This window comes from Bacillus cereus group sp. BfR-BA-01441, from assembly GCF_022663075.1.
In the GTDB taxonomy this organism is placed as follows: domain Bacteria; phylum Bacillota; class Bacilli; order Bacillales; family Bacillaceae_G; genus Bacillus_A; species Bacillus_A cereus.
Genome location: NZ_JAKUEU010000036.1, coordinates 1 through 49,883, shown reverse-complemented (window position 1 = coordinate 49,883; position 49,883 = coordinate 1). Strand labels below are relative to the sequence as shown.

The following is a 49,883-nucleotide window of genomic DNA, read 5'->3' as shown; positions in this document are numbered from 1 at the left end:
ATGGCTGTCAATTCGTTTATCTCTTTAATAAAAAAGCACCTTATCAATAGAAGTGAAAATGGTTCAGTATTCTTCTAAAAATAATAACTTATATACCTAAAACAATGAAAGCCCTACCTCTCTTTCATCCTTACGGCTCCTCGTCCGTGCCAGTGTGAATCAGGATTGCAAAAATCAAGTAACTATTTTATCGAAGTATTCAATTAAACTTCGAACATTCATAAATGAAATTAAAAAATAAAAATGGATTTGATTGTAGTAATAACAATAGAGGTAATGCTCTAAAAGTGGTTTGAAAGAGTTGAATGTCTTTGAAATGATAAATTTTCTATAATTATGTTCCCAAAAAATTCAAGATCTTTTTTGGGATATAATACATTATTTGTAATGAACCTTAACAAAAGCTTTTTATCTGATTTTCTGTGATACCTTCAATTAATCCCAGTTCACTAATCAAAAATTCATATGCGTTATCTAACATCTTCTTTTCGCTTGCATTAAGTGCTTTTTCTTTCTGTATACGCATTAAATCACGCACAACTTCAGCACCTTCTTGCATTTTACCCGTCTTTATTTTATCAGTGTTCAATTTATACCTTTGTTTCCACGTAAGTAATCTATCTGATTCCCCATGTTGAAAAATATCCATTATGTGTGCTAATGCGGTTATATCCGTAACTGGACGTATATTCGAATTCAATATTCTCCCTGCTGGAATCATTAGTTCCATATTACTAGCCGACATTTTTATAACATAATACTGTTGTTTTTCTCCTGAGATTTCCTTCTCTTCTATGGCTTTAATTATACCTGCTCCCTGCATTGGATAAACAATGTTATCGCCAATTTGAAACAAATAATCCACCTCCATATATGGTAACCTTCTCAAGCTTAACATACTTTTAGTTTTTTAGCAAAATTTTTATTTTATCATAAAATTATTTTACACGTCAACACTTCAGAAGCAAGAAATTAAATTTACACAATAAACTATAAAAATCTCAATTCCATTAACGGTTCCACACACATTCATTCTCTTTTAATACAAAAACACATCACTACATTTAAGTAGTGATGTGTTTTTGTTAAGGCATAAATAAAGATCTACTTTTCCGTCTATATACTAACTTGCTTACTAACCGTTTCCCTCGCTAAAAGAAAACTCATAATCACTTGCGCTGCTACTCTACTCGTCATATCTCTGAAATCAAGAGTTGGATCAATCTCTACTATATCCATCCCTTGAACGAGCGGTTCTTTACCAAGGAATTCAATCGCATCTAGTAAAGTCGTACTATCCATTCCACCAGGCCCAATTGCTGGACAACCTGGTGCAAACGCTTGGTCTAGCACATCCATATCAAGAGAAATATAAATAGAAGTCACACCTTGATTTCTTAATAATTCAATACTTTCCGTGATAATATCTTTTATTTCTCGCTCTCGTACGTCTTTCATTGTATACACTGTTACACCATGCTCTATTGCATATTCATGGTACGCACGTGCATTAGAAAAATTACGAATTCCAATTTGAACAAGTTGTTTCCCTGTAATGACATCATTTTCTAGTAAACTACGGAATGGTGTACCATTTGACGGGCCTCCATCATCTAAATTACGTAAATCATGATGAGCATCAAATTGAATAATCCCGACCTTTCCTTTACTGTTTGCAAAGCCTGTTATACTCGGAAAACTAATCGAGTGGTCACCACCAAGAACGATTGGTATCATGTTCGGATTTACTTTCGTTACATGACCAACTGTTTTCGCAATTCGGTTATGACTTTCTTTTATATCCGTCACATGCATCGTAATATCGCCGCAATCATATAAGACACTTTCTTTCATATCGTGTTCTTCTGTAATTGCATATGTGCTGTATGCATCTAACATCGCACGAATTGTCTTTGGAGCAAAACTCGCTCCTGAATGACTAATAGATGGTTTAGAAAGGGGTGCTCCAATTAAGGCAGCACCGAATATTTCTACACCTTCCTCCCAATCTTTAATCATCTCACTCCATTTTGTCACTTCACGATCAATAAACTTTGCGTTTTTCTTTAAATAGTGGCCGTGCTCCACGATTGTTCACCTCTTGTATATGCAATATTACCATTCTTCCATACTGTATTCACATGACTTACGCCGTAATGATACGGTACGTAAGCATAATTGTAAGCATCCCATAAAACTAAATCTGCCTTACGACCAACTCTAATTTTCCCAGCTACATCACCACGGTTAATGGCATATGATGAGTTAACCGTTACGGCATTCCAAACTTCTTCTGGTGTCATTTTCAGTTTTAGCATCGCAATGCTCATAATAAGCTGAATATTTTCAGTTGGACAGCTACCTGGGTTAAAGTCTGTAGCTAACGCAACTGCAACACCTTCATCAATCATTTTACGACCACGAGCAAAGCTTTCTTTATTTAAATAGAAAGTTGTTCCTGGTAATAATGTTGCTACTGTATTCGAGTTTGCAAGCATTTCAATCCCTTTATCAGAAGCGCCAACTAGATGGTCTGCTGATGCTGCACCGATTTCTGCCGCTGCTTCCGCACCACCAAGAGGGTCGATTTCATCTGCATGAATTTTCACATCAAAGCCAAGCTCTTTCGCTTTTAATAAAAATTCTTTTGATTCTTCTACTGAGAACACACCTGTTTCACAGAAAATATCAACGAATTCCGCCAATTGTTTCTCTTTCATTTCTGGTAATAGGTCTAACATCCATTGTAAAAATTCTTTCGATCTACCTTTATATTCTTTCGGAACTGCATGAGCACCTAAAAATGTGGAAACTAAATCGATTGAATGCTCTTTTTGTAATTGTGCAGTTGCCTCTAATTGTTTCCATTCCGTCTCATCATCTAATCCGTAACCACTCTTCGCTTCTACAGTTGTAACGCCGAAAGATAGCATACGGTCTAAATGGAATTTCGCTTTTTGAACAAGTTCTTCTTTCGACGCCTGTTTCGTTGCATTTACAGTTGAAAGAATACCTCCGCCTTGTTCTAAAATTTCTAAGTACGGAACTCCTTGTAATTTTAGCGCAATTTCATTTTCACGAGATCCACCAAATACAAGATGGGTATGCGGATCAACAAGACCAGGAGAAACCATTTTCCCCCCGCAATCAATAACTTCTTTCGCTTGTAATCCTTTCGCTTCTTCCGCTGTTCCAACGAAAGTGATTACACCATTTTCAATTCCAACCGCACCGTTTTCGATAACAGGAAGCGTGTTCATCGCTTCTCGTCTTAACAAGCCATCTTCTTGATCCATTGTTAGTAATTGACCGATATTTATTAGTAAAGTGTCCAGCATGTTTTCTCCTCCTTATTTCATCATTGGAATGTTAACGCCTTTTTCTTTCGCAGTTTCCACAGCTAAGTCATATCCAGCATCCACGTGACGAACAACACCCATACCAGGGTCAGAAGTTAATACGCGCTCAATACGTTTTGCTGCTGCTTCTGTTCCATCTGCAACAATAACCATTCCAGCGTGAAGTGAATAACCCATACCAACGCCACCACCGTGGTGAACAGATACCCAGCTCGCACCGTTTACACTATTAATTAATGCATTTAAAATTGGCCAGTCAGCTACTGCATCACTACCGTCTTTCATCGCTTCTGTTTCACGGTTTGGAGATGCTACTGATCCGCAATCTAAATGGTCACGACCAATAACAATCGGTGCTGATAATTCACCATTTGCAACCATTTCATTAATGATGCGACCAAATTTCGCACGCTCACCGTAACCTAACCAACAAATACGTGATGGAAGTCCTTGGAACTCAACTTGTTGACGTGCCATACGAATCCAGTTACATAAATGTTCATTATCAGCGAACTCACGTAAAATTACTTCGTCTGTTTTATAAATATCTTCTGGATCACCAGAAAGTGCTACCCAGCGGAATGGCCCTTTTCCTTCACAGAATAATGGACGAATAAACGCTGGAACGAATCCTGGGAAATCGAAAGCATTTTTCAAACCTTCATCGAAAGCAACTTGGCGAATGTTATTTCCATAATCAAATGTAATTGCACCTTTTTCTTGCATCGCAAGCATCGCTTCCACATGTTTTGTCATACTTTCTTTTGATAATTGTACGTAACGTTCTGGATCTTTTTCACGAAGTTTCGCTGCTTCTTCTAATGTGTAACCTACTGGAATATAACCGTTTAATGGATCATGAGCAGATGTTTGATCTGTAACTAAATCTGGCGTAATATCACGCTTCACTAGTTCTGGTAAAATCTCTGCCGCATTTCCTAGCAAGCCAATTGAAATTGGTTCTTTCTTCTCTTTATACTCGTTCGCAACAGTTAATGCTTCTTCTAATGATTCTGTATACATGTCACAATATCTCTTTTCAATACGACGATCGATGCTACGCTTATCAACATCAATAGCAATGACAACACCGCCGTTCATCGTTACAGCAAGAGGTTGTGCACCACCCATACCACCTAAACCAGCAGTAAGTGTTAATGTACCTTTTAATGAACCGTCGAAATGTTGACGAGCTGCTTCACCAAATGTTTCATATGTTCCTTGTAGAATCCCTTGTGTTCCAATGTAAATCCAGCTACCAGCTGTCATTTGTCCGTACATCATAAGACCTTTTTTCTCTAGTTCTCGGAAGTGATCCCAGTTTGCCCATTTTGGTACTAAGTTTGAGTTCGCTAACAGAACGCGAGGTGCATCTTCATGTGATTTAAAAATGGCAACTGGTTTTCCTGATTGAACAAGTAACGTTTCATCGCTTTCTAACGTTTTTAATGAATCTACAATCGCCTGATAGCTTTCCCAGTTACGAGCTGCACGGCCAATTCCGCCATACACAACTAATTCTTCTGGTTTTTCAGCAACTTCCGGATCTAAATTGTTCATTAGCATACGAAGTGCAGCTTCTTGCACCCACCCTTTCGTTTGTAACTCTGTACCTCTTGGCGCGCGAATTGTTTGTTGTACTTTTTCCATTTCAATCTCTCCCTTTTCTCATTTTATAGTGCTGCGTTTACATCCAATCTTTCTTTTATCGAATAATTCGTTTTTAACCAATGTGCAATATTTTCAATATCCGTTGAGAAGATGCGATCATTTGTAATAGATGGTACTTGCTGACGCCCTTGATGGTAGAAGCTCTTCGTCACTGTACTCATGTTTTCAATTCCACGATATTCTGCCGCTTGCATCGCACAAATCATTTCAATTGAAAGAACACGTCTTACATTTTGAATAATTTGATGTGCATGACGTGAAGCGATTGTTCCCATACTTACGTGATCTTCTTGGTTAGCTGATGACGGGATTGAATCAACACTCGCTGGATGTGCTAACGTTTTATTTTCAGAAACTAGTGACGCTGCAGCATATTGCATAATCATTGCACCAGACTGAAGTCCTGGTTCTGGACTTAAAAATGGCGGTAAATCGTTTAACTGCGGATTTACTAAACGCTCAATACGACGCTCTGAAATGTTTGCAAGTTCCGCCATTCCTACTTTTAAGAAGTCCATCGCAAATGCAATCGGTTGACCATGGAAATTACCACCTGAAATTACTTTTTCCCCGCCATCAAAGATTAGCGGATTATCTGTTGCGGCATTCATTTCAATTTCTAATTTTTCTTTCACATAATTCAAAACTTGCCAAGAAGCACCGTGTACTTGCGGGATACAACGAAGTGAATAGGCATCCTGTACACGTAGTTCTCCTTGTTTTGTTGTTAACTTACTATCATGAAGAATGTCACGAATTCTGCTTGCTACATCCACTTGCTCTTTATAGCCACGTGCTTTATGAACATTTTCATCAAATGCATCAATAATGCCTTGTAACCCTTCAATTGTCATCGAAGCAATTAGTTCAGCTTGATACGCCGTTGCTTCTGCTTCTATATAAGAAAGAACTCCTTGTGCTGTCATCGCCTGCGTACCATTAATTAACGCAAGACCTTCTTTCGCTTCAAGTTCAATTGGCTCAAGCCCTTCTTCTGTAAGAGCAACCATTGCATGAACGCGTTTCCCTTTATAGAACACTTCACCTTCGCCTAATAATACGAGCGCAAGATGAGATAAAGGTGCTAAATCTCCACTTGCACCAAGTGAACCTTGTTGCGGAACGACTGGATGAATTTTACGATTTACAAACTCAAGAAGCATATTTACAACAAGCGGCCTTACGCCTGATACTCCTTTAAGCATCGTGTTCGCTCGTAAAATTAACATTCCGCGCGATACTTCTTCCGGGAATGGATCACCTATCCCACATGCATGTGACTGAATTAAATTATGTTGAAGTGCCTTTACATCATCTTTTTGGATAAGCACATCACTAAACTTTCCAAATCCAGTTGTAATACCGTAAACGACTTTTCCGTCCTCTACAATTTTCTCAACTACTTCGCGGCACTCCGCTACCTTTTGCATACTAGTTGGACAAGCTGTTACACCTTCTCCTTCCAGTAATAACCTCTTCATTTCTTCAACTGTCAATGTATGTCCTGTTAACGTAATCATCATTTTTCCTCCTTAAAAAGGCAAAAGGGGACCTTATCTTTTTAAGACAGACTTCTGTCCTAAAAAAGTAAGGCCCCCTTCTAACTAATAGACTATGGGCAAATCATATGTGATTAATTCCTAAACCAATCGCCTCATGCTCAGATCCTTTTACAGGTGCACCAATCGTTCCATATAATGCAACAGCAACCCATTCGCCTTCTTTTTTCCCGTCGTATGGTGTACCGCGCACAATCGCAAAACGAAGTCCTACTGTACGAAGAACGTCTGCTAACTGAATTTGACCTCTCGTCACTCCGTACAAAGCTTCCATAATTGCATGATAAAGTGCATGTGTTTCTCTGTAAACGTCTGTTTCAATAACTTGGTTGCTTTTAGCCGCTGTTTCCATTGCTGCGACAACCTTTTGCGAATTCATCGAACCCACTTTCCCCGTACAATACTTCCAACCTTTTGGAATGGATAATACAGGACTTTCATTCTCATCCGCAAGTGCCAACAGCATGGCCATACGACCAATTCGATGTGTTCCTTGAAGAAGCATGTGACTCTCTCATTTCTTTTGAATTATTTGAATATTACTTAATTTAAGAATATATGAAAACGGTTAAATCGTCAATAGTTTAAAATCATATTCAAACATTTTTTTCATCCCCCTAATTTTGTGTACACAAATGATTTACACAAAATTTCCAGACGTGCTATAGTCTCACTAACAGATGCAAAGGGGCGAAATTTCAGTGACAAAACGAAAAGATATTCATTTTCGAATTGAAGAGAAATTACTTGAAAGGTTTGAATCAGCACTCCATTACGAAGGTTTAAAGAAAACAGATGTATTAACACATGCAATCCAACAATTTTGCACAAAGGTGGAATGTGACAAAATGAATGATGTAAAACGACAATATAACGTTAGCAACCATTTACAAACACGCATCGACACACATACACATTACGAAGAAAAACACGTAGATTTAGATAAGATCGTCATTGAACATTTACACCTTCAAGGGGATGAAAACATATTAGAGGTTGGGTGCGCTAGTGGAAAATTCCTTTCCCTTTTACAAACAAATGGTCATAAAGGCCCATTAACCGGGTTTGATCAATCCGAAGCTATGCTTGCTGAAGCTGCTAAAATAAATAACTTAATAGAATGGAAACGAGGGGACGCTAGTAAACTTCCTTTCGAAACAAATTATTATGACCTAATAATTGCAAGACATATGTTATACCATGTGAAAGATGTTGAAAAAACAATTCAAGGCTTTTATAAAGTCATTCGTTCTGGCGGAACACTTTTAGCTACAACAAATTCTAAAGTTTCATTACCTCGTATAGTTGAAATGTGTAACAACATGCTTGACGCATTTGATCTACCGAAAACATCACCAGCAGTCTCTCCATTTTGTTTAGAAAATGGTAAAGAGATAGTAGCATCTGCTTTTCCAACGGTTGAAGAAACAGTTATTCATAATGCGCTCGTTTTTCATCATGCTACCCCAATAGTAAACTATATTTCCAGCATGTTTCCATCGTTAAATATACCCGATAATATGTATCTTCAAGCCGAGATGAAAGAATGGCTAACAGAAGAAATCAACAAGGAATTATCGCTCCATAACGGTATATGGCGCGATCCAAAAACGTTAGTAATTTATCGGTGTAAAAAAGCTAGCATTTGCTAGCTTTTACACGTTTTCTCGTAAAAGTTTCTCCATTACTACATTGCCTTTACCACAATAAAAATCTGTATTATGTTCGTCTGCCACTCCAAAATAAGAGGCAATCGCTATTCCAAATGGTACAAATGCATGCCCTTGTGCTGTAATGATATTTGAGTGTTGCACAACTTCTTCATACACGAAATTTTCTACTGGAAAACAATCGAATTTTTGATAATCTATAGTCGCAGTATAAGAAATCCCTTTAAATAACCCTGCTTTTGCTAGCGCATACGGTCCAGCACAAATTGCCGCCACTAATTTTTCTTGTTCGTGAAATTGACGAATGACTGAAAAAAGAGATTTCGCATCTTTCAACTGTACTTCTTCTCCATCTGGAATAAGTACCCCCTCATACTCATCTACACGTACTTCACTTACTTCTATATGTGGTTGCACTTGCAAACCTGTTTCACTTATAATCAATTCTTTTGTTAAGCCCGCTGTAATGATTTCAAATTTATTTTTCAGCAACGCCGTCGCTACTGTTATTTCAAACTCCGCAAATGTTGGGTATACAAATAAAAGTATTTTTTTCATAGCCCTCTCTCCTTTAACCAGTCCATAAAATATACCTCTAAATCGTCAACTGTTAATCTATTTGTGTCCACATAAGTTACAGGAAATTGTTTATACCAGTCTTTTTCAGTTTCTGCTAATTTAAATTGCTCCTCAAATGTACTTCTGTTTCTTGTTCTATCATTATTTTTTCTATCATATACATTCTTTTTCGTAACATCTAAGTAAAAAATCACATCCGAACGGCATTCTCTTAATTTATATAATTCATCTTTCAATTCAGTTTCTATATCCCACTCTTCTCCTATAATCGTTGGATAAAAGAGTGTAAAAAACTCAATGTCTTCTGGTCCGCGATCAAAAATTACGACTGAATCTTTCACATTTTGAAACTCCTTTATTTTTGCTTCCATAAACATTTTTTGATTCATAATAAACCCTACTTTTGAATTCATATCTAAATTCAATTTTTTTCGCTTCTCTACAATTGGATATGGATTTTCATATATAACTCGAAACCCTCTCTTTTCTAACCTTTTTGCTAATGTTGTTTTTCCGCTAGCCATCGGCCCTTGCAGTGAAATTACGTATGTCACACCTCTCATTCCCTTACACTTTAGTACACCTATAATATACAGAATCTTGAAAACTCTCAACATTATATATATCATCTTGTTTCTTATTCTTATCTAACTTATAATGAAAAATAGAGATTATGACGGACGCATCAATAATGTAAGCTTGGAAATCCAAGCTTACATTATTTTTTGCTTTCCCTTTTCTAATAAAAAGAGTATACTAGATTAGAACGTATGTTCTTAATAATTACATACAGTAAGGAGATAGAACAATGGTATACGACACAAAAGCAATTTCTTGGAATGAATCTTTAAAACAACTTCAACGCCGCTATACAAACAAACAAGTTGACCGAAAAGAATTTGAGGATATTGAACTGATGGAATTCTTCCGCGATAACGACTACATTTCTTTACCTACACACATAAGCGGCCTATCAAAAACACGTTTTACTTCTTACTCTATTTTCACAACTGAAGATAAAGATCGTAAAGTTGGCACATTAATCATTGAATATGTAGAAGATGATAATAATAATTTACATGTGGAACAACTATACTTTGTTTAAATGATAACGCTTGGTCAAAATGACCAAGCGTTCTTGCTTTCTATGAATCTCACTGTATATAATATGAATAAAAGAAAACCGCTATCATTAAGGGGGGATATGCTTGCTCGAAGGATGGTTCAGTTGGTTCATTGTATTATGGACGGTTATTTTATTAGGGCTTATGTCTATCGGTGGATACTTTATGTTCAGAAAATTTTTAAAACGTTTACCAAAAGAAGACGGCATGTCCATTTTGGATTGGGAAGAACACTACATAAATAAAACGAGACATTTATGGGCTGACGAACAAAAACAATTGTTAGAAGAGCTTGTAAGTCCTGTTCCAGAACTATTTCGCGATGTTGCAAAATCAAAGATTGCTGGAAAAATCGGGGAACTTGCATTACAAGAAAATGCCTCTCAAATTACACAAGACTTAATTATTAAAGGATATATCATTGCCACACCAAAGCGTGATCATAAATTTTTAATTAAAAAACTACAAGAAAAAAAGATTGATTATTCTAACTATCGATCTTTACTCGCAAAGTAACTTCATATTATTTTCGATAAAAAAGACAGCGCCTTTGACGCTGTCTTTTTATTTGGTACATATACAGTTTTTAAGTTAGCTTCATATCTTTTTCATTATAAAAACCATCTTCTTTTTCCATTTCCTTTTGTAATTTCGTAAAGGAACGGTACATGGCAATTCTCCATGACACAATCATCGCGAACGCCAGTAAGAAGAACATGCCACTAAGTTGTCCTAAATCAAGAGATTGGCTTAAGTATGTTTTAAATACAATCCGCACGACAAGTAATCCAATTAATATAAAAACAAAGGCTTTTGAACGCTTCAAATAAATCTCTTGTCCTCTAATTTCAAATTTAGATGTTTTAATAAGAAAAATAGAGAAAAACAAACCGACGCCAATTGCTTCTAACATTTCCGCTGGAGTTAATCGAAATTCAGGAAAAACATACATCAATGCTCCCGTGCTCATAAAAAATGGCGGAAGTATAATTTTTTTCAATGTTGCAGGTTTCTTAGCTGCTTTTAAACGAATAAACATCGCACCGACAGCCATACAAACAGCAACGATACTTGATAAAAGAACTATGTTCATATTTTCTCATCCTTTTTTGTGGCTATATGCAAAATATACTTTCATTATATGCTTTTCCGTTAGTATTTCCAACATTTTCGCAGAATAATACTAAAAACCGGTAAAACCACCAAATAAACTTGAGAAATATACGATAATTTTCGTCATCCAGTTAAAGTATAGGAAGACCCCCATAACAATCATAATATATCCTCCGACTTTCATGAAGGCCATACTATTTCTTTTAATCCAAGACATTTTCGTAATAAAGAATGACAGTACGAAAAACGGGATAGCAAATCCAAGTATGTAAGCAATCATGTAAATCATTGCTGATTCTGGGTTTGTTGCTGCTAATCCAATTACCGACACTAGAATTGGTCCGGTACATGGCGTCCACCCTGCTGCAAAGGCTAATCCAATTAGTACTGATCCAAAATAGCCACTTGGACGATTTTTAAATGTAAATTTACGGTCTTGCATTAAAAATTTCGGCTTAAACACCCCGACAATAATTAAGCCGAACACGATGATAAATATACCACCTAACTGTCTGATTAAATCTTTATAGTCAGTAAAGATTCCTCCAATAAAACTTGTACCAAATCCAATTGCAATAAATATAATTGAAAATCCAAGTAAGAAAAACGCTGTATGTATCATACTTCTTTTGCGAAGCATTGCATTTTCTTCTTTCAATTCAGAAACCGACATACCTGTTATGTACGATAAAAATGCCGGATAAAGCGGTAAGCAACATGGGGAAATAAATGATAAGAACCCGGCGCCAAACGCTAAAAAAATACTAATATCTTGCATCATTCCACTCCTCTCCCTAAATATTGTAACAAAAACACATAAAAATACTATGAACAATTCGTGAAATCACTTTTACAACGTGGCAATAAGAAAAAAGTACTTCCTCACAGTTTCTAATAAAACGTTTTCATTTCCTTCTATTATATAGAAAAAACTCAAATGGATTATGAAACTCCTTTAATTGTCATTACCATAACAAAGGTAACATAGTTTCTCAAATAATTAGCACGTTACTAGTACGTCTATATACATATTGGTTTAAAAAATATTTTTTTCAAATGCTGGCTCTATACAATGCAAAGTTGATTTTATAATACTTCTACTATTAATAATTTCAAGATTATGCATAAATATCATACTTTTATTATTATTCTATAAAATGTCATACTTTTCTTTCATTTGACCCTTTATTTCTAATTTTGTATACTTCCCTCTAGTTATATATTTTCGATACGGAACAACTTCATATAGATGGGAGGAATTTTTCATGCTTCGTTATTCTCTTTTAGTTTTATTAGGAGCGTGTAGTTATGGAATTTTAGCTATTTTTGTTAAGCTTGCATATGCAGAAGGATTTTCACTTGGAGAGGTAATTGGCAGCCAATATTTGTTCGGTTGGATTATTTTGCTTGCTATTACACTTCTATTTTCTAGACATCGCGTTCCTTTAAAGCAAGCATTACTTTTATTCGTTGCAGGAACATCTGCAAGTTTTACCGGAATTTTTTATTATGCTTCATTAAAAACTGTACCAGCTTCTATTGCAATTATTCTTTTATTCCAATTTGTTTGGGTCGGAATTATCATTGAAGCAGTCGCAACAAAAACATTACCTTCAAGAGAAAAAGTTATTTCTGTTATTTTCTTACTTGTAGGGACATTTTTATCAAGTGGTTTACTTGAACAATCAGCAGGTGCTTTCGATACGACTGGGATCATTTTAGGTTTATTATCTGCTGTTACATTCGCAACATACATTTTCGTGAGCGGAAAAGTTGCTATTGAAGTACCTTCATTACCGCGCGGTGTTCTCTTAATGACTGGTGCTTTAACTTTAGTCATGATTGTATTCCCACCAACATTTATTTTTAATGGTGCCATTTCTCAAGGTCTTTGGAAATACGGTTTAGGATTAGGAACATTTAGTATCGTAATTCCATCTATTGCCTTTACAATCGGTATTCCAAAAATCGGTTCTGGCTTAGCAACTATTCTTGGTGCAGCGGAACTACCAGTTACAACAATTATGTCCGTATTCGTTTTAAAAGAGGCTGTACTATCTTCACAATGGTTCGGTGTATCACTTATTTTAATCGGGATTGCAATCCCGCAAATTGCATACGCAATGCGTGGACGTTATCGTAAACATCATACGCATAAAAAAGTCGCAGCATAAAGTGAAACTTTAATTAGTTGAACCAATCGGACTGCCCATTAATACGGGATAAACGAGAGAGGATTTTCATTTGAGAATCCTCTCTTTTATTGTTGTATACTTATGATAAATATTTTGCTGAAGAAAGAAGGCATACTACATGGTATCTATTTCAAATCAACTAAAAGAAAAACTTATTTCCATCCGTCGACATTTACATGAGTATCCAGAACTATCATATGAAGAGTTCGAAACAACAAAAGCAATAAAAAATTGGTTAGAAGAAAAAAACATTACTATCATTGACTCCAATTTAGAAACAGGAATTATCGCTGAAGTGTCTGGTAATAAAAACGGGCCAATTGTAGCAGTTCGTGCTGATATTGATGCCCTTCCTATTCAAGAAGAAACACATTTGTCCTATGCATCTAAAGTACGAGGGAAAATGCATGCTTGTGGACACGATTTTCATACAGCTGCCATTTTAGGTACTGCTTTCTTATTAAAAGAAAGAGAACCTTCCCTAAATGGAACGGTTCGCTTCATATTCCAACCAGCTGAAGAAAGTAGTAATGGCGCTTGCAAAGTTATTGATGCTGGACATTTACGTAATGTGCAAGCGATTTTCGGCATGCATAATAAACCTGATTTACCAGTAGGTACAATTGGCATTAAAGATGGTCCACTGATGGCTGGAGTTGATCGATTTGAAATTGAAATTCACGGAGTTGGTACACACGCGGCTGTACCAGATGCTGGCGTAGATCCTATTGTCGCATCCTCTCAAATTGTGATGGCACTGCAAACAATTGTAAGCCGAAATATAAGTTCATCTCATAATGCAGTTGTTAGTGTTACAAATATTCACGCAGGAAATACGTGGAACGTGATTCCTGAAAAAGCTACGTTAGAAGGAACGATTCGCACGTTCCAAGCTGAAACACGTGAAAAGATTCCAGCACTCATGGAGCGTATTATTAAAGGTGTATCTGATGCATTAGGTGTAAAAACGAAATTCCGTTTTTATTCAGGTCCTCCTGCTGTTCACAACGATAAAGCTCTTACAGACTTATCTACTCAAGTTGCCACAAAGATGAATCTTAATATCATCTCGCCTAGTCTATCAATGGCTGGAGAAGATTTCTCATTTTACCAACAGGAAATACCAGGTTCATTCGTCTTTATGGGAACGAGCGGTACACATGAATGGCATCATCCTGCTTTTACAATTAATGAAGAGGCACTGCCTATAAGTGCAGAATACTTTGCTTTACTAGCCGAAAGAGCACTTAAACAATTCTCATAAAAAAAGCCGTTCAAAGTGCATCTCAGCACCCTGAACGGCTTTTCTTATTAAGTTAAATCACGTTTTAAAAACACAGTATATGAAATACATAAAAATACGAACAAATAAAGTAGCAACATACATGATGCAAACGGGAATGTTACTCCATCAATAAAACTTCCGTTCTTTGAAATACTATATAAATCTGTGTTTGCTGGCAATAAATATTTCGCCCAGTTATATCTAGTGGCTGCTAATAACGCAATATTGCCTGATAAAGCAAGGAATAGTGAAATACCAATTGCACCTCCACTAGATCTCGTTAACACAGAAATCATAAATGCAAACGATGCGTACACAACCGTTGGTAACCACGATAAAACATAATATTTACTTGCTTCTACAAAAATGTTTTGTTTTATTATATTTCCATCTTGGAAAATAAACTCACTCCATGCAGGCTGTTGGAATTTATAAATAACAAGTCCACATAAAGCGGAGAAGATCATATTAAATATAAATAATAAAGCTGCAAATATAACGATTGCTAAAAATTTTGCTGTTAAAATTTTAAAGCGACTCGCTGGTCGTATCGTTAAAAATTTATATGTTCCCCAGCTATATTCATTCGCAAAAATTGTACTTGCATACACGAGGATAAATGGGAGCAAAATTGGAAATACGATAAAACCTGTATCTCTCATGAAAGAAAGTGGAGAACTGCTTGCCGGTGCTGTATCCGTATCTAAATGCTTCATCTTAAGCTGGTATTCTTTTACAAGCTCATCCCCTGATTTTTCTGCTAAAATAGCTTCTTTTTTCATGCCAAGCTTTTTCTCAATTTCTACAGTTCGTTCTGTATAATCTACTTTCCATCCTTTTGTTTCCGGTTCAAAATACTTTACCGTGACCCATCCTAATCCGATTATTAATACTGCAATAACTGCAAATGGAATAATCGTTCGCTTCCGCTTAAATATTTTATACAGTTCGTTATATACTAAATTAAACAATATCTTTTCCCCCTGTTAATTCTAAAAATTGCTCTTCTAACGTTTTTCTTTCTTCATATACACGATACACTTGAATATTTTTCTCAAGCAATGTACGAATAACATTTGGGATTTCTTCATCTTTTACATTAATAAGTAATTCATTATCTTTTACTAAAACATCATGCCCTAATATTTCTGCTGCTTTATTCGCATCATCTACACGTATACGGATCGTCTCCATCTCTTCGCTTTGGCTATGCTGAATATTTTGCGTAGCCACATATTCCCCGTGCTGAATAATGATAACTCTGTCACACATTAATTCAACTTCTGAAAGTAAGTGACTTGATACAAGTACAGCTTTTCCTTGTTCATGTGCAATTTTTTTTATGTACATTCTCATTTCATGTATTCCACTAGGGTCTAATCCATTTGTCGGTTCATCTAGTATCAACACGTCTGGATCGTGAATAAGTGCCTGAGCGATTCCTAAACGTTGTCTCATGCCGAGTGAATACGCTTTTACTTTGCGATCAATTACTTGTCCCATCCCTAACAATTTCACTACTTCATCGATACGTTCTTCGGTCACATTACCATTCATTCGTCCGAAATATGTTAAATTTTCATAGCCGCTCAAAAAAGGATAAAATTCAGGTGTCTCAATTACCGCTCCAATTTTCGCAGCTGTTTTTTCGAATTGCTGTTTCACAGATTGACCATCAATCCATACTTCACCTTCTGTCATACGGATCATACCAACCATCATTCTCATTAAAGTCGTTTTTCCAGCACCGTTTGGTCCGAGTAAACCGACAACCTCGCCTTTTTTCACTTCAAAACTAATATTTTGTACAAGTGTCTTTGATCCGATTCGCTTCGTTAACCGATCGACTTTTACAATTGATTGTTCATTTGTCATTCTATACAACCTTTCCTTCCCATTCTTTGTCAGGTCTTTTCACTGTAACATGATTATTTTTATGTGTAAAATGGAAAAAGGCATGATTTCTCATGCCTTTTTCTTGAAATGCAACGAATTTTTATCTTGTAAACTTTGAACAAATCGAAAACATTGCACCATCGATAATAGAAGGATAACAATCATAATTATACTCACTACTACTATTGCATATATTGTAATCGGTGCACTATTTATCCCTTGTATTCCTGCTATTCTTATAAAAATAATCGTAAATAATTTTAAAAATAACATCCCATTAACTAATCCAAAAACAAACGCTGCTCCATAAATGAATAATTGCTCCTGACATAATAAACATAGTACTTCTTTTCTTTTTATATTTTCTGCTACATAAGATGTAAACTCCTCTCTCCTCACTAGCAAAAGGGAGTACATCATTTTATATGTAGTAAAAATACATATGAAAATTAGTACAATAAACAGTGTGTAAAAATACATTTGAAATACAAATGCATCCCCTACTTTCAAAATAGCTCCTTCATTAAATTGTAACGATATCATAAAAAACAAAATCATAATACTCATAGCAATCCACATAAATTGCTTCATCCTTTTGGTAGCAAATGTTCTTATATTTTTTCTCGCTAACCGACATAAAGACATAAAATTCTTCCCCTACCTTATTACATACGCATTCTATACTACTAGTGTATAAAAATATGACATTTTAAACATCGCACTACAATCGGAATTTCTTCTAAGTCTTTAGTCCTAGAAAACGAAATGATAAAAAATCACATTTAGAATATAATTGTAAAAAGGAGGAGATTGCATGCGTATAAAATTACTATCAATCTTGTTTTTATTATTACTCACAAGTTGTAGCCAAATAAAAAACAATGAAGTTGCCATTGTTGAGCCATACAAATTAACAAAAGAGCAAGCTTCTATTTTACAAATGACTCCTTTTCAAGAAGGAAATAGCATGTTTTATAACGTTACGCTTAAAAATGATAAAGATGAAATAAATGCTACAATTGATTATTATAACAATGGTAAAAAAACAAAAGAAATTGCTAATATAGCTACCTCACATTTTTCAAAAAAGAAAGTAAAGCTTTCTTTTTTACCACCACATTTCCAATTCGATAAAGATATACAAGAAAAAAGGCAGTGGTATATGAATATTGAAGGTGCTTCAACGCTTGTTCATGAAGAAGCACCACCAAGCGTAAATAGCTCCGCAACTACTACAATCCAATCTATAAAAAATTTAAAATACAATCAAAAAACAATTTTAGCTGCTGTAATCCAAACAAGTAAAGAAACTGTAAGCGTTCCTACCATTGATGAAGAAACAGGTATTGATCTACTCTTAAAAGAAAATGAACACGTTTATCTATTCAGTATCGAGCTAAAAAAAGAACAATAAAGCGGAAATGCAACTTAAGTTGCATTTCCGCTTTATTGTTTAATAAGGTGTACTTTTATGGATTTGAATTAAATCCATATTCTGTTACTACTATTGCTCATCCTCTACTTCTATTCTTTTCTTCTCTCTTGCAATTTTTAAAAACTCTAGCAGCTCTGGATTACTATTCATTTTTTTGTAAGCCACTGACATTTCTGCCACAAAATTAGAATCATATAATTCTTTATATACAACTTCTGTTTTATATAACTTATTTGCCGATACGGGTATTACTGTAATTCCAATCCCTGCCGCTACAAGCCCCATAACTGTTTGATACTCTGTTGCTTCTTGTACAATACGTGGACTAAATCCAACTTCTCTGCAAAGAGATAAAATTGTATCATACAAAGCTGGCCATACTGGTCTCGTAATAAATACAAACGGCTCATCTCGTAAATCTTCTATATGTATTTCATCTTTCTCTGCAAGTGGATGTGCCTTTGGTAAACATAAGGTACAAGATAACCTTTGAATTGGCTCTAATTCTAATAATTGTGTTGGAATTGGTGGACGTAAAAAGCCAATATCAATACGGTTATCATGAAGTGCATGAACTTGATCTGGTGTTGACAATTCATGTAATGCAACAGACACTCTCGGAAATTTCTTTCTATATTCCCTAACAATTGATGGTAAAATATCATATATCGCCGCACCTACAAAACCAATTGAAAGTGATCCTACTTCTCCCCTTTGCGCACTTTGTGCAACTTCTACTGCTTTTTCAATTTGTTCAAACGCTTTTTTTACTTCTTTTAAAAACATTTCTCCTGCTTCTGTTAGTTCAACCTTTCTTTTCGTTCTTGAAAATAATGTAACTCCCATTTCTTTTTCTAATTGCTGTATTTGTTGACTAAGTGGTGGTTGTGTCATTTGTAAACGAGCAGCTGCCCGTCCAAAGTGTAACTCTTCTGCCACAACAACAAAATATTGCAAATGCCGTAATTCCATTTTTGGACACCCTTTTCACTTTCGATTAATATGTCTAATATATTAATAACATATAATTTATATATTAGACAAATATTTTGAATGAACGTATAGTAGAAATTGTTAATTCTTTTTTACAATTTTTATGTAAAAAAAGAAAGAGGTGGTTACTGTATGAAATGGTGGAAGTTAAGCGGACAAATTTTATTACTATTTTGTTTCGCTTGGACAGGTGAATGGATTGCAAAACAGGCACACCTCCCAGTTCCAGGAAGTATAATCGGTATTTTTTTATTATTAATTTCGTTAAAATTTAACCTAGTTAAAAAAGAATGGATACAGGACGGAGCAGATTTTTTATTAAAAGAACTTATTTTATTTTTCATCCCTTCTGCAGTCGCTGTCATACGTTACAGAGATACACTAACACAATATGGAATCGATCTCATTTTAATTATTATGATTAGCACTCTTTGCGTTACCTTAGTTACAGGACTTTTAACAGAATTGCTACTAAAGCGGAAAGGATCAACGCAATGATCGGATTTCTTTGTTTACTATTAACACTATTCACATATTGGATATCAAAAAAAATGTATCAACGTTGGAATTGGAGTCTACTTTCTCCTCTTCTCGTCTGTCCCATTATTTTAATTGCTTTATTGCTCGGATTAGATACACCTTATGAAACATATGAATCTGGTGGTCACTGGTTAACTGAATTATTAAAGCCCGCAACAGTTGCTTTTGCATGGCCAATCTATAAATATTTTGATTTATTAAAGAAACATGGAATGGCTATCTTACTTAATGTCATTGTCGGTTCGTTTTTATCAGTCATTACTTCAGCACTACTAGCAAATTATTTTCAAATTGATTCATCACTAGAACATAGTTTAGCGCCACATATCGTAACAACACCAATCGCAATGGCTATTTCAGAAATGATTGGTGGTATGTCACAATTAACTGCTGTATTTGTCGTTTTAACTGCCTTAACAGGAGCATTGCTCGGTCCTTCTCTCATACGCATTTGCCGCATTAAAACAGCAATCGCAAAAGGTATTATGTTAGGAACGAGCGCAAATGGAACCGGTACATCAAAAGCATTCGAAATCGGTCCTGTGGAAGGAACAATTGCAAGTTTATCCATGCTTTTAACAGCAGGCGCTAGTTTAGTTATCGTTCCGCTTTTCTTGTCTTGGATACATTAAAGAAGCAAGTATTTACATACTTGCTTCTTTATCTATATATTGGCACAGCAATTCATAATCCTCTGGAAAAGCTAAACACAATTGTTCAATTTCATGTATCCCTTTCCAAGCAATTTCATGTATTAACTCATCAGGATCTTGGATTTTCATATTACCGCCTATTTGTTTAACAAAATAATAATGGACATACACTGGAACACCGTATGTAATACCCTCTTTTTCATATATTTTATTTACCACTTCCACATTGTAACCTGTTTCTTCCCAAACTTCCCTGATACAACATTCTTCTAGTGTCTCTCCCTTTTCAAGTCCTCCACTTGGGACAGACCATCTTTTTTCTTCTCCCTCTTTGCCCTGCAGTACCATTAAAACTTCATTTCTTTCATTTACACATACCGCTGCACTACCTATCCATCTCTCCATAAACATCCCTCCCCTACTAAAATTCGCCCTCTTTTTTATTTTCCCCTTGAAAAAAAGAGGAAAATAATAAAACAATGACGAAAAATTACATCAACTTCATAGACAATCCTTTTTTAGAAATTAAAACTGGAAGGATGAAAATATGATTTCTAATTATGTTGTGGAATGTGTCTTTTGTGAAGAAAATCGAAAGGCTCGCCAAGCTATTGTCACAGTTCCCGCGACTACTCAGCTACTAGCCATTGAAAAAGTGCGTGCGGAATGCAAACGTCGCTTCGGAAAAACTGTATTATTACAAACAGAAATTAAAGAAAAAATTGTTTTTGAACAAAAAGAAAGCCGACCATAAATTGGTCAGCTTTCTTATCCGATCATATTTTCACATGAAGATTAGGGGCATCCTCTTTAAGGATCGGGATTTTCCCATTATGTACGTTCCATAATGGTCATCGAACAATATATTTCTATGCAATTAACTATTGAATAGAATAGGGCAAAACTTGTTCGCATTTTTAGAAAAGGGATAGGGATATAATTCAAGTAGTACTTCGAATACTCGAACTTTACACTCATAATATTAAAACAAATCCTTTTATATGGGAAATATGAATTACCTACATAATTCATTCGTAAAATATATTAATAGTTTGCTATATTAATTTTATCCCGCTATTTGTAAGCAGTAACCCCCTACTTATTATAATTTCACCTTACTCCATCAATAGCATACATCCAGCTAAAACCGGTGTCATAATCATCGAAAACCTCAAAAGCATTCGCGGTGCATAATTTGTAAACTTCGCGCCAATATATGCCCCTAACATGGTCCCAATTAATACTTGCAATAACAATATATAATCTAAATATCCTTCCGAACTATATCCTAGACCGCCTCCAATTGCAATCGGTAATATAACAAGCATTGTTGTCCCTACAGATTGCTGAATCGTTAATCCCAATAGAACCATTAATCCAAGCTGAATAAACGGTGCAGAACCAATCCCAAATGAACCAGCCATCATTCCAGTAACTAATCCAAGGCATATACATTTCAACAAGTAGTTCATGGAAAACTCTTTATGCTTATATAAAGATGACTGTTCTTTGTTTTGGAACATAATTAATTTAATAAACATAAAAATTGCCGATAAAAATAACATCCCAGCTGTAAACCAATGAAGAAGATGTGCTGGTATAAGTGAACCAAATTTAGAACCAATATAAGAGCCAATTGCGCCAAATCCCCCAACAATCCCGCCTATAATAAGTGCTACATTACCTTCACGGTAATGACTGACAACACCTGATAATGTCGTAAACGCCATTGCAGTTAAAGATGTTGCAAGAGCAACATGAATAGGAATATGAAATACTAAAGTGAGTATCGCGATAATAAACCCAGCTCCTCCAGCTCCAACAAATCCTAATAAAATACCCATTACTAACATTGTTATAATAATTGCCACAGACTTTCCCTCCAGTAACACAATTATCCATCATATTTATCCCTACATACAAATAAAAAGCATCCTAGATGGATGCTTTTTATTTCAATGATATGTACTTAATCTTGATTAATCAAAATAACCGCTGGACCAGCTACTACTACTCCAGCTACTTCTATTTTTTCAAATTCCTTTACTGTAATAGATATAACTCCTTCTCTTTCCATCAATTCTTTACTCAGGACATCAGTCGGGATTGCTTTCACCGTCTTACCTCCTTTTCATTTATACAATATGATAAAGTGAAACTTTCATCAGTGGGGTTTTGGTCCGTACTTATTGATTATTAACCCTCACCAATCGGGCGAATAATTGCCCAATGCATCTATATATATGCATCACCTCCGCTTTCATTCCTTATTCCACTCAAAAACCTTCTCCCCCTTCCTTGACATATTGAAAAATAAAAAAGAAGCTATAACATATAGCTTCCCTCCACGTTTCTTTAATCTTTATGCACCGTATATTCCATGACTTTACCATCTCTATCAAATTGTAAAATAAGCTGTTCGCTATCTATTGGAATAAAGCCACGTTCAGTCCCAAGATAATACAAAGTGATAACTCCTTCTTCCCCACTTCTCGTTTCCGTTGGGGCTCCTAACAATTGTGTAATTTCTTCATTTGATTTCCCTATTAATTTATATTTTTGTAATAGATCATCTACCATATGTACCCGCTTATCTGCATGATTTAACCATCTATTTTGATTAAACTTTGATGTATATTCATTTACACTTAGTTGTACAGTGCACACTATTAATGGTATGAGTGCTACTATTAACCCCCCCAACATTTGCTTCTTTTCTTCATTACGATTTTTAGAAACATATAAAATAGCCCTTTGAATCATGACTAATAAAACAAATGGTATGAATACTACAAAAATGCTCCTTACACTTAAGGGTATATGGACCATATCAATGACGAATATAAATACAATGTACATTACTATATATAAACAAAAAGAGACATACAAAATGCCACGTAGCATAGCGTTCAGAAAGATCTCCCCTTTTAACTCACTATATAATTCATCCGGCTAATCATTTCTTGAATCTGTTCTAATTCTTGCACTGTATATACTACTTCCCCTGCTAATATTTCATTTCTAAAGAACGTTACAATTTGCTCCCGATCTTTTAATCTAGGTGTTTCCTCACTAGAAAGGTCTACTATTTCTTTTCCATTTTTATTATAAAAATATACAACTGGTTTTACTTTTTCTTTTATACTATTAGCCTGCATTTCTTTCAAACCACTGTATAAAATTTGAGATAGTTTCTTCGCCCTATATACTGGATTCCCTTCATTTTTCACTTGTATAGTTGACGAATCTTTACCTACTATATATTCAAATGTCTCTTCTTTTTCAACTTCTTGTTGATACTTACCCATTTCATCAATCATAAATGAATATATACCAGCATTTTCTTTCGTTAAACCATGAATTAATTTCTCTTCCCATTCTTTCGTCTCAAGTAGATAAATACCAGTTTTGCACAAGATGAGATGATGGATTCGATTATCGTTTATTTCACTATTATTTTTAATAAAAACATTCGGCATGATTTGAATTTCAGCATCTAATATGGTGCCTTGCTCTATGAATCCTCGTTTCATATAATGTAATGTTTCGTACGTATTCATTTCAGCGCCGTTTTTAGTATATTCTCGTAGATTTGCAATTAGTTTTTGAAACATATGTATTTCGTTATTATGTTTATTTTGCATTTCACTACGTTCTTTACTATGCTGCACAGCTAATTGATTTTTCATCATACGCATATTTTCAATTTCTCTATTTGCACTTACTTGTAAATCATTGTATTTTTTCTGTTCCATATTTTTTAAATTATTTTGTTGTTCTTTATGCTCTATCACCGTAGCTGCAATTTCATTTTTATACGTTTCAATCGCTTGTTTCTTTTCAAATTCTACTTGCTGACTCTCTGATTCTAACTGTTTATTTTTATAAAACAGCACAAATACTACAGCTAATAATATTAAAACCGTACCTATTAGCACATAATTCATATTTTTACCCCTTTATTTCATTATCGATTATTTTTTATAAATATATCTATTATAGTATACTATGGTTTCGATATAGACTTTGTAAAAGTTGTATATTTTTAATAAAAGGCACCTCTGACGAGGCACCTTTTATTTTCACTCTATTGTACACCATACTGAATATAACTTGGATCGTAGTATATCCATTGATTTGTCCCTAAGCAAAGCCATCCATCTTGCTTACTCCATACTCGATACGATTCACCATGATGTAACTGTCTTATAACATTTCCATTTAATGATGGAGCATCACGCAAATTTACATTATCACCAGTAATAGTCGCCACATAATGTTTATACTGAATATAACTCGGATCATTATATACCCACTGATTTGTCCCTAAACAAAGCCATCCATCTTGTTCTCCCCAAACTTCATATGTTTCGCCACGATTCAATTGGCGAATTACACTAGACTGCAAAGATGGTCCACTTCTCAAATTCACATTATCTCCATTAATTATAGCAACCCCGTACACTGGAGTTGCATTATTAGGCGGGGAAACATTACCTCCACCACTTGCTCCATTCCCTTTTAAAGCTTCTAATGAAACTGCAGCTGATACATCACAATTTCCTACGCCTGAAATTTGTCCAGAATCTGTGTACTGCCACGCTGTCCACGTTGTCCATCCACCAGCATCAGCAGGCGGTGTACTCGAGTATTTAGCAATCCAAAGCGGTATATCACTTAATCCGCTAATTCCGAACTCATTAATATACCAAACTCCTGTATATAACATTACATCTTTTCCAGTAGCCTGTTTCACATAATTTATGAAGCTTCTTGCCCAATTCGATATAGCGTTACCAGTTAAATTACTGTTACTCGGATCTGTTGGTGATTCTAAATCCAGAACTGGCATTAAGTCTGTCTGGTTATTTTGTAATATACTCACAAAATATTTTGCCTCTGAAATTGCATCATTTTGTTCTGGGCGCGCAAAATGGTATGCACCAATTAATACATTCGCATTTCGTGCTGCTTGTACATTCTTAGTAAAAGTAGGATCAATGTAGTTTACACCTTCTGTCGCTTTTGCATACGCTGCTGGAATTCCAGATGCCTTCACTGCATTCCAATCAATATTCCCTTCCCAATGAGACACATCAATAAACGTAACATTTGAACTTGATCTGTTTTGCATATAAAATCTCCTATCATTTTTTTACTTCGTATACATACAATATGTACAAGTTTCATAAGAGGACACGACATTTATGCTATAGAAACAAAGAGTAAACATATTTTTTATACAAAATAAAAAAGACCTTGTATTACAAGGCCTTTTGCAAACTCACTTTATTTTGTAGCAAATACATATTATAATACAAACCTTGCTCACTTAATAATTCTTGATGTGTCCCTCTCTCTACTATCTCTCCATCATGCATCACAAAAATTTGATCCGCATCTTGAATTGTAGATAACCTATGCGCAATGGCTATCGTCGTTCTACCTTTTCGCATTTGTTGCAACGCTGTTTGAATAGCCTCTTCTGTTTCTGTATCGATATTAGCTGTTGCTTCATCTAATACTAATACTTTCGGATTCGTTGCTATCGTTCTAGCAAAAGCAATTAATTGTCGTTGACCGCTTGAAAATGCTGCACCTCTTTCTACTACTTCTGTTTCATACTGTTTTGGTAACTTTTCAATAAACGTATTCGCTTGCACAAATCGAGCAGCTTCTTTTACTTCTTCATCCGTAATTTCTTCATTATACATACGAATATTTTGCTTTACATTTCCAGCAAATAAAAATGCATCTTGCAATACGAGTCCTATTTTCTTTCTAATTTCTCGTTCTTCAAATTTTTCTAAATCTACACCGTCTATTACAATATTTCCTGACTTAATATTATAAAATCGCATTAACAAATTCATAATCGTACTTTTTCCGCTACCAGTATGCCCAACAAAAGCAACCGTTTGCCCTTGTTTCACGTGAAATGATACATTTTTTAAAACGTCACGCTTTCCATCATATGAAAAAGTAACATTTTTAAATTCAATATCTCCATCCACGATTTGAGGATTCTCATTACCTTTTTGAACCGGTGCTAAATCTTTCTCGTCCATTAAATGAAATACACGTGATGACGAAACAAGTGCCTGTTGGAAGAAGGACAATTTCATCATCATCTCATTTACAGGTTGGAAGAAACGATGTATATAGTTAACAAAAGCATATAAAACTCCTACTTCAACAGGGCTCTTTAAAGCATCAATCCCAAATAAACCTAGTACTAACGCAATAGCTACAATATGTACTAAATCCGTAGCTGGTCGTAAAAGTAATGCGTCTAACTTCAAAGTACGTCGCCCTGCACTATAATGTTTATTATTCACTTCTTCAAACTCTTTTCTCATACGTTTTTCTTGTCTGAACACTTGAACAATATTCATTCCTTGTATGGACTCGTTCAACTTTGCATTTAACACGCTTAGTTGATTACGTACTTCTAAATAAAAAGCTGCACTTTTCCGGCGATATAATACCATAATCGCAAACATTATCGGAATTAATACGAGAGAAAATAGCGCTAATTTTACATCTAATAAAAACATCGCTACTAAAATACCTACTAAAAAGACTACATTTTTTACAAATGTTGATAATACACTGACATAAAAATCTTTAATCGCTTCCGTATCATTTGTTATACGCGATACAAGTGTACCAATCGGCGTACGATCAAAGAAACTTAATGACAGCTTTTGAACATGTTCATATACTTCAACTCGCATATCTTGAACAATCTTAAAAGCAATGTTCTGAAAGTACAATAGATTTAAATACGTAAATAGTACTTTTAATAAATGAGCAACTATGTAAATTACAAATAAAGTAACGAGCGCTGATCGTTCAAAATCCCGCGGTACTAGGTGTTCATCGAGGAATTGTTTAATTAAAAAAGGACCCATCATTTCCGTTACTGTCGCACCAACTAAAAAGATAAATGCTAAAGATAGTAACCCTTTATATGGCTTCATATAGGAAAGCAATCTACTTAAATCACTTCGCTTCTTCTCTACCATCATACGCCTCCTTTCTCGACTAAAGCTTCTAATTGCTGGCTTTCATACATTTCCTTATACCAGCCGTTTTCCTTCATTAATTCCTCATGTGTACCTCTTTGTACAATTCTACCTTCATCAACAACAAGAATAAGATTGGCATGCTGAATTGCACTTAATCGGTGTGCAGTAATAATCGTCGTTTTCCCTGCTCTCTCCCTCTTTAAGGCACTTAAAATCGTCTCTTCTGTTTTTGCATCTACCGCTGATAAACAATCATCCAAAATTAAAATTTCAGCATTTGTTAATAAAGCACGAGCAATAGAGATTCGCTGTTTTTGACCACCAGATAACGAAACACCTCTTTCCCCTACTACTGTTTCATATCCTTCTGAAAATTGGAGGATGTCATTATGAATACAAGCAATCTCTGCTGCTTGGGTAATTTCATTATATGTAGCATCCGCCTTTCCAAAGGCAATATTCTCGCCAATACTTGCTGAAAATAAAAAATGATCTTGCGGCACGTATGAAATGGCAGAACGGACACCATGAAGTGTTATATCTCGAATATCTCGCTCCCCAATTTTTAATTCACCATTAAAATGATCATACTCACGGATTAAACATTTTAATAAAGTCGTTTTCCCTGCGCCTGTACGTCCTACAACTCCTAGCGTTTCGCCCTTCTTCAAATCAAAGTGAATATCGTTTAAATGTAACAATTCATTTTTCTTATACGAAAATGAATCAACGGCAAACGAAACATTACCGCTCGCTATTGTATGTACAGCATTTTCGCTATTTACTACATCTGATTTTTGTGAAAGAATTTTTTCTACACGGTCATATGAAGCACGCCCACGCTCCATAATATTGAATAACCATCCAAACGCTAACATTGGCCAAACGAGGGTACCTAAATATGTCGTAAATGTAACGAGATCACCTACTGTTAATTCACCTCTTACAACTAATACCGATCCGTAACATACTGCGATTAAAAAAGAAAATCCAACGATAAGAGAGATTGTCGGATCAAATAACGAATCAATACGTGCAACTAACACATTTTTATGTACAACATCTTCTGATTTTCTTCGAAACGCCTGTAAATCTTCTTTCTCTTGTCCAAGCGAGCGAATCACTTTCATTCCACTCATACTCTCTTGCACTTTATCATTGATTTCCGAAAACGATTGCTGTGCTTTATGAAACCTTTTATGTAATAAAGTTCCATAATAATTTGTCGAAATAGCTACAATCGGCATTGGAATTAAACTTAATAATGTTAACTTCCAACTAATTGTAAAACCCATCGCTACGAGTACACATCCTCCGACAGCTAATGAGTCAACAAGCGTCAAAACACCTGCTCCAGCAGTTTGCTGGATCGCTTGAATATCATTGGTCGCATGTGCCATTAAATCACCTGTCCGATTTGACTGATAGAAAGATGGACTCATCTTTGTAAAATGTTCATACAAATTTTTTCGTAATTGGCGAGCTAATTTTAATGAAGACCCGAAAATCATAATACGCCATATGTAACGTAATATGTACATCGTAATACCTACAATTACTAATAGTACAACCCATTTTAGTAACTTATCGGTCGTCAATGTTCCATCATTAATTTCATCTACAACGATTCCAATTACTTTTGGTGCTACAAGTTCTAAAAGTGCAACGCCAAACAATAAAATAATTCCAGTTATGTACGCTCGTTTTTCTTGTTTAAAAAACCACGCTAAATTCATAAACACTTTCATTTTTTTCCTCCTCCCTTAAAATGAGCGATGTTTTCAGTTTACCAAAGATACAGAATTTTTAAAAGTTTTAAAAACTATAACTAACAAAAAGAAAGACACTCTTAGCGAGTGTCTTTTAGCGCTTATTTCATTTGTTGCTTGTTCATTGCGCTCATCATTTGATTGATTTTCTTTTGGGAAGGTTTTTGTCCCATTTGCATCATCATCATTTTTAACATTTGTTCGTTAATTGGTGGATTTTTTTGTAAGTAATTCATCATGTATTTGCGGGCAATGAAAAATCCTAACGCCACGCCTGCTACTAGTGCTACTACGCCCACTAGAATACCTAACCAAATTGGCATATATTTTCCTCCTTCATGTTGTCTACCTTACAGTGTACTAAAACCTTTTCAATAAGACAAGATACAATTCGACATTTTTTACACATATGTTCGTACTTGTTTTAGAGGATTCAGCCATCCGTACTTTGTATTTTCATAATCCATAGCTAAAAATGTTAATTCACACTTTCTTAACACCTCAAAGAACGTCGTTTCCATTGAGACATTTCCAGAGGTATTCATACGAATATAGTGCGGTTTCACCATTATTTCGCCGTACTCCGCTCCCGTATAAATTGTATGTGTATGATGTGTTCTATCATATTTACCAAGAACGCGCAAAGCTTGTTCTAATTTATGATGAATTTTCATTACTTGCAATGGCATCGTTATATACATCATTTGCTTATATAACACTTTTTTCTCCGAAAGGGACCCAGATTCTGAAAATCGAGCAAATAAATCAAAAAACAAATATTCACGACCAAAATAAGCTTTCGCAATATCCTCTTGAATTAAATACAATTCATACGTTTTCATTTTTCCACTCCCAATCTGGACAACCTTTTCTCTTCATTATATATAAGAAAATTTGCAATGATTGTCTGACTGCGGAGAGATAAAAAACTTTTTCTGTCGAAAAAACTCATTTACATAGAAAAACCTCTCCATGCCGGAGAGATTTTTCTGAAATCATTAAAGCATTTCTTTTACTTTACGAACAACGTTCTCTACAGTAAATCCATACTCTTCCATAATCTTCTCACCAGGAGCAGAAGCACCGAATGTATCGATACCTAACACATCTCCTTCAAGACCTACGTAACGGTGCCATCCGAATGTAGCACCCATTTCGATTGCGAAACGTTTTGTTACTGCTTTTGGTAATACAGATTCTTTGTACTCTGCAGTTTGAGCTTCGAAGCGATCCATAGATGGCATGCTGACAACAGCTGCGTCAACGCCGTCTACTGCTAATGCTTTTTGAGCTTCAACAGCTAGGCTTACTTCAGATCCAGTTGCAAGTAAGATTACGTCAGCCGTTTCTTTCTTGCTTGCAGAAACTACATATGCACCTTTTGCTACTTTTTCATACGTATCATCTTTTGCACCTTCTAATGTTGGAAGGTCTTGACGAGTTAATACTAAAGCAGTTGGTTTGTTTGTAGATTCTAAAGCTAGTCTCCAAGCTGCAACAGATTCGTTACCATCAGCAGGACGGATAACAGAAACGTTTGGCATTGCACGAAGCGCTGCTAATTGCTCGATTGGTTCATGTGTTGGACCATCTTCACCAACAGCGATACTGTCATGTGTGAATACATACGTTACTGGCAATTGCATTAATGCTGCAAGGCGAATTGCTGGACGTAAGTAATCAGAGAATACGAAGAACGTACCACCGTAAGTTTTTAAACCACCATGTAGTGCAATACCGTTCATTGCTGCACCCATTGCGAACTCACGTACACCGTACCAAATGTTTTTACCGCTGTAATCATCTCTTGTAAAGTCTTTTTCGTTATTCATGTATGTTTTGTTAGAACCAGCAAGGTCAGCAGATCCACCGAAGAATGATGGTACAGACTCTGCAATTGCATTAATTACAGCACCAGAAGAATTACGAGTTGCTGCTTTTGATCCTAATTCATAAGTTGGTAAGTTTTGCTCCCAACCTTCTGGAAGTTGACCGTTCATTGCTGCTTGGAATTCGTTTGCTAATTCTGGGTATGCTTGTGCATATTCACCTAGCATCGTGTTCCACTCAGCTTGCGCAGTTTCACCAACATCTTGTACTGTTTTACGGAAGTTGTCATATACTTCTTCTGCTACGTGGAAGTCTTGCTCAGCAGTCCAAGCATATGCTTCTTTCGTTAATTTTGTTTCTTCTACACCAAGTGGAGAACCATGTGAAGCTGATTTTCCTGATTTGTTTGGAGAACCGAAACCAATTGTCGTTCTTACTTCAATTAGCGTTGGGCGTTTTTCGTCAGCTTTCGCTTCTTCAATTGCTTTCGCGATTGCTTCAATATCGTTTCCATCCTCAACACGGATTACTTGCCATCCGTATGCTTTGTAACGATCTTCTACACTTTCAGAGAATGAACGATTTAAATCGCCATCTAATGAAATATCGTTTGAATCGTAAAGCACAACAAGACGACCTAATTGTAAATGAGCAGCTAATGAAGATGCTTCAGCAGAAACGCCCTCCATTAAATCTCCATCACCACAAATAGCATATGTATAATGATCTACTACATTATACGCATCACGGTTATATTTAGCAGCTAAATGTCTTTCAGCCATTGCCATACCTACAGCAGTTGCAATACCTTGTCCAAGTGGACCAGTCGTTGCATCTACACCAGCTGTATGACCGTACTCAGGATGTCCTGGAGTTTTGCTTCCCCATTGACGGAAGTTCTTTAAGTCATCCATTGTTACATCATAACCAGATAGGTGAAGTAGGCTGTATAATAACATTGAACCATGACCTGCAGATAATACGAAACGATCACGGTTAAACCACGTTGGGTTATTTGGATTGTGTTTCATAAATTGAGTCCATAATGTATAAGCCATTGGTGCTGCACCCATTGGCATTCCTGGGTGACCAGAGTTTGCTTTTTCAATCGCATCGATGGATAATGTGCGAATCGTGTTGATAGAAAGTTGTTCGATTGAATGTGACATGCTATTCTTCCCTTCGCTTATATTAGTAAACGTTTTATACATTTATATGATAGCTTCCCACGCAAGATTATACAACATGTATCGACAAATATGTTGATGTTTTTTTGATTTTTTATAAAAAAATCAATGTTTCCGGGAATGTATGGGTATTCAATATGACATACTTTTTCATTATTTTTATTTTAAAAAGAAAGGGAATTATCTGTATATTTATACAAATCTCTTCTATACTTACTTTTTAAATACGTTTTTAAAACATAAAAAAAGCATCTACATTCGATGCTTTTCAAATCAGTTACACAATCCGTTTCCGAATCGAACTTGAAATAAAATCAATGATAATGACCATTAAAATAATGCCCAATAAAATAATTCCCACGCGAGACCAATTGCGTGAACTCAGCGCAAAAATTAGTGGCGTACCAATCCCTCCTGCTCCGATAACCCCTAAAATCGCAGCGGATCGTACATTAATTTCAAATCTGTATAACGTATACGATAGAAAATCTGGTAACACTTGCGGTAACACCGCATACCAAAGTATTTGAAAACGATTTGCTCCTGTTGCTAGTAACGCTTCCGTCGGTCCTTTATCTATGTTTTCAATTCCTTCTGAATATAGTTTTCCTAACATTCCAATAGAATGCAATCCTAAGGCTAATACTCCTGCAAAAGAGCCTGGACCAACAGCTTTTATAAATAAAAGAGCCATAATTAATTCAGGAAACGTACGAACAAAACTAAGTACAAATTTCCCAAATCCTGAAGTTAATTTTCCACTACTCATATTCGTTGCCGCCCAAAAAGCAAACGGAACAGATAAAAATGCAGAAATAAATGTACCTAATATCGCAATTGCCAACGTATCAATTAATCCATGTAATAAATCTTCACCATCTGGCAAAGATACATACGACCAGTCTGGATTCAATATCCCTGTCATAATTGCTTTTGTAATTTCTCCCGCCGTTTCCTTTATTCCCTCTAGCGGTACTCCTGAAAAAGCCCATATATAAACAAATGTAAGTGCTATAAAAATAAACGAGCGATACACACTCGGTTTCTTCGGTTTTGGTACGATTATCGTCGTTTTACTCATTATAATTTCTCCCGCAACAATGTACTTACATAATCAATTACCAATACAACAACAAGAGTATAGATGATAATAGATGCAGTTTGTTGATATTGTAAAAATCCAAGTGTACGATCATAATATAGTCCAATACCACCTGCTCCTACTAAACCTAGGACAGCCGCTGCCCGTACATTCACCTCAAATGTATATAGTACATAGGAAACAAAGTGTGCTTTTACTTGTGGAATGACTCCATAAACAATCCATTGCACCTTATTAGCCCCTACAGCTGTCATCGCTTCTAGTGGGCCAGGGTCAATTGATTCAATTGATTCATACAACAATTTCGCCACGAGCCCAATTGAGAAAAAAGTAAGAGCTAAAATACCCGGAAGTAGTCCTATTCCAAAAATAGCTACGAAAATTGCCGCTAATAATAAATCTGGTATCGTTCGAATAAAATTTAAAATCAATCGAGCTGGACTGTATAAAAATGTACTAGTAAACACATTACTTGCCGCAAACAGTGCAAGTGGAATAGCTAAAATCGCTCCTAAAGTCGTCCCAATAATCGCCATACGTATTGTATCTAACATTGCTGTTGTAATAACTTGAAAATAACTCCAATCTGGCGGCACCATTTCTTTTAACAAATCCATTATATTAGGAAAACCAACTACTAGCTTTGAAAATGATGCGTCGACCTGTATACTACTTCCCCACAACAGTAAAATGAATAGAATAAACGTTAACATATGTTTTAACTTACTCGGCGGCTTCGGTATCGACTTCGAATATATCGTCACATCATTCATTTAGCTGCCACCTCTAACAATTCACTTTTCTGTGCTACGTCACCATAAATTTCAGCAAACTTTTCATCCGTTGCTGCTTCTACTAAACCATCAAAAACAATTTCGCCTGCATGTAATCCAATAATACGCGTCGCATATTGCCTAGCTAAAGCAATAGAATGTAAGTTTACAATTGTTGTAATTCCAAAATCTTCATTAATTTTCTTTAAATCATCTAATACTTGCTTTGTTGTTAGCGGATCTAACGACGCAACAGGTTCATCTGCCAATATGATTTTTGCTTCTTGCGCCAATGCTCTAGCTATCGATACACGTTGTTGTTGTCCTCCTGATAATTCATCAGCACGTGCATATGCTTTTTCTAAAATATTCACTCTTTTTAACGCTTGAAATGCGAGCTCCACATCCTCTTTCGGAAACAAACCTAACGTTGTACGCAATGTCGAATGATATCCAACACGGCCAGCTAATACATTCTTCAATACTGTTGATCGCTTTACAAGGTTAAAACTTTGAAAGATCATACCAATATCCCGGCGCATACGTCGTAAATCTTTTCCTTTTGCAGCAGTAATAGACTCACATTCAATCATGATTTCGCCTTCTGTAATCTCATGAAGACGATTTACCGATTTTAGAAGTGTAGACTTTCCAGCTCCGGACAGCCCTACCATTACAACAAACTCACCTTTTTGAATTTTCAAGTTTATATTATTCAATCCTTTTGTACCATTTGGATACACTTTGGAGACATTTCGAAATTCTATCACACATCTTCCCTACCTTCTATGTATTCAAAACGGCAAACTAACTGAAAACATTCCCTTTCAGCTAGCTGCCATTTCCATATGTATTATTGCGTTTTTACTTTCTTCCCATATTCACGAACGATGTCAAATTTACTATCATCAGATTTAACATATCCTTCATGTGAATATACTTCTTTAATGATTTTGTGACCTTCCTCATTTTTTCCAATTTCAATGAAAGCATCCTGTAATTTCTTGCTCCACTCTTCATCTAAATCAGAACGTACCGAAATCGTATCGTTTGGAATTTTCTCCGTAAATTTCACTATTTTCGTTTGCTCGAATATATTCGGATAATCTTTTTTTACAATATTACGAGCATCTTGGAATACAACAGCTGCATCTACGTCACCATTTAAAAGAGCAATAAGCGACTGATCGTGACCTTTTAATGTAACAGGTTTCACATCTTTTAACGGATCAATTCCCTCTTTTAATAGAACAGCTGCAGGCCATACATACCCTGCTGATGATGTTACGTCTTGATAACCAATCTTTTTACCTTTTAAATCTTTTACACTATTTATATTAGAGTCTTTTTTAACAACAAACTCAGATTTATAATAATCTACTAAATCTTTTGTAGGAGCTCCTGTTTCATCCTCTACTCCAAAACGTTGTGCTTGTAAAATTACATTTGCAGCCTTCTTTTCATGTGCTAATACGTACGCTGTTGGCGGTAAAAATCCTACATCTACTTGTTTAGATGCCATCGCTTCTACAATTGTATTGTAGTTCGTTGAAATACTAACTTTTACTGGAATATTTAACTTATCACTTAATAGCTTCTCAAGCGGTTTTGCCTTCGCCTCTAACGTATCTGCATTTTGAGAAGGAACAAATTGAACATTTAAAGTCTTCGGTACATACCCTTTTTTCGTATCTTCATTTTTACTTGCACTTGATTCCTTCGTTCCACAGCCACTTAATAATCCCGCTGCTAGTACAACTGTTGTGCTCATTGCAAAAACTTTTTTCAACATATTAATGCCTCCATTTTTCATTGTTATAAAATAACCTTTCATAAACATGAAGAAATATATCACATATTTTTACAAATAATTGATTATTTACAGAATCTTTACACATTCTATACACTCACATTAAAATTCTCTTCACATATTTGATATGATGAATTGGAAGATAACAATAGAAAAGGTGAGTCATATTGGAACAAAATCAAACTGTAACTTTAAACATCTTATTAACAAGCGATATACATGGCACTGTTTATCCTATTCACTACCAAGATAACTCCCCAGCAGAACTTGGTTTAGCTAAAATTTCTACTCTTATAAAAAAAGAACGTTCCCAAAATACAAACGTTCTTTTAATTGATAATGGCGACTTTATTCAAGGAACACCATTTACTTATCATTATGTTACATACGAAAAAAACAAAAAAAACCCAATGTCCTTATTAGCAAATTACTTACAGTATGACGCTGCAATTATCGGCAATCATGAGTTTAATTACGGGATGGGTATATTAAATAACGCTGTGACTACTGCGAACTTCCCGTACCTATCAGCAAACATTTTAGATAAAAACATAAAGAAACCTTATTTCGGAAAACCTTATATAATCAAACAGATTGAATCCAATATAAAAATTGCTATTTTAGGGGTGACAACGCACTACATTACCAATTGGGAACAACCCCATCACATTAAAGACTTACAATTTGAAGATGCATTAGAAACAACGAAAAAGTGGGTTTCTTACATTCGCAAACATGAGAAACCAGATTTACTAGTCGTAGCGTATCACGGGGGAGTTGAACGAGATTTACAAACCGGGGTACCGACTGAAGTTTTAACAGGAGAAAACCAAGGATATGCAATGTGCCATGAAATTGACGACATAGATATTTTATTAACAGGCCACCAACACCGGGAAATTGCTCACACAATGGCTAACGGTGTAACAATTTTACAGACCGGATGTAATGGAAACTCAGTTGGAAAAGTAAAAATAACATTCGAAAAAACAAAACATAAATGGGTTAAAAAAGAGAGTTCTTCTGAATTATTATCTGTACAAGGAGTTGAGGCTGACCAAGATGTACTTTCATTGGTAGCCGATTACGAAGAGAAAACACAAAAGTGGCTTGATCAACCTATTGGAATCATTCAGGGGGATATGCAAATTTCAGATGCTATGCAAACTCGTTTGCATGATCATCCTTTTATCGAATTCATAAATAAAATACAGATGGATATAGCTAATGTATCAATTTCTTGTACAAGTTTGTTCCATAATACATCTCCAGGTTTCCCGGAACATGTAACAATGCGTGACATCGTTTCTAATTATATTTATCCAAACACATTAAAAGTAATTAGAATAACTGGAGCGGATATAAAAAATGCTCTTGAACTCTCTGCTTCTTATTTCACATTAAAAACAGATGGATCCATCACCGTAAGTCCTACCTACATAGAACCAAAGCCACAACATTATAATTATGATATGTGGGAAGGGATTTCATACGTATTAAACATTTCAAAACCAATTGGTGAAAGAGTAGAATCTTTACAGTATAACAGTGCTCCTCTTAATATGAATGAAGAATATGACGTTGTAATGAATAATTATCGTGCAAGTGGCGGGGGAAATTTCTTTATGTTTCAAAACAAACCGGTAGTAAAAGATATACCCACAGATATGTCTGAACTTATCGCTAATTATATATTGGAACATAAAACGATAGAAGCAACAGTTAATAACAACTGGAAAGTTATTAAATAACGATTTTTACATATAAAAAAGATGGGCTTCGCCCATCTTTTAATTTAATTTTGCATTATCTTGCTTTTTTAAAGCTTTTAATTTCGTCGGTGTAACATCTGTACCTTCTTCGTTAACAACTTTAATACCTTTAAGTTCGTTTAACATATTTTGACGAAATCCTTTTAAATATTGTTCACGTAGCGATTGACGCTCACGTTGCTCTTCTTCAGTTAAACCTTCAGCTTTTGCTTTTTTCGCTAAGAAGTTAATGCGTTCAACGAGTTCGTGATTAATCATCTCGAATCCCCCTTCTAATCAAAACTGATTATTATCATACAATAGTTACTCTTCTTTATCAAGCAATTGCTTCGTATACTCTACATATCTACGATGTACAGTCGCCTTTGAAACATTATGACCAAATCCACGTAATGTTGCTGCAATTTCTTCAAACGTGAGTTCACTTTTTCGCAAACGTACAATTTCCTCAATCGGCACTTCTTTTTTCTCTCTTCCTACACTTAAATGACGATTTTTTAAATTTTTTTCTGGACGATAACCTTTTTCTACTGCACGTTGCATACCTCGTTTAATTTTCAAATTATGAATCTTTCTTTGATATTCTTCAACAATACCAATAATATCTAATACCATTGAATCAGAATCCGACAATTGTAATTCACCATTATGTGTATGCGTATATACTTTTATGCCTTCTTTATGTAAACAATGCATTAACGCGATCTTCGCATTTCCTCTACCAAGACGCGTTTCATCTTGTATAAGTAACACATCAATTTGTTCGTCTCGAATTGTATCCAACACCTCTAATATACCGTCACGTTCAATTGTATATCCACTAGCCTGCTCTTCAATCACCTTAGTAACATTCATTTGATAGCGCTCAGCTAAATGCAATAATTCATCTTTTTGACGTAATAATGATGTTTCTTGCGCTTCTTTCGTTGTACTCACACGTGCATAAATAATTGCATTCATTTTGAACCCCTCTTTCTCCCTATTATTTCCCTATAGTGTAACATAAATCCGCCATTTGTTCGAACTTATGTTTGTAGAATGTTTTTTCACATGTTATACTTATTAATAAGAAAAATGAAAGAAAACGAGGTGTTAGAAAACATGGAAAAGTTAACGAAACGCCAGCAAGACATTCTCGACTTTATTAAGCTAAAAGTACAAGAAAAAGGATATCCACCTTCCGTACGTGAAATTGGTCAAGCAGTCGGCCTCGCTTCTAGTTCTACAGTGCACGGACATTTATCACGATTAGAAGAAAAAGGATACATTCGACGCGATCCAACAAAACCACGTGCCATTGAAATTTTAGGTGAAGACCGAATGGATACGGAAACACAATCTGTTATTCAAGTTCCAATTGTCGGAAAAGTCACTGCTGGTTTACCAATTACAGCGGTCGAAAGCGTAGAAGAACATTTCCCACTTCCAGCTAGTATTGTTGCTGGAGCAGACCAAGTGTTCATGTTACGTATTTCTGGAGATAGTATGATTGAAGCTGGTATTTTCGATGGAGATTTAGTTGTTGTTCGCCAACAGCAGTCTGCATATAATGGTGAAATTGTAGTCGCTTTAACAGAGGATAACGAAGCAACAGTTAAACGTTTCTATAAAGAAAAAGACCATTTCCGTCTACAACCAGAAAACTCTTCATTAGAACCTATCATTTTAAAACAAGTGTCAGTTATCGGGAAAGTAATTGGCGTATATCGTGATTTACATTAAAAATAACAAAAAGAAGATAATTACCTTATTTATATACGGTAATTATCTTCTTTTTGTATTTTGATAGATTTCCATGCATTCTATTTCTTATTAACGAGTTTCAATCGTCACATCTCCCGCAGCCGTTTTACCGCTAATCTTTTTACTACCATTTCCAATTGTTACATTTTTATTTTCTTCATTAAAAATTGTTACATCTCCAGCAGCACTTTGCCCAGTAATTACCGCATCTTGTGGTTTTTCCGATAAAGTAATATCTATATCTCCCGCAGTTGAACTTGCTTCTAGATTATACTTAGAATCATGATCTTGAATATTTATTTCCCCACTTGTTGTTTTTGCGGTCACTTTCCCTAATACCTTCTTAAAGTTCACCTCACCAGCTTTTGTCGATCCCTCCACATTCTTAGCCGTTACTTGTTTCAACTCTACTTCTCCAGCAAGTGTTCTAACACTTACGCTATCACTTTTCACATCACTCATTTCGATTTGTCCAGCAGATGAATTTACTTTTATATCTTGGTAAGAGCGTTCGGGCACAAGGAGAGTCAATTTAGACGTTTGAAACCTAAAATTGTAAAAAGAAAAATCAAATGAAGCACCTTTTTCTCTTTCCCCAATAATTTTTAATGTGTCACCATCTTCTGCGATACGAATCTCTTGTTTACGTACATCTCCCGATTGCTTTACATAAAAAGAAGAGTCAGGAGATTTTTGGACAATAATATCCCCGGCATCTAACTTAACTTCTATATTTTTTAATGTTTCGTTTTTAATTACATTTTCTTTATCGCCTTTTTCAGCAGTTTGTACTGCTTTTTCATATGTTTGGGAAATTCCTATTACTCCAATAATGATACAAGCGATAGCGATTAAAAATAGTTTTTTCATCATTTACTCTCCTTTTATCATTTTGAAGTTCCATATTACATATCGTACACACAATCTCTTAAACCACTTTGTACTATAAAAAGCGATAATACATAACAATAAACCTACCCCAACAAACGTTATACTAACGAAAAGATCCAACCATATAAAAGTACCCATAAATACTTTTCCAATAACGAAAAATGGTGTTACTACACTAGCAATACCACCGATCCAAAAAGAAAATATAAAAGCAATAATTGCGACTAACGGGCCTAACACAATAATAAAATTAAACAAACTAAGTCCAATCGCTGCCATAACAGCTCTTGTCACATTTGAAGTCGATGGATTTTTTTTCATTTCATCGAAGCGATACATCGCAAGTAATTCTTTCGCGATTACTTTCGGAGAACCAAGGCCCTGTATTATTTCCGATTCAGTTTTCCCCTCTTCTAGTCCAAACTGAAAGTGCTCTTCATAATCCAATAAAATATCTTGCCTCTCTTCCTCTGGTAACTTTCTAAGATAACTTGATAATTCTTTAAGAAACCCTTCTTTACTCATCCCATTCCACCCCTTCAATAATTTCTTGTACCCCTTTCGCAAAATCACGCCATTCTGTTACTAACAAATGAAATTGCGTCTCCCCTTGCTCTGTTAATTGATAATATTTACGAGGTGGCCCTTCCGTAGATTCCTTTAAATACGTTTGAAAATACCCTTCTTTCGTCAAACGACGTAATAAAGGGTATACTGATCCTTCCGATATTAAAAATTTATTAGAAATTTGCTGAACAAGTTCATAACCGTAACTATCTTTACGTTTTACAAGTGCTAATACACAAAGTTCAAGCACACCTTTTTTAAATTGAACGTTCAAGTGCCATCCTCCTTTCCTATCTTAGTACTGTTCAATACACGGTACCTGTTTTATCCATAATATACCACTTAGTATTGTTTATTGCAAGGTACTAAACTATATTTATTCCCTAAATTTAGAAAATGAACTAACGAAATCCTGAATAAGACTGCGTTATAACTAAGCATCATTACGTTAATATCATTGAGTGATAATCTGATTCACAAGCCACAAACTTATAGCCTTGCAGATGAGGACATAAAAATCATCGCTCGCGTTGTACAGGCAGTAAAGAATTATTAAGTTATAGCACAAGTGATTTAAAAAAGATAAAATCAATTCTTTTGAAAAGATTTTCTTAGTAACATGATTCAAAATAACCAAAAACAATCCATTATCTAGTAGTTAATATATCCAATAACTTCACTAAAAAAGCCCTGATACCGTAGTATCAAGGCTTTTTTAGTTCATAAATTATATAAAACTTACGTTTATCTGATAATGTTTTTCTATGATATCACTACTTGTTATTAATTATTGGCTTTTATGTGGTTGTTTTTCATTTTGCAACCACATAAAATTGTAATAATAGGGAATTAAAAAACCCTTGATACTAGTTGTATCAAGGGTTCAAGCCTCTTAGTATAGAGACATATATTGATCGCGTTCCCATTGGTGAACTTGTGTTCTAAAGATATCCCACTCAATCTCTTTCGCTTCGATGAAGTGCTCAAGTAAGTGTTCTCCTAGTGCACCGCATACTACTTCATTAGATTGTAATGTAACTAATGCTTGCGCTAATGTTGCTGGTAAGTCAACGATACCTGCTTCTTCGCGCTCTTCTTTTGTCATTACATAGATGTTACGATCTACTGCTGCTGGTGGAGTTAATTTGTTTTTAATTCCATCAAGACCTGCAGCTAATAATGTAGCCATTACTAAATATGGGTTTGCAGCTGGGTCAACACTACGCACTTCTACGCGTGTACTAATACCACGAGATGCAGGGATACGTACTAACGGACTACGGTTTTGTGCAGACCATGCTACGTAACAAGGCGCTTCATATCCAGGTACTAGACGTTTATATGAGTTTACAGTTGGGTTTGCTATCGCTGTAAATGCTGGTGCATGTTTTAAAATACCTGCGATGAAGTGACGAGCATCATCACTTAATTGTAAGTCACCGTTTGCATCAAAGAATACGTTCTCACCATTTTTAAATAATGATAAGTTACAGTGCATACCTGAACCGTTCACACCGTATAGTGGTTTTGGCATAAACGTTGCGTGTAAACCATGTTTACGAGCAATTGTTTTTACAACAAGTTTGAATGTTTGAATGTCATCACATGAGCGAATTGCATTTGCATATTTAAAGTCAATTTCGTGCTGTCCTGGAGCAACCTCATGGTGAGATGCTTCAATTTCAAATCCCATTTCTTCAAGTTCAAGAACGATATCACGACGACAGTTTTCCCCTAGATCCATCGGCGCAAGGTCGAAGTATCCACCGTTATCGTTTAGTTCTAATGTTGGATTTCCTTTTTCATCAACCTTAAATAGGAAGAATTCTGGCTCTGGTCCAAGATTGAAGTCTGAAAATCCTAAAGCTTCCATTTCTTTTAACACACGTTTTAAGTTGTTACGTGGGTCTCCATCAAATGGAGTGCCATCTGCATTGTAAATATCACAGATTAGTCGAGCTACTTTACCTTTTTCAGCTGTCCAAGGGAAAATTACCCAAGTGTCTAAATCAGGATATAAATACATATCAGACTCTTCAATACGTACGAAACCTTCAATCGAAGATCCATCAAACATCATTTTGTTATCAAGAGCTTTCGTTAATTGTCTCACTGGAATCTCTACGTTTTTAATTACCCCTAAAAGGTCCGTAAATTGTAAACGGATATACTTTACATTCTCTTCTTTCGCCAAACGGAAAATATCTTCTTTTGTGTATCTAGACATTATAAATTCCTCCTTAGTCCCTCTAATCGCCTTCAGAATCAGTTATCTTTAGTGAAAAAATCTTGAAATGTCACCTTGTCGCAATGAAGTTCGATTGAATCTACCTGTATGTTGTAGTTCATCTCGAAGTATTTTGCGAAGCTCAGTTTTTGAAATTTCTTTCGTTTCTTCTTTTACTTTCACTGCTTCTGTTTGATTTTCTTTCATTAGTAACACTTGTTTAATACCAGCCATATTCAGGCCTTGATCTAACAAATCTTTAATTTCTAACAACTTATCTACATCGTTAAATGAAAATAATCTACGATTCCCCTTTGTACGGGTTGGAGAAACAAGATTATGCTCTTCATAGTAGCGAATTTGACGTGCAGACAATTGTGTTAAATCCATAACAATACCAATAGGAAACAGCGGGGCAGAACGTCTATCTTCTTTCATTTTTCAGTTCCTCCTTCGCCTTAACTGCTTCTCATTTTATACCATGTTATGTTTAGTGTCAATAGATGTTAGCTTTTCTCACATGATTTTTTATAATTTTTTTTACGAATTTTTTCATTCTTTTTTCTAATCGCATAAATCATTACTTTTATACGAAAAAAGCTGCCAAAATCGACAGCTTCCCATTAAGAAATTATTAATAAATTCTTTTCAATCAATTCGTCAATCGCAGAACAAATCGCAATTTTAACATGCGAATACGTTAAGCCACCTTGCACATACGCAACATACGGTGGTCTAATTGGACCATCAGCAGACAATTCAATACTTGCACCTTGAATAAACGTTCCCGCCGCCATGATTACATCATCTTCATAACCTGGCATATAGTTTGCATACGGAGTAAAATGCGAATTAATTGGAGATGCATATTGAATCGCTTGGCAGAAGGCAATCATACGGTCTTTATCATCAAATTGAACCGATTGAATTAAGTCTGTTCTTGGCGCATTCCACGCTGGTGACGTGTTCATTCCTAACTTTTCTAAAAACGCAGCTGTAAAAATTGCACCTTTCAGCGCTTGTCCTGCAACATGTGGCGCTAAGAAGAACCCTTGATACATTTCTTGCAGACTGTATAAAGACGCTCCAGCTTCCGCACCAATTCCCGGAGATGTTAAACGATATGCACACGCTTCAACATACTGTTCTTTCCCGACAATATAACCGCCAGTTTTAACAATTCCGCCGCCCGGGTTTTTAATAAGTGAACCCGCCATTAAATCTGCACCAACATGACATGGCTCTTGCTCTTCAATAAACTCGCCATAACAGTTATCTACAAACACAACAACATCAGGTTTAATTTCTTTAACAAACGCGATCATCTCTTTAATTTGAGAAATAGTAAACGATGGACGAGTAGCATAACCTTTCGAACGCTGAATACCGATCATTTTCGTATTATTATGAATCGCCGCTGCAACAGCCTCAAAATCAACAAGCCCAGCACTAGTTAGCGGAACTGCATTGTAACCGATATTATATTCTTTAAATGAACCTACACCTTTCCCACGCACACCAACAATTTCCTCTAACGTATCATACGGTTTCCCAGTGATATATAATAACTCATCTCCCGGGCGTAAAATACCAAATAACGCTGTAGAGATAGCGTGAGTACCTGAAATAATTTGCGGACGAACAAGTCCAGCTTCCGCCCCAAATACATCAGCATACACTTTTTCTAACGTATCACGGCCAATATCATCATAACCATAACCTGTTGTCGGGATAAAATGCGAGTCACTAATTTTATGTTTCCGAAAACTTTCTAATACACGAAACTGATTGCTTTCAATCACTTCATCCGCACGTTTATGTACTTCTGTAATCTGACTCTCTACTTCTTTTACAATTGGAGCAATTTTTTCTCCATTTTTCAAACGATCAAACATTTTTATTTTCTCCTTCTTCCACTAAAAATCTCTTTAATTGCACATTAAGCGATGAATGAGTAAAAATATACCCTGCACAATCATATACAAATTTATCTTCTAGAAACTCCATCTTTGCTAATAGAGTTTCCGTCTTTAAAAGCGTTAACAACTTACCTTCACTCGGAGGGATTTCCACTCGATAACAATCCATTTCTTTCTTCATCTTCGTTTCTATCGCTTCTTTTATACGCAATAAATCACTTTCTTCAAAAGCACTAGTCATTAAGAAATCACTTTTCGGAAACGGAATAAAGTTTTGATGTAATTCATCTTTTTTATTATATAACGTAATAATAGGAATATGGTTAATTTCAAGTTCTGATAATAATCGTTTTACTGTTTTTTCATGCCCTATGTAGTTAGAATCCGCGGAATCAACTACATGTAAAATGACATCTGCTTCCCCCGCTTCTTCCAGTGTCGAACGAAAAGCAGCGATTAATGAAGTGGGTAAATCTTGTATAAAACCAACAGTATCAGTTAGTAATACTGTATAACCAGAAGGTAACGGCATCTTCCTCGTCGTTGGGTCTAATGTTGCAAACAGAAGGTTTTCTTCAAACGTATCAGCTTCCGTTAATCTATTAAACAGTGTCGATTTCCCTGCATTTGTATACCCTATTAACGAAACTTGAAATACTTTATTATCTTTTCTTCTCTCACGATATCTTTTTCGATGTTCCACAACAACTGCAAGTTGTTTCTTTATTTCATCAATACGGGATCGAATATGACGACGATCCGTCTCTAATTTCGTCTCACCCGGTCCTCTCGTTCCAATACCACCACCAAGACGCGATAAGGACAATCCCTGCCCCATAAGACGCGGCATTGTATATTGCAACTGAGCTAATTCTACTTGAAGCTTACCTTCCCTCGACTTCGCACGTTGCGCAAAAATATCCAGTATTAGTTGCGTTCGATCAATTACTCTCGCATTTAATACTGAGGATAAATTCCGAATTTGACTCGGCGTTAATTCATTATTAAATACAATAACATCCGGCTCTAATTCTTCAGTTAACATTGTAAGCTCTTCTAATTTCCCTTTACCTATGTAAGTTGCCGGATGAAACTTTGGTCGTTTTTGCGTTGTTGACACTAACAATTCTGCTCGTGCAGTCTTCGCTAGTGATGCAAGCTCTTTCATGGAATGCATAAATTTTTCATCATCATCTTGTGGCAATTGACAGCCTACTAATATGACTTTTTCTTTTTCTTCCATCAAATATGTTCACTCATCCTTTTCGAAATTTAAACCTTCTAATATAATAGCAGAGGAAGCACATTTCATCTAGTTAGCGGGGGAGAAAATTCATGGCATGGGAGATTTTTAGCATCATAGGCACAATCGCTTTCGCACTAAGCGGAGCCATTGTTGCAATGGAAGAGGATTATGATATTTTCGGGGTGTATATTTTAGGAATGGCAACCGCATTTGGGGGAGGTGCCCTTCGTAATTTATTAATCGGTTATCCGATTGTCGCATTTTGGCAACAAGACATGTTATTCCAAATCGCACTTTTATCAATGACTATTATTTTTCTTTTTCCAAATAAGTTAATTAGACATTGGAAAAAGTGGGAAAATATCACTGACGCTATCGGCTTATCAGCATTTGCTGTACAAGGAGCATTATATGCCCAAAAATTAAATTTACCAATTAGCGCCACAATTGTAGCAGCTGTTTTAACTGGTATCGGCGGCGGTATCATTCGCGATCTTTTAGCCCGCAGAAAACCTCTCGTTCTTCGAGCTGAAGTATATGCCTTTTGGACAATTTTAGCAGGTTTCTTAATTGGCGCTCAAATTATTGTTAGCGATTGGGCTCTTTACATTTTATTCATTTTAATTGTTTGCTTCCGCATGGTTTCTATTCATTACAAATGGCATTTACCGCACAGACGTATCGAAACGAAAGAACGTTCAATGCATAAATAGCAATCTAACCTCTTTACATATCGTAAAGAGGTTTTTCTTTTCTAACGATTTTTTCTTTATATAATGTTTATACTAATTTTTAAAGTGAGGTGAATACAAATGACAAACCACGTTAATAAAGGAGCTCAAAAAAGCTCAGTAAATCAATTCGGGCACGATCCTAATTCAGCACACGAAAAGAGCGCTAAAATGGAACACTTCCATAAAGCACACCAAGAAAAAGCAAAAAAAGAGTAAACGAACTTATACACAAAAATCGACGCACAGTTTATGTACTGTGCGTCTCCTCTTCGAGCATCAAATCCATGCTCGATATTCCAATTAAATCATTTTTATCATAGGCATCTTCTTGCAACAACCGCATCGCCTGTGTACGAATTGATTTTTCAACAATATTCCGTACATACCGCCCATTACTAAACGATGTAATTTGCGACGAATACTTTACAGCATGTAAATGATCCCTAAATTTCCATTCAGCCTCTTTCGATAACTGATATTCACGCTCTTCATACATTCTTTTCCCAATTTCCAACAACTGATTTACCGAGTAATCCGCAAATTCAATAATAAATGGAAAACGAGATTGCAGCCCTGGATTTAATGAAAGAAAGTGATTCATCTCTCTTGAATATCCAGCTAAAATCAATACAAAACCATGTTGTTTATCTTCCATATGTTTTACAAGCGTATCAATTGCTTCTTTTCCAAAGTCCTTCTCTCCCCCTCGAGCTAAAGAATACGCCTCATCAATAAACAAAATACCTCCCATTGCTTTTTTTATTAAGTCTCTTGTTTTTTGGGCTGTATGGCCGATGTACTCTCCTACAAGATCAGCACGTTCAGCTTCAACCAAGTGGCCTTTCGATAGAATATTCATCTCAAACAGCAATTTTCCTATCATTCTAGCAACTGTTGTCTTCCCTGTACCTGGATTCCCTTTAAACAGCATATGAAGTACTTGCTTCTCTGACTTCAATCCCTTCTCTTGTCTTTTTTTATTCACATAAATCCAAGCATATATTTCTTTTATTATCTTTTTTATATCATCCATCCCAACAAGCTTCCCCATCTCTTCTTCAATTCTCTGCAGCATTTCATGTTTAATTGTAGTTTCATTTGAAATTACCGTTTTATTTTCTGCGGCTGGCAAAGAAATTTTCTTTCGATGGTTTAACACAATATTAATTTGATTATTGTTTTTCTTTCGCATCGATTGTTCCATACAATCACCTCATTTTATCCACTCACCAAATATTATTATTCCTGTCCCCCTTGTAAATGCCTATTTTCAGAAAAGTTTGCTATAATATAAGAAATAATTAAGGTGGTGGGACTATGGAGACAACGGAATTCCATGATACAATACAAGCCTTTTCTATTTTTTTATTGAATAAAGGCCGAAAACCCTCAACTATTAAACGTTATGTTTATGACGTTGAAGACTTCGGACATTGGTTAGAAAAAAACAAAAAGCTCCCTTCCAGTAATATATGGGCTACACTTTGTACAAAAGACTACGAAGATTACTTTTCCGATTTAAAAACGAATCGACATTACTCAGAAAAAACGATGCATCGTGTATTTATTGTACTAAATAGAATGCATCATTTTCTAAACATTCCTAATCCATTGAAAAATATGGAGATATCTATTCAACCAGACCGTACACTTCGTAACGAAGATTTCATTTCACCTGATGAAGAAAAAAGGTTAAAGTATATAGTCACTTCATTAGAAGGACTTTCAGAAAAACAACTTCCTGTGCGCCCCTTATTAATGGATCGCAATATTGCTATTTTAAATCTATTGATTGACTACGGTTTATCCTTACAAGAACTTACAGCATTAACAATGCATCACGTTCACTTTGAAACTAACACATTATCAATCCCAGCAACCGCAGGTGTAGAAAGAACAATTACATTAGCAAAAGAAGACAAAAAACAACTATATAATTATTACAAAAGCATCCCGGAACCAGTTCGTCCTAAATACCATAGTGATGATCCATTATTTGTCGCATTCGATTTTAACCGTGGAACATACAGGTGGGTATATGAAAATGATGCACCAAAGGCATTAACGGAAATTGCTATACAAAAAATGATTCGCCTCGAAGTGGCTAGAGCCAATTTACGTAAAGGAATTTCAGGACAACATTTTCGTAACACCTATATTTTAAACTTAATAAAAAAAGAAACTCCTGAATCAGAAATTATAAAACTCGCTGGATTCAAATCAAAAATTTCATTAAAGCGATATTATCAATACGCAGAAAATAGAAAAAACGCCTTATTGTAAGGCGTTTTTTCTATTTTTTCTTTAAACAAACGATTTTATTATGACCATTTAACTAATTTCTGCATCTACTATGATGAGTTTCGTTCACATTTTCGTGAGAAAGGAGAGATTTAATGTCTCGTTATAACGACAATCAAAACAAATTCTCCAAACCATGCTTTCCAAGTAGCGCCGGACGAATTCCAAATACTCCATCAATCCCAATTACTAAAGCTCAACTTAGAACATTTCGTGCGATTATTATTGATTTAACAAAAATAATCCCAAAACTTTTCGCAAATCCATCTCCCCAAAATATTGAAGATCTAATCGATACATTGAACCTACTGAGTAAATTTATTTGTTCACTAGACGCTACTTCCTCCCTGAAAGCACAAGGGTTAGCTATTATTAAAAACTTAATAACTATATTAAGAAATCCAACCTTTGTAGCAAGCGCTGTATTTATTGAGCTTCAAAATCTCATTAACTATTTACTATACATTACAAAATTATTCCGAATTGACCCTTGCACACTTCAAGAGCTCCTTAAATTAATAGCAGCATTACAAACTGCTCTAGTTAATTCTGCTTCGTTCATTCAAGGACCTACCGGACCTACTGGACCAGCAGGCGCTACTGGTGCCACTGGGCCTCGAGGTAACACGGGCGCTACTGGACCTACCGGTGCCACTGGGCCTCGAGGTAACACGGGCGCTACTGGACCTACCGGTGCCACTGGGCCTCGAGGTAACACGGGCGCTACTGGTGCCACTGGACCTCAAGGTAACACGGGCGCTACTGGACCTACCGGTGCAACTGGTCCTAGTGGTAATACTGGCGCTACTGGTTCCACTGGACCTCAAGGTAACACGGGCGCTACTGGACCTACCGGTGCCACTGGGCCCCGAGGTAACACAGGCGCTACTGGACCTACCGGTGCCACTG

Annotated in this window: 54 protein-coding genes and 2 pseudogenes; 16 read left to right on the top strand and 40 right to left on the bottom strand. The window is 35.6% G+C overall.

Going from position 1 to position 49,883, the window contains the following annotated elements; genetic code table 11:
* Positions 1-394: 394 nt before the first annotated feature.
* The 6 genes from MR107_RS16520 to hutP all read right to left on the bottom strand — a co-directional run bounded on the left by MR107_RS16520 (position 395) and on the right by hutP (position 7,094).
* Complete coding sequence (locus tag MR107_RS16520; protein WP_170317877.1) at positions 395-856, bottom strand: CarD family transcriptional regulator; 462 nt, start codon at positions 854-856, stop codon at positions 395-397.
* 260 nt (positions 857-1,116) lie between these two features.
* Positions 1,117-2,088 carry a formimidoylglutamase gene (gene hutG / locus MR107_RS16515; RefSeq protein WP_000399838.1) on the bottom strand — a complete coding sequence of 324 codons (972 nt, stop codon included), beginning with the start codon at positions 2,086-2,088 and terminating at the stop codon, positions 1,117-1,119.
* Positions 2,067-3,338 (bottom strand): imidazolonepropionase, encoded by a 1,272-nt coding sequence (gene hutI / locus MR107_RS16510; RefSeq protein WP_000887531.1) that lies wholly within the window; start codon positions 3,336-3,338, stop codon positions 2,067-2,069. Before hutI ends, hutG begins: the two co-directional genes overlap by 22 nt.
* A gap of 12 nt (positions 3,339-3,350) precedes the next feature.
* Positions 3,351-5,009, bottom strand: coding sequence for a urocanate hydratase (gene hutU, locus MR107_RS16505; RefSeq protein WP_000416944.1), 1,659 nt, complete (start codon positions 5,007-5,009; stop codon positions 3,351-3,353).
* A 23-nt stretch (positions 5,010-5,032) separates the two neighbouring features.
* Positions 5,033-6,550: a histidine ammonia-lyase gene (gene hutH, locus MR107_RS16500; RefSeq protein ID WP_000631874.1), complete on the bottom strand. Its 1,518-nt coding sequence runs from the start codon at positions 6,548-6,550 to the stop codon at positions 5,033-5,035.
* A gap of 103 nt (positions 6,551-6,653) precedes the next feature.
* The gene (hutP, locus tag MR107_RS16495) at positions 6,654-7,094 is read right to left on the bottom strand and encodes a hut operon transcriptional regulator HutP (RefSeq protein WP_000926516.1); all 441 of its coding nucleotides are present in this window, start codon (positions 7,092-7,094) and stop codon (positions 6,654-6,656) included.
* Between the two features lie 196 nt (positions 7,095-7,290).
* Between hutP and MR107_RS16490 the strand changes: the two genes are divergently transcribed.
* On the top strand, positions 7,291-8,241 hold the full coding sequence (locus MR107_RS16490) for a class I SAM-dependent methyltransferase (RefSeq protein WP_242292526.1): 951 nt from the start codon (positions 7,291-7,293) through the stop codon (positions 8,239-8,241).
* Positions 8,242-8,244: 3 nt separating this feature from the next.
* Here the strand turns inward: MR107_RS16490 and MR107_RS16485 are convergent, their stop codons facing one another.
* Both MR107_RS16485 and MR107_RS16480 read right to left on the bottom strand, forming a co-directional pair.
* Complete coding sequence (locus tag MR107_RS16485; protein ID WP_242292525.1) at positions 8,245-8,817, bottom strand: DJ-1/PfpI family protein; 573 nt, start codon at positions 8,815-8,817, stop codon at positions 8,245-8,247.
* Positions 8,814-9,401 carry an AAA family ATPase gene (locus tag MR107_RS16480; RefSeq protein WP_002041639.1) on the bottom strand — a complete coding sequence of 196 codons (588 nt, stop codon included), beginning with the start codon at positions 9,399-9,401 and terminating at the stop codon, positions 8,814-8,816. The genes MR107_RS16485 and MR107_RS16480 overlap by 4 nt, the downstream gene beginning before the upstream one ends.
* A 245-nt stretch (positions 9,402-9,646) precedes the next feature.
* Between MR107_RS16480 and MR107_RS16475 the strand changes: the two genes are divergently transcribed.
* Both MR107_RS16475 and MR107_RS16470 read left to right on the top strand, forming a co-directional pair.
* Entirely contained in the window at positions 9,647-9,943 is a 297-nt protein-coding gene (locus tag MR107_RS16475; RefSeq protein ID WP_000262401.1) for a hypothetical protein, read from the top strand.
* Positions 9,944-10,046: 103 nt separating this feature from the next.
* Positions 10,047-10,478 carry a DUF2621 domain-containing protein gene (locus tag MR107_RS16470; protein WP_000889373.1) on the top strand — a complete coding sequence of 144 codons (432 nt, stop codon included), beginning with the start codon at positions 10,047-10,049 and terminating at the stop codon, positions 10,476-10,478.
* A 70-nt stretch (positions 10,479-10,548) separates the two neighbouring features.
* On the opposite strand, the gene MR107_RS16465 is transcribed toward MR107_RS16470, so the two are convergent.
* From MR107_RS16465 to MR107_RS31710, 3 genes and pseudogenes are all read right to left on the bottom strand, one after another.
* Positions 10,549-11,055, bottom strand: coding sequence for a CcdC family protein (locus tag MR107_RS16465; protein WP_001028439.1), 507 nt, complete (start codon positions 11,053-11,055; stop codon positions 10,549-10,551).
* Between the two features lie 90 nt (positions 11,056-11,145).
* A complete protein-coding gene (gene ccdA / locus MR107_RS16460) occupies positions 11,146-11,853 on the bottom strand; it encodes a cytochrome c-type biogenesis protein CcdA (protein ID WP_001152676.1) in 708 nt (235 codons plus the stop codon).
* 16 nt (positions 11,854-11,869) lie between these two features.
* Positions 11,870-12,018 (bottom strand): annotated as a pseudogene (locus tag MR107_RS31710) (peptidase T).
* Positions 12,019-12,340: 322 nt separating this feature from the next.
* Here MR107_RS31710 and MR107_RS16455 point away from each other — a divergent pair.
* Together MR107_RS16455 and MR107_RS16450 are read left to right on the top strand one after the other, a co-directional pair.
* Positions 12,341-13,249 carry an EamA family transporter gene (locus tag MR107_RS16455; RefSeq protein WP_025687647.1) on the top strand — a complete coding sequence of 303 codons (909 nt, stop codon included), beginning with the start codon at positions 12,341-12,343 and terminating at the stop codon, positions 13,247-13,249.
* Between the two features lie 139 nt (positions 13,250-13,388).
* The gene (locus tag MR107_RS16450) at positions 13,389-14,534 is read left to right on the top strand and encodes a M20 peptidase aminoacylase family protein (RefSeq protein ID WP_242292524.1); all 1,146 of its coding nucleotides are present in this window, start codon (positions 13,389-13,391) and stop codon (positions 14,532-14,534) included.
* A gap of 47 nt (positions 14,535-14,581) precedes the next feature.
* On the opposite strand, the gene MR107_RS16445 is transcribed toward MR107_RS16450, so the two are convergent.
* From MR107_RS16445 to MR107_RS16435, 3 genes are all read right to left on the bottom strand, one after another.
* Positions 14,582-15,526 (bottom strand): ABC transporter permease, encoded by a 945-nt coding sequence (locus MR107_RS16445; protein WP_000482759.1) that lies wholly within the window; start codon positions 15,524-15,526, stop codon positions 14,582-14,584.
* Positions 15,519-16,430: an ABC transporter ATP-binding protein gene (locus MR107_RS16440; protein WP_000180622.1), complete on the bottom strand. Its 912-nt coding sequence runs from the start codon at positions 16,428-16,430 to the stop codon at positions 15,519-15,521. Before MR107_RS16440 ends, MR107_RS16445 begins: the two co-directional genes overlap by 8 nt.
* Positions 16,431-16,520: 90 nt before the next feature.
* On the bottom strand, positions 16,521-17,096 hold the full coding sequence (locus MR107_RS16435; RefSeq protein WP_000050617.1) for an ABC transporter permease: 576 nt from the start codon (positions 17,094-17,096) through the stop codon (positions 16,521-16,523).
* Between the two features lie 169 nt (positions 17,097-17,265).
* Here MR107_RS16435 and MR107_RS16430 point away from each other — a divergent pair, with 169 nt between their 5' ends.
* Positions 17,266-17,865, top strand: coding sequence for a hypothetical protein (locus MR107_RS16430; protein ID WP_025687645.1), 600 nt, complete (start codon positions 17,266-17,268; stop codon positions 17,863-17,865).
* Between the two features lie 90 nt (positions 17,866-17,955).
* Here the strand turns inward: MR107_RS16430 and alsR are convergent, their stop codons facing one another.
* On the bottom strand, positions 17,956-18,858 hold the full coding sequence (alsR, locus tag MR107_RS16425) for an acetoin biosynthesis transcriptional regulator AlsR (RefSeq protein WP_000423235.1): 903 nt from the start codon (positions 18,856-18,858) through the stop codon (positions 17,956-17,958).
* 153 nt (positions 18,859-19,011) lie between these two features.
* On the opposite strand from alsR, the gene MR107_RS16420 reads away from it, so the two are divergent.
* Complete coding sequence (locus MR107_RS16420) at positions 19,012-19,377, top strand: CidA/LrgA family holin-like protein (protein WP_000872365.1); 366 nt, start codon at positions 19,012-19,014, stop codon at positions 19,375-19,377.
* On the top strand, positions 19,374-20,051 hold the full coding sequence (locus MR107_RS16415) for an LrgB family protein (protein ID WP_000578954.1): 678 nt from the start codon (positions 19,374-19,376) through the stop codon (positions 20,049-20,051). The genes MR107_RS16420 and MR107_RS16415 overlap by 4 nt, the downstream gene beginning before the upstream one ends.
* A gap of 12 nt (positions 20,052-20,063) precedes the next feature.
* On the opposite strand, the gene MR107_RS16410 is transcribed toward MR107_RS16415, so the two are convergent.
* Positions 20,064-20,477 carry an NUDIX hydrolase gene (locus MR107_RS16410; protein ID WP_000442981.1) on the bottom strand — a complete coding sequence of 138 codons (414 nt, stop codon included), beginning with the start codon at positions 20,475-20,477 and terminating at the stop codon, positions 20,064-20,066.
* A gap of 142 nt (positions 20,478-20,619) precedes the next feature.
* On the opposite strand from MR107_RS16410, the gene MR107_RS16405 reads away from it, so the two are divergent.
* Positions 20,620-20,826 carry a DUF3903 domain-containing protein gene (locus tag MR107_RS16405; protein ID WP_000625222.1) on the top strand — a complete coding sequence of 69 codons (207 nt, stop codon included), beginning with the start codon at positions 20,620-20,622 and terminating at the stop codon, positions 20,824-20,826.
* A 361-nt stretch (positions 20,827-21,187) separates the two neighbouring features.
* On the opposite strand, the gene MR107_RS16400 is transcribed toward MR107_RS16405, so the two are convergent.
* From MR107_RS16400 to MR107_RS16335, 14 genes are all read right to left on the bottom strand, one after another.
* Positions 21,188-21,943, bottom strand: a complete 756-nt coding sequence (locus tag MR107_RS16400; protein ID WP_000974659.1) for a sulfite exporter TauE/SafE family protein — start codon at positions 21,941-21,943, stop codon at positions 21,188-21,190.
* 98 nt (positions 21,944-22,041) lie between these two features.
* Positions 22,042-22,188 (bottom strand): BC1881 family protein, encoded by a 147-nt coding sequence (locus tag MR107_RS16395; protein ID WP_000644411.1) that lies wholly within the window; start codon positions 22,186-22,188, stop codon positions 22,042-22,044.
* A gap of 239 nt (positions 22,189-22,427) precedes the next feature.
* Positions 22,428-22,976, bottom strand: a complete 549-nt coding sequence (locus tag MR107_RS16390; protein WP_000943745.1) for a hypothetical protein — start codon at positions 22,974-22,976, stop codon at positions 22,428-22,430.
* Positions 22,977-22,999: 23 nt separating this feature from the next.
* Positions 23,000-24,019, bottom strand: coding sequence for an NERD domain-containing protein (locus tag MR107_RS16385; protein ID WP_001110284.1), 1,020 nt, complete (start codon positions 24,017-24,019; stop codon positions 23,000-23,002).
* Between the two features lie 140 nt (positions 24,020-24,159).
* The gene (locus MR107_RS16380; RefSeq protein ID WP_001181398.1) at positions 24,160-25,206 is read right to left on the bottom strand and encodes a GH25 family lysozyme; all 1,047 of its coding nucleotides are present in this window, start codon (positions 25,204-25,206) and stop codon (positions 24,160-24,162) included.
* A 130-nt stretch (positions 25,207-25,336) separates the two neighbouring features.
* Positions 25,337-27,100: an ABC transporter ATP-binding protein gene (locus MR107_RS16375; RefSeq protein WP_000229520.1), complete on the bottom strand. Its 1,764-nt coding sequence runs from the start codon at positions 27,098-27,100 to the stop codon at positions 25,337-25,339.
* A complete protein-coding gene (locus MR107_RS16370) occupies positions 27,100-28,851 on the bottom strand; it encodes an ABC transporter ATP-binding protein (RefSeq protein ID WP_000862455.1) in 1,752 nt (583 codons plus the stop codon). The genes MR107_RS16375 and MR107_RS16370 overlap by 1 nt, the downstream gene beginning before the upstream one ends.
* 122 nt (positions 28,852-28,973) lie before the next feature.
* Positions 28,974-29,195, bottom strand: a complete 222-nt coding sequence (locus MR107_RS16365) for a YneF family protein (RefSeq protein WP_001123317.1) — start codon at positions 29,193-29,195, stop codon at positions 28,974-28,976.
* A gap of 78 nt (positions 29,196-29,273) precedes the next feature.
* Entirely contained in the window at positions 29,274-29,714 is a 441-nt protein-coding gene (sirA, locus tag MR107_RS16360) for a sporulation inhibitor of replication protein SirA (protein ID WP_000860636.1), read from the bottom strand.
* A 156-nt stretch (positions 29,715-29,870) separates the two neighbouring features.
* On the bottom strand, positions 29,871-31,871 hold the full coding sequence (gene tkt / locus MR107_RS16355; RefSeq protein WP_000019766.1) for a transketolase: 2,001 nt from the start codon (positions 31,869-31,871) through the stop codon (positions 29,871-29,873).
* A 295-nt stretch (positions 31,872-32,166) separates the two neighbouring features.
* The gene (gene phnE, locus MR107_RS16350; protein ID WP_000047891.1) at positions 32,167-32,970 is read right to left on the bottom strand and encodes a phosphonate ABC transporter, permease protein PhnE; all 804 of its coding nucleotides are present in this window, start codon (positions 32,968-32,970) and stop codon (positions 32,167-32,169) included.
* Positions 32,970-33,764 (bottom strand): phosphonate ABC transporter, permease protein PhnE, encoded by a 795-nt coding sequence (phnE, locus tag MR107_RS16345; RefSeq protein ID WP_242292523.1) that lies wholly within the window; start codon positions 33,762-33,764, stop codon positions 32,970-32,972. Before phnE (MR107_RS16345) ends, phnE (MR107_RS16350) begins: the two co-directional genes overlap by 1 nt.
* A complete protein-coding gene (gene phnC / locus MR107_RS16340; RefSeq protein ID WP_000569244.1) occupies positions 33,761-34,534 on the bottom strand; it encodes a phosphonate ABC transporter ATP-binding protein in 774 nt (257 codons plus the stop codon). The genes phnE (MR107_RS16345) and phnC overlap by 4 nt, the downstream gene beginning before the upstream one ends.
* 83 nt (positions 34,535-34,617) lie before the next feature.
* The gene (locus MR107_RS16335) at positions 34,618-35,556 is read right to left on the bottom strand and encodes a phosphate/phosphite/phosphonate ABC transporter substrate-binding protein (RefSeq protein WP_000915065.1); all 939 of its coding nucleotides are present in this window, start codon (positions 35,554-35,556) and stop codon (positions 34,618-34,620) included.
* Positions 35,557-35,741: 185 nt separating this feature from the next.
* On the opposite strand from MR107_RS16335, the gene MR107_RS16330 reads away from it, so the two are divergent.
* On the top strand, positions 35,742-37,325 hold the full coding sequence (locus MR107_RS16330; RefSeq protein ID WP_086401140.1) for a bifunctional metallophosphatase/5'-nucleotidase: 1,584 nt from the start codon (positions 35,742-35,744) through the stop codon (positions 37,323-37,325).
* Between the two features lie 39 nt (positions 37,326-37,364).
* On the opposite strand, the gene MR107_RS16325 is transcribed toward MR107_RS16330, so the two are convergent.
* Together MR107_RS16325 and MR107_RS16320 are read right to left on the bottom strand one after the other, a co-directional pair.
* Positions 37,365-37,604, bottom strand: a complete 240-nt coding sequence (locus MR107_RS16325; protein ID WP_000607015.1) for a DUF896 domain-containing protein — start codon at positions 37,602-37,604, stop codon at positions 37,365-37,367.
* Between the two features lie 45 nt (positions 37,605-37,649).
* The gene (locus MR107_RS16320) at positions 37,650-38,306 is read right to left on the bottom strand and encodes a YneB family resolvase-like protein (RefSeq protein WP_000991469.1); all 657 of its coding nucleotides are present in this window, start codon (positions 38,304-38,306) and stop codon (positions 37,650-37,652) included.
* Positions 38,307-38,447: 141 nt separating this feature from the next.
* Here MR107_RS16320 and lexA point away from each other — a divergent pair, with 141 nt between their 5' ends.
* Complete coding sequence (gene lexA, locus MR107_RS16315) at positions 38,448-39,068, top strand: transcriptional repressor LexA (RefSeq protein WP_000413738.1); 621 nt, start codon at positions 38,448-38,450, stop codon at positions 39,066-39,068.
* A 90-nt stretch (positions 39,069-39,158) separates the two neighbouring features.
* On the opposite strand, the gene MR107_RS16310 is transcribed toward lexA, so the two are convergent.
* Genes MR107_RS16310 through MR107_RS16300 form a run of 3 tightly spaced genes read right to left on the bottom strand, consistent with a single transcriptional unit; the run spans position 39,159 to position 40,821 of the window.
* Entirely contained in the window at positions 39,159-39,962 is an 804-nt protein-coding gene (locus MR107_RS16310; protein WP_098214150.1) for a DUF4097 family beta strand repeat-containing protein, read from the bottom strand.
* Positions 39,963-40,505: a DUF1700 domain-containing protein gene (locus MR107_RS16305; protein WP_000031383.1), complete on the bottom strand. Its 543-nt coding sequence runs from the start codon at positions 40,503-40,505 to the stop codon at positions 39,963-39,965. It lies immediately after the preceding gene.
* Positions 40,498-40,821, bottom strand: coding sequence for a PadR family transcriptional regulator (locus MR107_RS16300; protein ID WP_001102628.1), 324 nt, complete (start codon positions 40,819-40,821; stop codon positions 40,498-40,500). Before MR107_RS16300 ends, MR107_RS16305 begins: the two co-directional genes overlap by 8 nt.
* Before the next feature lie 162 nt (positions 40,822-40,983).
* On the opposite strand from MR107_RS16300, the pseudogene MR107_RS31995 reads away from it, so the two are divergent.
* Positions 40,984-41,103: pseudogene (locus MR107_RS31995) on the top strand (LexA family protein); the annotation flags it as partial.
* Between the two features lie 336 nt (positions 41,104-41,439).
* On the opposite strand, the gene glnA reads toward MR107_RS31995, so the two are convergent.
* The 4 genes from glnA to hflX all read right to left on the bottom strand — a co-directional run bounded on the left by glnA (position 41,440) and on the right by hflX (position 45,936).
* Positions 41,440-42,774 (bottom strand): type I glutamate--ammonia ligase, encoded by a 1,335-nt coding sequence (gene glnA, locus MR107_RS16295; protein ID WP_000092763.1) that lies wholly within the window; start codon positions 42,772-42,774, stop codon positions 41,440-41,442.
* Between the two features lie 48 nt (positions 42,775-42,822).
* Positions 42,823-43,212 (bottom strand): transcriptional repressor GlnR, encoded by a 390-nt coding sequence (gene glnR / locus MR107_RS16290; protein ID WP_000656783.1) that lies wholly within the window; start codon positions 43,210-43,212, stop codon positions 42,823-42,825.
* A 185-nt stretch (positions 43,213-43,397) separates the two neighbouring features.
* Positions 43,398-44,669 (bottom strand): methionine gamma-lyase family protein, encoded by a 1,272-nt coding sequence (locus tag MR107_RS16285; protein WP_000460304.1) that lies wholly within the window; start codon positions 44,667-44,669, stop codon positions 43,398-43,400.
* On the bottom strand, positions 44,662-45,936 hold the full coding sequence (hflX, locus tag MR107_RS16280; protein WP_000391408.1) for a GTPase HflX: 1,275 nt from the start codon (positions 45,934-45,936) through the stop codon (positions 44,662-44,664). Before hflX ends, MR107_RS16285 begins: the two co-directional genes overlap by 8 nt.
* A gap of 92 nt (positions 45,937-46,028) precedes the next feature.
* Between hflX and MR107_RS16275 the strand changes: the two genes are divergently transcribed.
* Together MR107_RS16275 and MR107_RS16270 are read left to right on the top strand one after the other, a co-directional pair.
* The gene (locus tag MR107_RS16275) at positions 46,029-46,652 is read left to right on the top strand and encodes a trimeric intracellular cation channel family protein (protein WP_000312267.1); all 624 of its coding nucleotides are present in this window, start codon (positions 46,029-46,031) and stop codon (positions 46,650-46,652) included.
* A gap of 99 nt (positions 46,653-46,751) precedes the next feature.
* Positions 46,752-46,889, top strand: coding sequence for a hypothetical protein (locus tag MR107_RS16270; RefSeq protein ID WP_000181500.1), 138 nt, complete (start codon positions 46,752-46,754; stop codon positions 46,887-46,889).
* A 31-nt stretch (positions 46,890-46,920) separates the two neighbouring features.
* On the opposite strand, the gene spoVK is transcribed toward MR107_RS16270, so the two are convergent.
* Positions 46,921-47,877 (bottom strand): stage V sporulation protein K, encoded by a 957-nt coding sequence (gene spoVK, locus MR107_RS16265; protein ID WP_000438178.1) that lies wholly within the window; start codon positions 47,875-47,877, stop codon positions 46,921-46,923.
* Positions 47,878-47,990: 113 nt separating this feature from the next.
* On the opposite strand from spoVK, the gene MR107_RS16260 reads away from it, so the two are divergent.
* Positions 47,991-48,956: a tyrosine-type recombinase/integrase gene (locus tag MR107_RS16260; RefSeq protein WP_000450326.1), complete on the top strand. Its 966-nt coding sequence runs from the start codon at positions 47,991-47,993 to the stop codon at positions 48,954-48,956.
* 113 nt (positions 48,957-49,069) lie between these two features.
* Positions 49,070-49,883, top strand: an 814-nt coding sequence (locus tag MR107_RS16255; RefSeq protein ID WP_242292522.1) for a collagen-like repeat preface domain-containing protein, incomplete at its 3' end; no start/stop codon positions are given.

Excerpts from the sequence above, each read along its gene's own strand:
- hutI (WP_000887531.1), bottom strand. The coding sequence starts at position 3,338 with ATGCTGGACACTTTACTAATAAATATCGGTCAATTACTAACAATGGAT.
- hutU (WP_000416944.1), bottom strand. The coding sequence starts at position 5,009 with ATGGAAAAAGTACAACAAACAATTCGCGCGCCAAGAGGTACAGAGTTA.
- hutH (WP_000631874.1), bottom strand. The coding sequence starts at position 6,550 with ATGATTACGTTAACAGGACATACATTGACAGTTGAAGAAATGAAGAGG.
- hutP (WP_000926516.1), bottom strand. The coding sequence starts at position 7,094 with ATGCTTCTTCAAGGAACACATCGAATTGGTCGTATGGCCATGCTGTTG.
- MR107_RS16485 (WP_242292525.1), bottom strand. The coding sequence starts at position 8,817 with ATGAAAAAAATACTTTTATTTGTATACCCAACATTTGCGGAGTTTGAA.
- MR107_RS16480 (WP_002041639.1), bottom strand. The coding sequence starts at position 9,401 with ATGAGAGGTGTGACATACGTAATTTCACTGCAAGGGCCGATGGCTAGC.
- MR107_RS16475 (WP_000262401.1), top strand. The coding sequence starts at position 9,647 with ATGGTATACGACACAAAAGCAATTTCTTGGAATGAATCTTTAAAACAA.
- MR107_RS16465 (WP_001028439.1), bottom strand. The coding sequence starts at position 11,055 with ATGAACATAGTTCTTTTATCAAGTATCGTTGCTGTTTGTATGGCTGTC.
- ccdA (WP_001152676.1), bottom strand. The coding sequence starts at position 11,853 with ATGCAAGATATTAGTATTTTTTTAGCGTTTGGCGCCGGGTTCTTATCA.
- MR107_RS16455 (WP_025687647.1), top strand. The coding sequence starts at position 12,341 with ATGCTTCGTTATTCTCTTTTAGTTTTATTAGGAGCGTGTAGTTATGGA.
- MR107_RS16450 (WP_242292524.1), top strand. The coding sequence starts at position 13,389 with ATGGTATCTATTTCAAATCAACTAAAAGAAAAACTTATTTCCATCCGT.
- MR107_RS16440 (WP_000180622.1), bottom strand. The coding sequence starts at position 16,430 with ATGACAAATGAACAATCAATTGTAAAAGTCGATCGGTTAACGAAGCGA.
- MR107_RS16435 (WP_000050617.1), bottom strand. The coding sequence starts at position 17,096 with ATGTCTTTATGTCGGTTAGCGAGAAAAAATATAAGAACATTTGCTACC.
- MR107_RS16430 (WP_025687645.1), top strand. The coding sequence starts at position 17,266 with ATGCGTATAAAATTACTATCAATCTTGTTTTTATTATTACTCACAAGT.
- alsR (WP_000423235.1), bottom strand. The coding sequence starts at position 18,858 with ATGGAATTACGGCATTTGCAATATTTTGTTGTTGTGGCAGAAGAGTTA.
- MR107_RS16420 (WP_000872365.1), top strand. The coding sequence starts at position 19,012 with ATGAAATGGTGGAAGTTAAGCGGACAAATTTTATTACTATTTTGTTTC.
- MR107_RS16415 (WP_000578954.1), top strand. The coding sequence starts at position 19,374 with ATGATCGGATTTCTTTGTTTACTATTAACACTATTCACATATTGGATA.
- MR107_RS16410 (WP_000442981.1), bottom strand. The coding sequence starts at position 20,477 with ATGGAGAGATGGATAGGTAGTGCAGCGGTATGTGTAAATGAAAGAAAT.
- MR107_RS16405 (WP_000625222.1), top strand. The coding sequence starts at position 20,620 with ATGATTTCTAATTATGTTGTGGAATGTGTCTTTTGTGAAGAAAATCGA.
- MR107_RS16390 (WP_000943745.1), bottom strand. The coding sequence starts at position 22,976 with ATGCTACGTGGCATTTTGTATGTCTCTTTTTGTTTATATATAGTAATG.
- MR107_RS16385 (WP_001110284.1), bottom strand. The coding sequence starts at position 24,019 with ATGAATTATGTGCTAATAGGTACGGTTTTAATATTATTAGCTGTAGTA.
- MR107_RS16380 (WP_001181398.1), bottom strand. The coding sequence starts at position 25,206 with ATGCAAAACAGATCAAGTTCAAATGTTACGTTTATTGATGTGTCTCAT.
- MR107_RS16375 (WP_000229520.1), bottom strand. The coding sequence starts at position 27,100 with ATGGTAGAGAAGAAGCGAAGTGATTTAAGTAGATTGCTTTCCTATATG.
- MR107_RS16370 (WP_000862455.1), bottom strand. The coding sequence starts at position 28,851 with ATGAAAGTGTTTATGAATTTAGCGTGGTTTTTTAAACAAGAAAAACGA.
- MR107_RS16365 (WP_001123317.1), bottom strand. The coding sequence starts at position 29,195 with ATGCCAATTTGGTTAGGTATTCTAGTGGGCGTAGTAGCACTAGTAGCA.
- sirA (WP_000860636.1), bottom strand. The coding sequence starts at position 29,714 with ATGAAAACGTATGAATTGTATTTAATTCAAGAGGATATTGCGAAAGCT.
- tkt (WP_000019766.1), bottom strand. The coding sequence starts at position 31,871 with ATGTCACATTCAATCGAACAACTTTCTATCAACACGATTCGCACATTA.
- phnE (WP_000047891.1), bottom strand. The coding sequence starts at position 32,970 with ATGAGTAAAACGACGATAATCGTACCAAAACCGAAGAAACCGAGTGTG.
- phnE (WP_242292523.1), bottom strand. The coding sequence starts at position 33,764 with ATGAATGATGTGACGATATATTCGAAGTCGATACCGAAGCCGCCGAGT.
- MR107_RS16335 (WP_000915065.1), bottom strand. The coding sequence starts at position 35,556 with ATGTTGAAAAAAGTTTTTGCAATGAGCACAACAGTTGTACTAGCAGCG.
- MR107_RS16325 (WP_000607015.1), bottom strand. The coding sequence starts at position 37,604 with ATGATTAATCACGAACTCGTTGAACGCATTAACTTCTTAGCGAAAAAA.
- MR107_RS16320 (WP_000991469.1), bottom strand. The coding sequence starts at position 38,306 with ATGAATGCAATTATTTATGCACGTGTGAGTACAACGAAAGAAGCGCAA.
- lexA (WP_000413738.1), top strand. The coding sequence starts at position 38,448 with ATGGAAAAGTTAACGAAACGCCAGCAAGACATTCTCGACTTTATTAAG.
- MR107_RS16310 (WP_098214150.1), bottom strand. The coding sequence starts at position 39,962 with ATGATGAAAAAACTATTTTTAATCGCTATCGCTTGTATCATTATTGGA.
- MR107_RS16305 (WP_000031383.1), bottom strand. The coding sequence starts at position 40,505 with ATGAGTAAAGAAGGGTTTCTTAAAGAATTATCAAGTTATCTTAGAAAG.
- glnA (WP_000092763.1), bottom strand. The coding sequence starts at position 42,774 with ATGTCTAGATACACAAAAGAAGATATTTTCCGTTTGGCGAAAGAAGAG.
- glnR (WP_000656783.1), bottom strand. The coding sequence starts at position 43,212 with ATGAAAGAAGATAGACGTTCTGCCCCGCTGTTTCCTATTGGTATTGTT.
- MR107_RS16285 (WP_000460304.1), bottom strand. The coding sequence starts at position 44,669 with ATGTTTGATCGTTTGAAAAATGGAGAAAAAATTGCTCCAATTGTAAAA.
- hflX (WP_000391408.1), bottom strand. The coding sequence starts at position 45,936 with ATGGAAGAAAAAGAAAAAGTCATATTAGTAGGCTGTCAATTGCCACAA.
- MR107_RS16275 (WP_000312267.1), top strand. The coding sequence starts at position 46,029 with ATGGCATGGGAGATTTTTAGCATCATAGGCACAATCGCTTTCGCACTA.
- MR107_RS16270 (WP_000181500.1), top strand. The coding sequence starts at position 46,752 with ATGACAAACCACGTTAATAAAGGAGCTCAAAAAAGCTCAGTAAATCAA.
- spoVK (WP_000438178.1), bottom strand. The coding sequence starts at position 47,877 with ATGGAACAATCGATGCGAAAGAAAAACAATAATCAAATTAATATTGTG.
- MR107_RS16260 (WP_000450326.1), top strand. The coding sequence starts at position 47,991 with ATGGAGACAACGGAATTCCATGATACAATACAAGCCTTTTCTATTTTT.